Source organism: Nocardiopsis sp. EMB25, assembly GCF_026797795.1.
Lineage (GTDB): Bacteria > Actinomycetota > Actinomycetes > Streptosporangiales > Streptosporangiaceae > Nocardiopsis > Nocardiopsis lucentensis.
Map to the genome: position 1 here is coordinate 5051285 of NZ_JAMTDN010000001.1, position 57671 is coordinate 5108955.

At 70.4% G+C, this 57671-nt stretch carries 54 protein-coding genes and 1 tRNA gene (1 of these 55 cut by a window edge); 25 read left to right on the top strand and 30 right to left on the bottom strand.

Annotated elements, in window-relative coordinates:
• Positions 1-284: 284 nt before the first annotated feature.
• The 5 genes from KIK06_RS22285 to dnaA all read right to left on the bottom strand — a co-directional run bounded on the left by KIK06_RS22285 (position 285) and on the right by dnaA (position 7609).
• Positions 285-797, bottom strand: coding sequence for a DUF721 domain-containing protein (locus KIK06_RS22285; protein ID WP_017600671.1), 513 nt, complete (start codon positions 795-797; stop codon positions 285-287).
• Between the two features lie 70 nt (positions 798-867).
• The gene (gene recF / locus KIK06_RS22290) at positions 868-2001 is read right to left on the bottom strand and encodes a DNA replication/repair protein RecF (protein ID WP_268644956.1); all 1134 of its coding nucleotides are present in this window, start codon (positions 1999-2001) and stop codon (positions 868-870) included.
• 126 nt (positions 2002-2127) lie between these two features.
• A complete protein-coding gene (gene gnd / locus KIK06_RS22295) occupies positions 2128-3033 on the bottom strand; it encodes a phosphogluconate dehydrogenase (NAD(+)-dependent, decarboxylating) (RefSeq protein ID WP_268644957.1) in 906 nt (301 codons plus the stop codon).
• A 105-nt stretch (positions 3034-3138) separates the two neighbouring features.
• On the bottom strand, positions 3139-4278 hold the full coding sequence (gene dnaN / locus KIK06_RS22300; RefSeq protein WP_268644958.1) for a DNA polymerase III subunit beta: 1140 nt from the start codon (positions 4276-4278) through the stop codon (positions 3139-3141).
• Positions 4279-5323: 1045 nt separating this feature from the next.
• A complete protein-coding gene (gene dnaA / locus KIK06_RS22305) occupies positions 5324-7609 on the bottom strand; it encodes a chromosomal replication initiator protein DnaA (protein WP_442789789.1) in 2286 nt (761 codons plus the stop codon).
• 476 nt (positions 7610-8085) lie between these two features.
• Between dnaA and rpmH the strand changes: the two genes are divergently transcribed.
• The 8 genes from rpmH to KIK06_RS22345 all read left to right on the top strand — a co-directional run bounded on the left by rpmH (position 8086) and on the right by KIK06_RS22345 (position 13883).
• Complete coding sequence (gene rpmH, locus KIK06_RS22310) at positions 8086-8229, top strand: 50S ribosomal protein L34 (protein ID WP_013155858.1); 144 nt, start codon at positions 8086-8088, stop codon at positions 8227-8229.
• A gap of 134 nt (positions 8230-8363) precedes the next feature.
• Entirely contained in the window at positions 8364-8837 is a 474-nt protein-coding gene (gene rnpA, locus KIK06_RS22315) for a ribonuclease P protein component (RefSeq protein ID WP_268644960.1), read from the top strand.
• The gene (gene yidD, locus KIK06_RS22320) at positions 8834-9148 is read left to right on the top strand and encodes a membrane protein insertion efficiency factor YidD (RefSeq protein ID WP_017600678.1); all 315 of its coding nucleotides are present in this window, start codon (positions 8834-8836) and stop codon (positions 9146-9148) included. The genes rnpA and yidD overlap by 4 nt, the downstream gene beginning before the upstream one ends.
• A gap of 28 nt (positions 9149-9176) precedes the next feature.
• The gene (yidC, locus tag KIK06_RS22325) at positions 9177-10127 is read left to right on the top strand and encodes a membrane protein insertase YidC (protein WP_017600679.1); all 951 of its coding nucleotides are present in this window, start codon (positions 9177-9179) and stop codon (positions 10125-10127) included.
• Between the two features lie 143 nt (positions 10128-10270).
• Entirely contained in the window at positions 10271-10759 is a 489-nt protein-coding gene (locus KIK06_RS22330; RefSeq protein ID WP_017600680.1) for a Jag family protein, read from the top strand.
• A gap of 351 nt (positions 10760-11110) precedes the next feature.
• Positions 11111-11839, top strand: a complete 729-nt coding sequence (gene rsmG, locus KIK06_RS22335) for a 16S rRNA (guanine(527)-N(7))-methyltransferase RsmG (protein WP_026127975.1) — start codon at positions 11111-11113, stop codon at positions 11837-11839.
• Positions 11840-11847: 8 nt separating this feature from the next.
• A complete protein-coding gene (locus KIK06_RS22340; RefSeq protein WP_169548900.1) occupies positions 11848-12876 on the top strand; it encodes a ParA family protein in 1029 nt (342 codons plus the stop codon).
• A gap of 68 nt (positions 12877-12944) precedes the next feature.
• On the top strand, positions 12945-13883 hold the full coding sequence (locus KIK06_RS22345) for a ParB/RepB/Spo0J family partition protein (RefSeq protein ID WP_268644961.1): 939 nt from the start codon (positions 12945-12947) through the stop codon (positions 13881-13883).
• Positions 13884-14081: 198 nt separating this feature from the next.
• Here KIK06_RS22345 and trxA read toward each other — a convergent pair whose 3' ends face one another.
• The 3 genes from trxA to KIK06_RS22360 form a co-directional block, all read right to left on the bottom strand.
• Entirely contained in the window at positions 14082-14405 is a 324-nt protein-coding gene (trxA, locus tag KIK06_RS22350; RefSeq protein ID WP_017600685.1) for a thioredoxin, read from the bottom strand.
• Between the two features lie 52 nt (positions 14406-14457).
• The gene (gene trxB, locus KIK06_RS22355) at positions 14458-15390 is read right to left on the bottom strand and encodes a thioredoxin-disulfide reductase (RefSeq protein ID WP_017600686.1); all 933 of its coding nucleotides are present in this window, start codon (positions 15388-15390) and stop codon (positions 14458-14460) included.
• Positions 15391-15566: 176 nt separating this feature from the next.
• A complete protein-coding gene (locus tag KIK06_RS22360; RefSeq protein ID WP_268644962.1) occupies positions 15567-16013 on the bottom strand; it encodes a hypothetical protein in 447 nt (148 codons plus the stop codon).
• A 202-nt stretch (positions 16014-16215) separates the two neighbouring features.
• Here KIK06_RS22360 and KIK06_RS22365 point away from each other — a divergent pair, with 202 nt between their 5' ends.
• Both KIK06_RS22365 and KIK06_RS22370 read left to right on the top strand, forming a co-directional pair.
• On the top strand, positions 16216-17286 hold the full coding sequence (locus KIK06_RS22365) for a sensor histidine kinase (RefSeq protein WP_268644963.1): 1071 nt from the start codon (positions 16216-16218) through the stop codon (positions 17284-17286).
• Positions 17283-18008: a response regulator gene (locus tag KIK06_RS22370; RefSeq protein WP_268644964.1), complete on the top strand. Its 726-nt coding sequence runs from the start codon at positions 17283-17285 to the stop codon at positions 18006-18008. Before KIK06_RS22365 ends, KIK06_RS22370 begins: the two co-directional genes overlap by 4 nt.
• 27 nt (positions 18009-18035) lie before the next feature.
• On the opposite strand, the gene KIK06_RS22375 is transcribed toward KIK06_RS22370, so the two are convergent.
• The 6 genes from KIK06_RS22375 to KIK06_RS22400 form a co-directional block, all read right to left on the bottom strand.
• A complete protein-coding gene (locus KIK06_RS22375; protein ID WP_268644965.1) occupies positions 18036-18908 on the bottom strand; it encodes an anti-sigma factor family protein in 873 nt (290 codons plus the stop codon).
• Positions 18905-19531 (bottom strand): RNA polymerase sigma factor SigM, encoded by a 627-nt coding sequence (sigM, locus tag KIK06_RS22380; RefSeq protein WP_268644966.1) that lies wholly within the window; start codon positions 19529-19531, stop codon positions 18905-18907. Before sigM ends, KIK06_RS22375 begins: the two co-directional genes overlap by 4 nt.
• 25 nt (positions 19532-19556) lie before the next feature.
• Positions 19557-21125: a protein kinase family protein gene (locus KIK06_RS22385; RefSeq protein ID WP_268644967.1), complete on the bottom strand. Its 1569-nt coding sequence runs from the start codon at positions 21123-21125 to the stop codon at positions 19557-19559.
• A gap of 282 nt (positions 21126-21407) precedes the next feature.
• Positions 21408-23198 carry a murein biosynthesis integral membrane protein MurJ gene (gene murJ, locus KIK06_RS22390; RefSeq protein ID WP_193789785.1) on the bottom strand — a complete coding sequence of 597 codons (1791 nt, stop codon included), beginning with the start codon at positions 23196-23198 and terminating at the stop codon, positions 21408-21410.
• Positions 23199-23352: 154 nt separating this feature from the next.
• Positions 23353-25227 (bottom strand): murein biosynthesis integral membrane protein MurJ, encoded by a 1875-nt coding sequence (murJ, locus tag KIK06_RS22395; protein WP_268644968.1) that lies wholly within the window; start codon positions 25225-25227, stop codon positions 23353-23355.
• A gap of 154 nt (positions 25228-25381) precedes the next feature.
• The gene (locus tag KIK06_RS22400) at positions 25382-27901 is read right to left on the bottom strand and encodes a DUF6049 family protein (protein WP_442789790.1); all 2520 of its coding nucleotides are present in this window, start codon (positions 27899-27901) and stop codon (positions 25382-25384) included.
• 243 nt (positions 27902-28144) lie between these two features.
• Between KIK06_RS22400 and KIK06_RS22405 the strand changes: the two genes are divergently transcribed.
• Positions 28145-29656: a CCA tRNA nucleotidyltransferase gene (locus tag KIK06_RS22405; protein ID WP_017600696.1), complete on the top strand. Its 1512-nt coding sequence runs from the start codon at positions 28145-28147 to the stop codon at positions 29654-29656.
• Between the two features lie 79 nt (positions 29657-29735).
• Here KIK06_RS22405 and KIK06_RS22410 read toward each other — a convergent pair whose 3' ends face one another.
• Entirely contained in the window at positions 29736-30461 is a 726-nt protein-coding gene (locus KIK06_RS22410) for a class I SAM-dependent methyltransferase (protein ID WP_017600697.1), read from the bottom strand.
• A gap of 98 nt (positions 30462-30559) precedes the next feature.
• Positions 30560-31036, bottom strand: coding sequence for a rhodanese-like domain-containing protein (locus KIK06_RS22415; protein WP_017600698.1), 477 nt, complete (start codon positions 31034-31036; stop codon positions 30560-30562).
• Positions 31037-31130: 94 nt separating this feature from the next.
• On the opposite strand from KIK06_RS22415, the gene KIK06_RS22420 reads away from it, so the two are divergent.
• Entirely contained in the window at positions 31131-31592 is a 462-nt protein-coding gene (locus KIK06_RS22420) for an Lrp/AsnC family transcriptional regulator (protein ID WP_017600699.1), read from the top strand.
• Positions 31593-31601: 9 nt separating this feature from the next.
• On the opposite strand, the gene KIK06_RS22425 is transcribed toward KIK06_RS22420, so the two are convergent.
• Positions 31602-32243 (bottom strand): LysE family translocator, encoded by a 642-nt coding sequence (locus KIK06_RS22425; RefSeq protein WP_268644969.1) that lies wholly within the window; start codon positions 32241-32243, stop codon positions 31602-31604.
• A gap of 167 nt (positions 32244-32410) precedes the next feature.
• On the opposite strand from KIK06_RS22425, the gene KIK06_RS22430 reads away from it, so the two are divergent.
• Positions 32411-32980 carry a dihydrofolate reductase family protein gene (locus tag KIK06_RS22430; protein ID WP_268644970.1) on the top strand — a complete coding sequence of 190 codons (570 nt, stop codon included), beginning with the start codon at positions 32411-32413 and terminating at the stop codon, positions 32978-32980.
• Positions 32981-33115: 135 nt separating this feature from the next.
• Here the strand turns inward: KIK06_RS22430 and KIK06_RS22435 are convergent, their stop codons facing one another.
• Positions 33116-33967: an SDR family NAD(P)-dependent oxidoreductase gene (locus tag KIK06_RS22435; RefSeq protein WP_268644971.1), complete on the bottom strand. Its 852-nt coding sequence runs from the start codon at positions 33965-33967 to the stop codon at positions 33116-33118.
• A 98-nt stretch (positions 33968-34065) separates the two neighbouring features.
• On the opposite strand from KIK06_RS22435, the gene KIK06_RS22440 reads away from it, so the two are divergent.
• A complete protein-coding gene (locus tag KIK06_RS22440; protein ID WP_268644972.1) occupies positions 34066-34650 on the top strand; it encodes a CGNR zinc finger domain-containing protein in 585 nt (194 codons plus the stop codon).
• Between the two features lie 52 nt (positions 34651-34702).
• Here the strand turns inward: KIK06_RS22440 and KIK06_RS22445 are convergent, their stop codons facing one another.
• Both KIK06_RS22445 and KIK06_RS22450 read right to left on the bottom strand, forming a co-directional pair.
• A complete protein-coding gene (locus KIK06_RS22445) occupies positions 34703-36007 on the bottom strand; it encodes an MFS transporter (protein ID WP_268644973.1) in 1305 nt (434 codons plus the stop codon).
• A gap of 141 nt (positions 36008-36148) precedes the next feature.
• Entirely contained in the window at positions 36149-37228 is a 1080-nt protein-coding gene (locus tag KIK06_RS22450) for an inositol-3-phosphate synthase (protein WP_017600705.1), read from the bottom strand.
• Positions 37229-38021: 793 nt separating this feature from the next.
• Between KIK06_RS22450 and KIK06_RS22455 the strand changes: the two genes are divergently transcribed.
• The 6 genes from KIK06_RS22455 to KIK06_RS22480 all read left to right on the top strand — a co-directional run bounded on the left by KIK06_RS22455 (position 38022) and on the right by KIK06_RS22480 (position 44043).
• Complete coding sequence (locus KIK06_RS22455) at positions 38022-40925, top strand: transglycosylase domain-containing protein (RefSeq protein ID WP_268644974.1); 2904 nt, start codon at positions 38022-38024, stop codon at positions 40923-40925.
• 276 nt (positions 40926-41201) lie between these two features.
• Complete coding sequence (rpsF, locus tag KIK06_RS22460) at positions 41202-41492, top strand: 30S ribosomal protein S6 (protein WP_017600707.1); 291 nt, start codon at positions 41202-41204, stop codon at positions 41490-41492.
• Positions 41493-41613: 121 nt separating this feature from the next.
• A complete protein-coding gene (locus tag KIK06_RS22465) occupies positions 41614-42186 on the top strand; it encodes a single-stranded DNA-binding protein (protein WP_268644975.1) in 573 nt (190 codons plus the stop codon).
• 111 nt (positions 42187-42297) lie between these two features.
• Positions 42298-42534: a 30S ribosomal protein S18 gene (gene rpsR, locus KIK06_RS22470; RefSeq protein WP_013155832.1), complete on the top strand. Its 237-nt coding sequence runs from the start codon at positions 42298-42300 to the stop codon at positions 42532-42534.
• Between the two features lie 28 nt (positions 42535-42562).
• Positions 42563-43009 (top strand): 50S ribosomal protein L9, encoded by a 447-nt coding sequence (gene rplI, locus KIK06_RS22475; RefSeq protein ID WP_017600709.1) that lies wholly within the window; start codon positions 42563-42565, stop codon positions 43007-43009.
• 200 nt (positions 43010-43209) lie between these two features.
• The gene (locus KIK06_RS22480) at positions 43210-44043 is read left to right on the top strand and encodes a peptidoglycan recognition protein family protein (RefSeq protein ID WP_026127978.1); all 834 of its coding nucleotides are present in this window, start codon (positions 43210-43212) and stop codon (positions 44041-44043) included.
• Between the two features lie 126 nt (positions 44044-44169).
• On the opposite strand, the gene KIK06_RS22485 is transcribed toward KIK06_RS22480, so the two are convergent.
• Both KIK06_RS22485 and KIK06_RS22490 read right to left on the bottom strand, forming a co-directional pair.
• Positions 44170-44691 carry a MepB family protein gene (locus KIK06_RS22485; protein WP_268644976.1) on the bottom strand — a complete coding sequence of 174 codons (522 nt, stop codon included), beginning with the start codon at positions 44689-44691 and terminating at the stop codon, positions 44170-44172.
• A 117-nt stretch (positions 44692-44808) separates the two neighbouring features.
• A complete protein-coding gene (locus KIK06_RS22490) occupies positions 44809-46158 on the bottom strand; it encodes an MATE family efflux transporter (RefSeq protein ID WP_268644977.1) in 1350 nt (449 codons plus the stop codon).
• A 349-nt stretch (positions 46159-46507) separates the two neighbouring features.
• Between KIK06_RS22490 and dnaB the strand changes: the two genes are divergently transcribed.
• Positions 46508-49108, top strand: a complete 2601-nt coding sequence (gene dnaB, locus KIK06_RS22495; RefSeq protein ID WP_268644978.1) for a replicative DNA helicase — start codon at positions 46508-46510, stop codon at positions 49106-49108.
• Positions 49109-49271: 163 nt separating this feature from the next.
• Here the strand turns inward: dnaB and KIK06_RS22500 are convergent, their stop codons facing one another.
• The 6 genes from KIK06_RS22500 to upp all read right to left on the bottom strand — a co-directional run bounded on the left by KIK06_RS22500 (position 49272) and on the right by upp (position 54315).
• On the bottom strand, positions 49272-50936 hold the full coding sequence (locus KIK06_RS22500) for a TlrC/CarA/OleB/SrmB family ABC-F type ribosomal protection protein (protein ID WP_442789791.1): 1665 nt from the start codon (positions 50934-50936) through the stop codon (positions 49272-49274).
• Positions 50937-51489: 553 nt separating this feature from the next.
• Positions 51490-51714 (bottom strand): hypothetical protein, encoded by a 225-nt coding sequence (locus tag KIK06_RS22505; protein WP_268644979.1) that lies wholly within the window; start codon positions 51712-51714, stop codon positions 51490-51492.
• Positions 51715-52086: 372 nt separating this feature from the next.
• Entirely contained in the window at positions 52087-52596 is a 510-nt protein-coding gene (locus KIK06_RS22510; protein ID WP_026127980.1) for a PH domain-containing protein, read from the bottom strand.
• A 22-nt stretch (positions 52597-52618) separates the two neighbouring features.
• Positions 52619-52783, bottom strand: coding sequence for a hypothetical protein (locus KIK06_RS22515; protein ID WP_017600717.1), 165 nt, complete (start codon positions 52781-52783; stop codon positions 52619-52621).
• Between the two features lie 217 nt (positions 52784-53000).
• A complete protein-coding gene (locus KIK06_RS22520; protein ID WP_268644980.1) occupies positions 53001-53243 on the bottom strand; it encodes a hypothetical protein in 243 nt (80 codons plus the stop codon).
• Between the two features lie 418 nt (positions 53244-53661).
• A complete protein-coding gene (gene upp / locus KIK06_RS22525; protein ID WP_268644981.1) occupies positions 53662-54315 on the bottom strand; it encodes a uracil phosphoribosyltransferase in 654 nt (217 codons plus the stop codon).
• 314 nt (positions 54316-54629) lie between these two features.
• Here upp and KIK06_RS22530 point away from each other — a divergent pair, with 314 nt between their 5' ends.
• The 4 genes from KIK06_RS22530 (at position 54630) to KIK06_RS22545 (ending at position 56240) form a co-directional block, all read left to right on the top strand.
• The gene (locus KIK06_RS22530) at positions 54630-55130 is read left to right on the top strand and encodes a tRNA adenosine deaminase-associated protein (protein WP_040690681.1); all 501 of its coding nucleotides are present in this window, start codon (positions 54630-54632) and stop codon (positions 55128-55130) included.
• A 42-nt stretch (positions 55131-55172) separates the two neighbouring features.
• A complete protein-coding gene (locus KIK06_RS22535; protein ID WP_017600721.1) occupies positions 55173-55658 on the top strand; it encodes a tRNA adenosine deaminase-associated protein in 486 nt (161 codons plus the stop codon).
• A 4-nt stretch (positions 55659-55662) separates the two neighbouring features.
• The gene (locus KIK06_RS22540; protein WP_017600722.1) at positions 55663-56145 is read left to right on the top strand and encodes a nucleoside deaminase; all 483 of its coding nucleotides are present in this window, start codon (positions 55663-55665) and stop codon (positions 56143-56145) included.
• 10 nt (positions 56146-56155) lie between these two features.
• Positions 56156-56240, top strand: a tRNA-Ser gene (locus KIK06_RS22545).
• Positions 56241-56392: 152 nt separating this feature from the next.
• Here the strand turns inward: KIK06_RS22545 and KIK06_RS22550 are convergent.
• Together KIK06_RS22550 and KIK06_RS22555 are read right to left on the bottom strand one after the other, a co-directional pair.
• The gene (locus KIK06_RS22550) at positions 56393-57598 is read right to left on the bottom strand and encodes a tyrosine-type recombinase/integrase (RefSeq protein WP_268644982.1); all 1206 of its coding nucleotides are present in this window, start codon (positions 57596-57598) and stop codon (positions 56393-56395) included.
• A 29-nt stretch (positions 57599-57627) separates the two neighbouring features.
• Positions 57628-57671, bottom strand: partial view of a helix-turn-helix transcriptional regulator gene (locus KIK06_RS22555; RefSeq protein ID WP_268644983.1) — the 3' end only. 160 nt of this gene lie beyond the right edge of the window; the window shows 44 of its 204 coding nt (coding positions 161-204); its start codon lies off the right edge, out of view — the gene reads right to left on this strand; it ends in the stop codon at positions 57628-57630.

Consider the following 57671-nt stretch of genomic DNA (forward strand, 5'->3'; position numbering starts at 1 on the left):
CCATACGACAAAGGAGCATTCACGGCGCTGTGCCGCTCGCCAACGAACGTTCAGGGAGGGAGCCGACTCCCTACACGCGGGTGGCCCCTCGCGCAAGTCCCGGAGCGGTTCAGTGGCCGTTGGGCGACTGGCCCCGGCCTCCGGTCCGGTGGCCGCGGCCCGGCCCGCCGGAATTCCCAACCGCCGGAGATCCTCCTCCGGGAACCACTCTGACCTGCGAAAACATTCCTCAGGGCCACGCCCGGGACGGAAACATCCGACGGGTGCGCCCCCGAGCGGAGTCCTCAACGACGGCGGGACCCGGGCCCCCGCACCTTGATGGAGACGACCGTCCCCTCGCCGAGCTCCTCGTTCAAACGGCGCATGAGATCACGCACCATCGATCGCGCTTGGGCCGCCATCGTCGGTGAATCGGCCACCACGACGAGTTCACCGTCCGAATAACTCTCCGGGCGGAGCCGCTGGGCGTTGAACTCGCCAACGATGTCCGACCATCGGCCGAACACCCCGCCGATCGCCACCTGTTCCTGCCACCCGTGCTCGATCAGCCACGTCCGCACGGCGTCGCCAAACAGCTGGGGCTCGTTGCGTGACCGGATCCGGCCACGCTTGCGAGCGCGCGGCGCTCCGCGGGGCGTCGCTCCGCGATCCCGGGCCTCGGCCCGGGCACGGGCGAGCGCCTGCCGGGCGAGGTCGGCTCCGGAGACGGCGGGGGCCGCCGGAGTGGCCGGGGCCGCCGGAGTCCGTTCGGGCGCGTGCGCGACGGGGCCCGTCGCACCCCCCGGGCCGCCGTCCACAGGTTGTGGACGCACGCTCCCGAGTCCGCCGCCGAGGGACGCTCGGGGATCAACGGGCCGCGGACGGCTGTCACTCACGTCCGACCACCCCCGCGCCCACCGCGAACCGGACGCCGTCCAGCTCCTTGGGGATGTCATCGGGCACCGCCGCGGTCACCAGGACCTGTTCGGCGCCGCGCACCCGCTCGGCCAGTCGCCGGCGGCGCTCGCTGTCGAGTTCGGAGAACACGTCGTCGAGGATGAGGACGGGGTCGTCCCCGTCCGCCCTGAGCAGGTCGAACGCGGCGAGTTTGAGCGACAGGGCGTAGGACCAGGACTCCCCCTGGCTCGCGTAACCCTTCGCGGGCAGGCCGCCGAGCTGGAGGTGGAGTTCGTCGCGGTGCGGACCGACGAGGCTGACGCCCCGTTGGAGTTCGCGCTCCCGCGCCCGGCCGAGGGCGGACCGGAGGATGTCCACAAGCTGTGGACGGTCGGCGGGCGGTTCACCCCCGTCGGGATCCGCCGAGCAGCGGTAGGAGGGAACGGCCGGGCCGCCGGAGTCGGTCAGCCCCGCGTAGGCCTGCGCGATCAGCGGCCGCAGCTCCGCCACGAGCGCCAACCGCGCCGCCAGCAGTTCGGCGCCGACCTCCGCCAGGTGGGTGTCCCAGACCTCCAGGGTGGTCAGGTCCGGCGCCGAGCGCTGCCGGAACATCCGCCCGGACGCCGACTTCAGCAGGGCGTTGCGCTGCTTGAGCACCCGGTCGTAGTCGGAGCGCACACCCGCCATCCGCGGCGCGCGCGCCACGAGCAGGTCGTCGAGGAAGCGCCGCCGCTCGCCCGGGTCGCCCTTGACCAGGGCCAGGTCCTCGGGGGCGAACAGCACGGTGCGGAGGATCCCCAGGACGTCGCGGGGCCGACCTGCGGCGGCCTGGTTGATCCGGGCCCGGTTGGCGCGGCCCGGGTTGAGTTCCAGGTCCACGACCATGGAGCGCTCGTCGCGCACGACCTTGGCCCGGATGATCGCGCGGGGAGCGTCCCGCCGGATGAGCGGGGTGTCCGAGGAGACCCGGTGGCTGCTGAGCGTGGCCACGTAGCCGACCGCCTCGACGAGGTTGGTCTTGCCCTGGCCGTTGGCCCCGACGAACACGCTCACGCCGGGGTCCAGTTCCAGTAGGGCGTCCTCGTAGGACCGGAAGTCGACCAGTTGCAGATGGGAAACGTACATCCGGCCCTCCTCCGGGGACGGTGGCGCGGGATCACGGGCGCGGGGGTCCCAGGTGCGCTCATGGGAAGGCCGCGAGCCGTCGGTCGGGACGGGTGGCGGGCGGGCGCGCTCCCGGGGCTGTGCCGGTCAGTCCCTGGAGGGGGTGCGGGGGTCCGGGCCGGACTTGGTCACGGCGTGACCGCCGAACTGGTTGCGCAGCGCGGCCACGACCTTCATCGCCGGGCTGTCGTCCTGGCGTGAGGAGAAGCGGGCGTAGAGCGCGGCGGTGATCGCGGGAGCGGGGACGGCGTGGTCGACGGCGGCCTGGACCGTCCAGCGGCCCTCACCGGAGTCCTGGGCGTAACCGCGCAGCTCGGCCAGGTCCGGGTCCTCCTCCAGGGCGCGGCTGAGCAGGTCGAGCAGCCAGGAGCGGACGACCGTGCCCTCGCGCCAGCTCTCGAAGGTGCCGGGGACGTCGTCGACGATCCCGGAGGCGGTCATGAGCTCGTAGCCCTCGGCGAAGGACTGCATCATGCCGTACTCGATGCCGTTGTGGACCATCTTGACGAAGTGTCCGGCGCCGACGGCGCCGGCGTGCACGAAGCCGCCGCCCGCGTCGGGGGTGAGCGACTCGAAGACCGGTCGGGCGCGCTCGACGTCCGCGGCCGGGCCGCCGACCATGATGCCGTAGCCGCTCTGGCGGCCCCAGACACCGCCGCTGACGCCGACGTCGAGGTAGCCGACGCCCTTGGCGCCGAGCTGCTCGGCGCGGGCCCGGTCGTCGACGTAGTGGGAGTTGCCGCCCTCGATGACCAGGTCGCCCTCCTGGAGGAGGCCGCCGAGCTCGTTGATGGTCGCGGCGGTCGGGTCACCGGAGGGGACCATCACCCACACGACGCGCGGCGTGTCGAGCCGGTCGACCAGCTCCGCCAGGCTCGCCACGTCCCGCTCCTCGGAGGTCACGTCGTAGCCGACGACCTCGTGGCCCTTCTCCCGGAGCCGGGCGGCCATGTTGCCGCCCATCTTGCCGAGACCGATCATTCCGAGCTGCATGGCAGTGCTCCCCTTCGCCGCCTGTGGACACGTTGGCGCCGTCCGGTCCGGGCGGTGGCCGCGGACGCGGTACGGCAGACGCAAGTCAATCGAACCGGTTCCGGATCAGCCGGACAGGCGCACCGGCATGATCAGGTAGCGGTACTCGGGGTCCGCACCCTCCTCCGCGGGCTTGCCGGTGAGGATCGCCGGTTTGGTCGAGGTCGTGAAGTTCAGGCGCGCGGTGTCGGTGCCGATGGCGCCGAGCCCGTCGAGCAGGAAGCCCGAGTTGAACGCGATCTGGATGTCCTCGCCCTCCAGGTCGGCCTCCAGCACCTCGACGGCCTGGGCGTCCTCGCCGGTTCCGGCCTCCAGGACCAGGCTGCCGGGGCTGAAGGCCAGCCGGAGCGGGGTGTTGCGCTCGGCGACCAGCGACACGCGCTTGACGGCCTCGACGAACTCGGCGCGGCTGATCTCGGCGACGGTGTTGAAGCTGTCCGGCAGGAGCGCGCGGTACTTGGGGAACTCCCCGTCCAGGAGCCGGGTCGTGGTGCGGCGGCCGCCGCCCTCGAAGCCGATCATGCCGTCGCCGGTCTCGCCGCTGGAGAGCGCGATCGACACCTCGGCGCCCGAGGTGAGCGACTTGGCGGTGTCGTGCAGCGTCCTGGCGGGGACGAGCGCGACGGCGGACAGCTCGGGGTTCTCCGGCTTCCAGGTCAGCTCGCGCACGGCCAGGCGGTAGCGGTCGGTGGAGGCGAGCGTGATGGTCTCGCCCTCGATCTCGACCCGCACACCGGTGAGCATCGGCAGCGTGTCGTCGCGTCCGGCGGCGACGGCGACCTGGCTGACGGCGGCGGCGAAGGCGTCACTGCCGACGGTGCCGCTCACCCCGGGCATCTCGGGAAGGGTCGGGTAGTCCTCGACCGGCATGGTGGTCAGCGTGAACTTGGCGCTGCCGCAGGTCACGACGGCCTTGGCCCCGTCGGTGGAAATCTCCACAGGCTGTGGAGGAAGGTTGCGCGTGATCTCGGCCAGGAGCTTGCCGGGGACCAGGACCGTACCGGGCTCCTCGACCTCGACGTCGATCGCGGCCTGGGTGGAGACCTCGTAGTCGAAGCCGGACAGCCGCACCTGCTGGCGGCCGTCGAACTCACCTGCGTCGAGCAGGACGCCGACGAGCACCGGGACCGAGGGGCGCGTCGGGAGTGTGCGCGCGGTCCAGGCGACTGCGTCGGCCAGTACGTCGCGTTCGACCCGGAACTTCACTTTCCGACTCACTTTCCGCACGACCGGCAGGACCGGTCGAAGCCTCAACGTTGCAGCTCGTGGGTGGGTCGACCGAGGCTCCGGCACGAGTGGGCGACCGTCGCGGCGAGCGCGTGCGCCGGCACCGCCGGGGCGGCCTCGGCTCCCATGGGGCCGCCGCTCGGATCGGGCGGCGGTGGACAGGGGCGAGACCACACGTTACCCGGATTCCACCGCTGTCGCTGACGACTCGGGGAGGGTCCCGCGTCGCTCGCTGATCGGCGAGTTGTCCACAGATTTTCCGCGGAGCTGTTGTGAAGCCACATCTGGGTTAATGAAGGTGCGCAGTAGTAGTAGGGCCTGTGGATAGTGTGGATAACCACTGTTATCCCAGGTCAGACTGGAGTTTTTTATCCACAGGCACTGTGGATGACCCTGTGGGTAACTCGAGTCGTCTGTGGACGAACGACGTCGCCCACAGGTTGTCCACACTCTGTCCACAGCGGCGTCCACAGTTTTCCCCCGGGTTGTCCACAGCAGACGGTGGTTCGATGACCCGATGGTCGGGCAACGCGTCCACAGGAGCACCCCCGGTTACCCACAACTCAGAGCCACTTGTCCACAGGTTATCCACATGGTTGTCCACAGATTTGACCCCCATCCTGTGGATAACTCGGCCAAGAAAGTCGAGAAGTTTTTTTCCGGGCCCCCGCACAGACCTCACGAACCAGGACGAAGGGGTTGTGCACAGGTTTGTCCACAGCCCCCTGCGCGCGCCTGTGCGGATGAGGACGGAACACGCTGGTGGAAGCGCCCGCGCCCGGCGTGTGGGCAGCGCAACAGAAGCGACAAGCCCGACAGGGGCGGGGAAACCGTGCGGGGGTGATCGGTGCGGTGCCTTCGGGCGGATCACGCGCCGAATCCGTCCAGCGTCGGCGGTTGTCCCCAGAACCTGTGGATAACCCCGCGCGGGACGGTGGCGAGAGGGGGAGGGAACGGGGGAGGGGCGTGGAACGCGTCGGGGACGGCCCGCCGTCGCGGCCCGCCCCCGACGCGTCTCCCCGGATCAGGCCAGCGGGGGCTGGTCCTTGATCCGGCTCGTGAGCTCGTGCACCTGGTTGTAGATGGACCGCCGCTCGGCCATCAGCGCGCGGACCTTGCGGTCGGCGTGCATGACCGTCGTGTGGTCCCGGCCGCCGAACTGCTGCCCGATCTTGGGCAGGGACAGGTCGGTGAGCTCCCTGCACAGGTACATGGCGATCTGCCGGGCGGTCACCAGGACACGGGAACGGGAGGTCCCGCAGAGGTCGTCGACGCTCAGCCCGAAGTAGGCGGCGGTCTGGGACATGATCGCCCCGGCGGTGATCTCGGGGACCTCGGTGCTGGGGACGAGGTCGCGCAGGACCTGACCGGTCAGGTCGAGGTCGACCGACTGCCGGTTGAGACTGGCGAAGGCGGTGACGCGGATCAGCGCTCCCTCCAGCTCCCGGATGTTGGTGGAGATCTTGCTGGCGATGAACTCCAGCACCTCCGGCGGGGCGGCCAGCCCCTCCTGGGCCGCCTTCTTCCGCAGGATGGCGATCCGGGTCTCCAGCTCCGGCGGCTGGACGTCGGTGAGCAGGCCCCACTCGAACCGGCTGCGCATCCGGTCCTCCAGCGTGGTCAGCTGCTTGGGCGGCCGGTCGCTGGAGATGACGATCTGCTTGTCGGAGTTGTGCAGCGTGTTGAAGGTGTGGAAGAACTCCTCCTGCGTCTGCTCCTTGTTCTCCAGGAACTGGATGTCGTCCACCAGGAGGACGTCGATATCCCTGTACCGACGGCGGAATCCGTCCGCCTTGCCGTCCCGGATCGAGTTGATGAACTCGTTGGTGAACTCCTCGGAGCTGACGTAGCGCACGCGCGAGCCCTCGTAGAGCCGGTGCGTGTAGTGCCCGATGGCGTGCAGGAGGTGGGTCTTGCCCAGTCCGGAGCCGCCGTGGATGAACAGGGGGTTGTAGGCCTTCGCCGGCGCTTCGGCGGCGGCGACCGACGCCGCGTGGGCGAACCGGTTGCTGGAGCCGATGACGAACGTGTCGAAGGTGTACTTCGGGTTCAGCCGGGCGTGCTCACCCGTCGGCACCTCGGGGGAGCGGCCGGGGGGAGCCCCCGGGGCGTCCTTGTGCGCCTCCTCCGGGCCCTCCCTCCCGGCGGGGGGCTCCGTGGGCGCCTCGGCGTCGGGCGCGGGCCCCTGCTCGGCCGGCACCGGGTGCGCCTGTGGAGCGGCCGGGACCTCGGGGGAGTCCGGTGCGGCGGTGGTCTGCGGGGTCGCCTCCCGCTGGGGGGTCTCCCAGCGGTTCGGCTGGTCCCACGCCGCCTCGTCCCAGGTCGTCTGCTGCCACGAGTTCTGTCGTGCGGGCTGTTCCCACGAGGTGGACGGCCACGCCGGGCGGGGCTCCGGCTCGGGCACGGCGGGCATGGGGGCGCCCCCCGCCGGAGCGGGTCCTCCCGGCGCGGGTGGTCCGGTCACGGGCGGCCCCGGGACGGGCGGCGCGGACTCCGCCGGAGGTGCGGGACCGAGCACGTCACCCCGGTTCAGACCGTCGTCCGCCGCCGGTGCCGCCTCGGGGGCGCGGTGTGGCGGTGTGGCCGGTCCCGGTTCGGGGCGCGGCTGGACCTGGGCCGGTGACGGCGCCGGTCCAGGGCGCGAGTGCCGACCGGTCGGCTCGGCCGGGGGGGCCGCCGGTGAGGGCGGCGGGGTCGGCACGGCCGTGGGATCGACCGTGACCGCGACCCGGATGTCCCTGCCGAGGTGTGCGGAGAGCGCCCGGCTGATCGCCGGGTAGAGCCGCGTCTCCAGCACCTTCTTGGTGAACTCGTTCGGCGCGGCGATGAGCGCGGTGTCCTCGATCAGACCCAGCGGACGGGTCTGGGGCAGCCAGGCGCGCTGGTGCGCGGGCAGGGAGTCGTTGTCGATCCCGTCCAGCACGCTGGACCAGACCACTGCGAGGTTGACCTGTGCGTCAGCCACGGTGACCTGCCATGGTTGCTGTCCCTTCGGTGCGGATCTGTTCGGTGCGGATTGGAGCGGGAGGGGACGGAGAGACCCCGGGCGCCCCTGACCGGGGGTCCCAGGGGCGGGTACGGCGGATGCACACCCCCTGGCGGTGTGTTGTCGGTCATGGTTCCGCGCGGGCCCCTCGCGGGCGCGCGGAACGAACTTCCATTGTCCTCCCCCTCCGGGGGTGCCGGGGCAGGAGGAGCTGTGGACGAACGGTGCGCCGACCGCTCGCCAGCCTGTGGACAACCGCACTCCGACCACGGTGGCCTGAGAGCGTTCGCGTCTGGGTATCCACAGCTCGAGCCTGTTGTCCACAGGTTGTACACAGGTTTATCCACAGGATGGCAGATCTCTGTGCACAGTGCTGAGTTATCCACAAATCCCAGGTCACAAGCTGTGTAAACCGCGGCCTTCGGTTCGCTGAAGCGGCTGGGAGAGGGCGAGGGGCGAGTTATCCACAGGTTGAGGTTATCCACAGGACGAGTGGGATGTGGACGTGCCACGCCCTGTGGACAACCGGTTGTCCACAGGGCGTGGCACGTGTCCTGGGCGCGTCCCGGGCGTGGCCCGCGCCACCGTTGGTTCCGTCTCCCGCGGAAGTCGGGACAGGCTCGCAGAGCCGTCTGATTTGACCCCGACCCGGCCTGGTCGTATGTTCTTTATGCTTATGCCGATGATCTGTCTGCGCCCGTGTCCACACGATGGCGCGGCCTCGGCTCATGCACCGTGAGGCCCCGCATATGCTTGGGGGTCTGTCGTAGTACTTTCCTGACACGCCCCTGGAGCCAGCAGTGAGCAAGCGTACGTACCAGCCGAACAACCGGCGTCGCGCGAAGGTCCACGGCTTCCGGCTGCGCATGCGTACGCGCGCCGGTCGCGCCATCATCGCCTCGCGTCGCCGCAAGGGGCGCGCCGCGCTGACCGTGAGCCACTAGGCCACACTCAGCCCCAAGTTCTTCGGGACCGTCCGGCCTTCTCGCCGGCCGGTCCCTTTGTCGTGGGACGAGGCCCGAGGGCGTGTCAGGACGGATGTCCGCCGTACACGCCCCATGTCCCGGAGGGAGTGCCCATGCTGTCGTCGCGGAACCGGATGCGCCGTAGCTCCGAGTTCGGCTCCGTCATGCGTTCGGGACGCCGCGCCTCGCGTGGGGACGTGGCCGTGGTCTACCTTCCCCCTCCTCCGGACGGCCCGGAACCCGCGGACCCGCCGCGCGTCGGTTTCGTCGTGAGCAAAGCGGTCGGGGGAGCGGTGGTCCGCAAGCGGGTCCAACGCCGCCTCCGTCACGTGATGCGGACCCGGTTGGCCGTTCTGCCAAACGGTAGCCTGCTGGTAGTGCGTGCCAAACCCGCCGCCGCCACGGCGCGGCAGGTGGAGTTGGACGCGCAACTCGACAGTGCGATCGCCGCGGCGATGCGGCCCCGAGGGACGTCCCGCCGCCGGCGGGGCCGAGGCGGATCGCCCGCGTCGGCGGCCGCGCCGACGGGGAACGGGACGGTGCCCGGGCGCCGCCCGGATGGGGGCGGAGAACGGACGGGCCGATGACCGAGCACAGACCGACGGCTTTCGCACGGCTGCTGATCCTCCCGATCCGGGGCTACCAGCGCTTCATCAGCCCGCTCTTCCCCCCGGTCTGCCGTTTCTACCCCTCGTGCAGCGCGTACGCCGTCGAGGCGCTGCGCGTGCACGGGGCCCTGCGGGGGTTGTGGCTGGGAACCCGGCGCATCGCCCGCTGCCACCCCTTCAACCCGGGGGGTCTCGACCCGGTGCCGCCGCCGAAGGGGCGAAGGCACTCCGGGACCGAGGAGTCGGCGGGCGGAGCCGGAGGCACCGGACCCGCTCCCGGGGACCAGTAGCTGAACCGAGGCAAATAGGAGTTGGCCGGTGCTCGACTGGCTTTACAACATCGTCGGCTGGACGTTGGCCAGGATCCATGAGGGTCTGACCTTCGTCGGTCTGAATCCCGACAGCGGGTGGGCGTGGGGTCTGTCCATCCTGCTGCTCACCGTACTCATGCGGCTTCTCATGGTTCCGCTGTTCGTCAAGCAGATGAACACGCAGCGGAAGATGCAGGAGATCCAGCCGAAGATCATGAAGCTCCGGGAGCGCTACAAGCACGACCGGGAGCGCCTGAACCGCGAGTCGATGAAGCTCTACCAGGAGAGCGGCACCAACCCGATCATGGGTTGCCTTCCGCTTCTCCTGCAGATGCCGGTCTTCTTCGCCCTGTTCAGTGTTCTGCGCAGTGTCGCCGAGGGCAACGCCCAGTACGGGTTCTCCGAGGAACTGGCCGACAGCGCCCGTCAGGCGCTGATCTTCGAGGCGCCGATCGCCGCCCAGTTCAACAGTTCCCCCGAGGAGCTGCTCGCCCTCGGCGCCACGAACCCCGTGCTCGCCAAGGTCGTCATCGCGATCGCGTGCGTCATCATGGGCACGACGACCTTCCTCACCATGCGTCAGAGCATCAAGCGCAGCACCACGCAGATGCCGGACAACCCCATGATGCAGACGCAGAAGATCATGATGTACATGGCGCCCCTGTTCGGGCTCTTCGGTCTCATGATGCCGGTGGGTGTGCTGGTCTACTGGGTCACCTCCAACGTCTGGACGATGGTGCAGCAGCACTTCCTCTACAAGAACCAGCCGACCCCCGGCGCCCCCGGCGCCGAGGGCGCCAAGTCCGGCGGCACTCCCTCCAACGGTCCGGCCAAGGGCATGCTCGGCCGGAAGAAGGCCGCCGAATCCACGCCGGAGCCGAAGGAACAGCCTAAGATCGAACGCAAGCAGCCGAAGAAGCAGCCGCGCTCCAAGCGCGGTGGCGGCGGTTCCCAGTAGGGGACGCCGTCACGTCGGCCGCGGAGGATCTTAACGAAGTGCGCAGGCGACACAGCCCCTGAGGCGTACGACGGTCAGGGCGTGAATGATGAGGAGACGGGAACGCTGTGGGACGTAGTGAGGAAGAGAGCGGTGGAGTAGCGGTGGCTGAGGCGCCCGAGCCCGAGATCGACATCGAGGCCCTGGAGAACGAGGGCGACATCGCCGCGGACTACATCGAGGGTCTCCTCGACATCGCGGACTTCGACGGTGACATCGACATGGACGTCGAGGGTGACCGTGCGATGGTCTCGGTCGTGGGCGCGACGCTCGACGAGCTGATCGGCGACCAGGGCGAGGTCCTGGAGGCACTCCAGGAGCTGACCCGACTCGCCGTCCACCGGGTCACGGGGGAGCGGAGCAAGCTGATGCTCGACATCGGCGGTTACCGCGAGGAGCGCCGCAGGGTGCTCACCCGCATCGGTGCCGACGCGGCGGAGAAGGTGAACAAGACCGGCGAGATCCAGCCGCTGGAGCCGATGACGCCGTTCGAGCGCAAGGTGGTGCACGACGCCGTCGCCGCGGCCGGTCTGCGGAGCGAGTCGGAGGGCGAGGAGCCCCACCGCTACGTGGTGGTCCACCCCGCCGACTGACACGTCCTCCCGCTCCGGGCGGGAACGCAGGGGGCGATGTTTCACGTGAAACATCGCCCCCTCGTCGTGTGTGGGGGTGCGTCGACAGGGGGAGAAATCGACGGGTCGACAAAGCGCCTGAGGGCGCGGTCGGCCGCGCCGACCCGTGATCGGGGGGACACCTCGGGGTGGGCGCATGTTTCACGTGAAACCATGGTGTCCCACGACCATAGGATCATGAGGGGCCGTCCCGCCGCGTGTCGACGGCGCGTCGGGCGCCGGAGGCGCCGTCGGTCGACGCGCCGCGGCGGATCCGGAGGACGTGCCCGGTCTTGGAAGTGATGATGGACGAGTTCCGACAGGTGGTGACCGATGACCTCGGGCGCTGAGGAGCCCGGCGCTGTGCCGCCCGCCCCGCCGACCGCGGCGGAGGCGGTCTTCGGTGACACGCTGCCGAAGGCACGGCGCTACGCCGAACTTCTCGCCGACGACGGTGTGCGGCGGGGGCTGATCGGCCCGCGCGAGGTGCCCCGCCTCTGGGAGCGGCACCTCATCAACTGCGCTGTCGTGGAGGAGTTGCTCCCGGAGGGGGCGGAGGTGGTCGACATCGGTTCGGGCGCCGGTCTGCCCGGTCTGGTGTTGGCGCTGCTGCGCCCCGACATCAGGGTGACGCTCCTGGAGCCGCTCCTGCGACGGACGGTCTTCCTGAACGAGGCGGTCGAGACCCTCGGCCTGGCCAACGTCGTGGTGCGGCGCGGGCGTGCCGAAGAGGCGCACGGCGAGTTGTACACCGACTTCGTGACCGCCCGTGCCGTGGCTCCGCTGCCACGACTCGCCGGCTGGGCGCTGCCGCTCCTGCGCAAGGGCGGCAGTCTGTTGGCGCTCAAGGGCGAGCAGGCGGAGGCGGAATTGGTCGCCGCGCGTGACGACGTTGCGAAACTGCGCCCGAGTGAGTGCGATGTGATCAGGGTGGGCCGGGGTAAAGTCGATCCCGCTACCACGGTCGTTCGCGTCACGGTGACATCCGAGGGTGGTCCGCCCCCGTCAGCGGGACCCCGGAAAGGGCGGGGCGGCAAGAAGAAGCGCGGACGGAAGAGGTGAACTCATTCGTGCCCCAGAACCCAGCCGACCACGACGGTGTTTCACGTGAAACCCCCGCGGGTGCCTACGGGGACCTGCTCGATGTTTCACGTGAAACCGCCCCCGACGACCAGAGTCGTGTTTCACGTGAAACATGGACCGGCGACGCCCCCGCCTCCGGCGGTTCCGCGGACGTCCCCGACACACCCCTGGCGCGCGCGGCGCGCGCCGCGATGGCGGTTCGCGGGCACGACGAGGCCTGGCCCCGCCCGAAGTCCTGCCGCGTGATCAGCGTCGCCAACCAGAAGGGCGGCGTCGGCAAGACCACGACGACGGTCAACATCGCGGCCGCCCTGGCGATGCACGGGCAGCGCGTCCTGGTGGTCGACCTCGACCCCCAGGGGAACGCCTCCACCGCGCTCGGCATGGAGCGCGACAACCAGACCCGGTCCATCTACCACTGCCTGGTGGAGGACGAGGAGATCCGCAAGCTGGCCCAGGCGGCGCCGGACATCCCGAACCTGTGGTGCGCCCCGGCCACCATCGACCTCGCGGGGGCGGAGATCGAACTGGTCTCCCTCGTCGCCCGTGAGGCGCGACTCCGGCGCGCGCTCGACGCCTATGACACCTCGGAGCTCGACTACATCCTCATCGACTGCCCGCCGTCGCTCGGACTGCTCACGGTCAACGCGATGGTGGCGTGCGACGAGGTCATGATCCCGATCCAGTGCGAGTACTACGCCCTGGAGGGTGTGGGGCAACTGCTCCGCAACGTCGAACTCGTCCAGTCCCACCTGAACCCGGGGCTGGCGATCAGCACCGTCGTGCTGACGATGTACGACGGCCGGACCCGACTCTCGCAGCAGGTCGCGGACGAGGTGCGCTCGCACTTCGGTGAGCTGGTGCTCTCGACGCTGGTGCCGCGCAGCGTCCGCGTCTCCGAGGCGCCCAGTTACGGCCAGTCCGTGATGACCTACGACCCCGGGTCCACCGGTGCGGTGGCCTACCTGGAGGCCGCCCGGGAGATCGCGCATCGCGCTCCGGGGCTCGGCGGCTGACGGCGGTGCCGCCCCGGTCCGGAGGCCGGGGCACTGATGTGTTCGAGGAGTAGTGGAGGTAGTTGCCGGTGAGTCAGCAGCGGCGCGGACTGGGCAAGGGACTGAACGCGCTCATCACGCAGGGGCCCGTGGTCCCCGCGTCCTCAGGAGGCGCGGGCGCGCCGGAGACGAGAGGGCTCTCCGACGGGACGTACCTGGAGGAGATCGAGCTCGGTGCGATCACCCCCAACCCGCGCCAGCCCCGGGAGCGCTTCGACGACCAGGCGCTGGAGGAGCTGCGCGACTCCATCCAGGAGGTGGGGGTGCTCCAGCCCGTCGTCGTCCGCAGGGTCGAGGGCGAGGCGGGCGTTCCCCGGTACGAGCTGATCATGGGCGAGCGCCGGTGGCGCGCGAGCAAGGAGGCCGGTCTCGACCGGATCCCGGCGATCGTCCGCGCCACCGGTGACGGGGACCTGCTCCGCGACGCCCTCCTGGAGAACCTGCACCGCCAGGAGCTCGACGCCCTGGAGGAGGCGGCCGCGTACCGGCAGCTGCTGGACGACTTCGGTGCCACCCACGAGGAGCTGGCCCAGCGGATCGGACGCTCCCGTTCGCACATCACCAACACGCTGCGCCTGCTGAACCTGCCGCCGAAGGTGCAAAAGCGCGTCGCCGCGAAGGTGCTCTCGGCCGGTCACGCCCGGGCGCTGTGCGGTGTCGACGACCCCGAGCGCCAGGAGCGGCTCGCGGAGCGGGTCAACCTGGAGGGCCTGTCCGTCCGCTCCCTGGAGGAGATCATCGCCCTGCGCGAGGAGGCGGACGAACCGGAGGAGCGGCGGCCCCGGCTCACCCCGGCGCGCAGGTCCACCCCGCCCCAGGTGGAGGAGTGGGCGAGCCGCCTCGCCGACCGCCTGGACACCACGGTGAAGGTCGACCTGGGCAAGAAGAAGGGCAAGATCGTCGTGGAGTTCGCGACGATGGAGGACCTGGAGCGCATCATCGACCAGATGGACTCCCGCGAGCCCTGACCGCTGTTTCACGTGAAACATCGCTCGCCGCCCCGTCCGGACGCTGAGTCCGCGCACGGGGCGGATCGCTGTTCGGAATGCCTCCCGGGGCGCGTGGTGGCCGTGTGGGGCCTGGGAGAGTGCGGCGGGCTCCGTGCCGCCCGTGACGACGGAAGGCCCCCAGAGTGGATCTGGGGGCCTTCCGTCGCGTTCCGCCGGCTACAGGAAGTCGGCGAGCTCCTTCTCCAGCAGACGCATCGGCTTGGCGCCGATGATCTGCTTGACGACCTCGCCGTCCTTGTAGAGGTTCATCGTCGGCAGGGAGAGGACGTTGTACTCGCGAGGAGTGTTGGCGTTCTCCTCGGTGTTGAGCTTGACGACCTCGATCTTGTCGCCGTGCGTCGCCGCCAGCTTCTCCAGGACGGGCTCCATCTGCTTGCAGGGGCCGCACCAGCTCGCCCAGAAGTCAACGAGGACGGGCTTGTCGCTGGACAGGACGTCGTCCTTGAAGGACGCGTCGGTGACGTGCTTGAGAGTGGACATGGTGCTCCTTGGTTCGATGCAACCGGGGGACGGTCTGTACGGGCCGCGCGACCTAGTTCCCCATCTCGGCGAGGTGGCGTTCGGCGTCCAGGGCGGCGGCGCAGCCGGTTCCGGCGGCCGTGATCGCCTGGCGGTACTGGTGGTCGACCACGTCACCGGCGGCGAAGACGCCGTCGAGGTTGGTGCGCGTCGACGGGGAGTCGACCTTGACGTAGCCCTCCTCGTCCAGCTCGATCTGCTTGTTGAACAGCTCCACGCGCGGGTCGTGGCCGATCGCGATGAAGACACCGGTGACGTCGAGCGTGCTGGTCTCGTCGGTCTGGTTGTTGACGACCCTCAGCCCGGTGACGCTCTTCTCCCCGAGCACCTCGACGACCTCGGTGTTCCACGCGAACGAGATCTTCTCGTTGGCCTGGGCGCGCTCGGCCATGATCTTGCTGGCGCGCAGCTCGCCACGGCGGTGGACCACCGTCACCGACTTGGCGAAGCGAGTGAGGAACAGCGCCTCCTCCATGGCGGTGTCGCCGCCGCCGACGACCGCGATGTCCTGGTCGCGGAAGAAGAAGCCGTCGCAGGTGGCGCACCACGAGGTGCCGCGGCCGGACAGCTCCTTCTCACCGGGCACGCCCAGCTCCCGGTACCCGGAGCCGGTGGCCAGGATCACCGTGTGGGCGAGGAAGGTCTCGCCGCCCGCGACGACCTCCTTGACCGGCTTGGTGAGGTCGACGTCGGTGACGTCGTCGGGGACCAGCTCGGCGCCAAAGCGCTCGGCCTGCTTGCGGAGGTTGTCCATCAGGTCGGGTCCCATGATGCCGTCGGGGAACCCGGGGAAGTTCTCGACGTCGGTCGTGTTCATGAGCGCGCCGCCCGCGGTGATGGAGCCCTCGAACACCAGGGGTCGCAGTTCGGCGCGCGCGGCGTAGACGGCCGCGGTGTACCCCGCGGGACCGGAACCGATGATGATGACATTGCGGACGTCACTCACGCTCGTAGGCCCTTCACACAGTCGCTGCCCTGGCCACGGACGTGACCCCAGGGGAAAGTCGGTTAGTCACAACCGATGGTAGGCGCACCGCATTCCCGGTCGGACATCACCGCAGCGTACGGGGGTGGGGTATGCGTGAAGGGTGTCGGTCCGCGTGAGTCGGGCGGTTCGCGCGGTCAGTCCGCGCGGAGGCGCAACAGCCGGTCCAGCCCGAGCGCGACCAGTCCGGCGGACGTCCCCCAGCCCGTGTTGACGGTGAGGGTGCCCAGGAACGCCGCGGTGTGGGCCAGCGGCCCCTGGAGGGAACCGCTCAGAACGGGGGTCGGGACCGCGCCGAGCGCGATCGAGAACACGCCGTGGAGCAGCCCGGCGCAGACGAGGGTGGGGAGGGGGCGGGGAGCCCGGGCCGCCAACACGGAGAGGATCCACACGGCGGTGGTGACCACGGGCAGGAGGAGTTGGGGACGGACTCCCCACGCCCACGCTTCCATCAGGCCGGTGACGACCATGAGTGGTCGCAGCAGGGCGAGCGACGCCAACCCCAGGACCAGTGACCAGGCGATGCCCGGCGGGGGCGGGGAGGACGTCGAGGAGTCGTCCGGCCGCGACGACCGGTCCGTCATGGGATGCCTCACAGGTTCGTGGAGGAGCGGACCGCCCGCTCCGGCGACGGGCCCGACGCTAGGCGGAGGGAACCCCGTCGCACGTCCGCCGCCCGACCCGACCGCCTACGTTGGTACGCGTACACCGGGTGGTGTGGGACGCCCACCCGTCCGGGTCCGCGGGATACGGCCGCGACGGGGCCGCGCTCCGTAGAATCGCCGCATGACACGTCAGTCCGGTCGTCAGGACGTCATCGTCGACGCCCTCCTCGGGTTCGCGGTCTTCGCCGTGGTGGCGATCGCGGCCGGGGCCGACGTCACCGGCACCGGGAACCTCACGCCCCTCGCATACGCGCTGGCGGCGGTCCTCGGCGGCCTCATGCTGGTCCGCAGGAGGTGGCCGGTCCTGGTCGTGCTGGCCACGTCGGCGCTCATCGTCGCCAACTACGTGCTCGACCTGCCGACCATCGGTCTGGCCGTGCCCGCCGCGGCCGCCCTGTACTCCGCGGCCGAGGCGGGGCGGACCACCTGGTCCGTGGGGGCGGCCGCCGGGCTGCTGCTCGTCTCCACCCTGGCCCGACTCGGCCAGGGGACGGATCCCGCCTACCTGCTGGGGTACGAACTGGCCTCCACCGTGGCGATCATGGGCGCCGCCATCGCCCTCGGGCACGTCCAGTGGCAGCGGCTCCGGGCGGAGCGGCAGCGGGCGCGGATCGCGGCCCTGGACGCACAGGCGCGCGCCGCGGAGGCGGCGGAGGTCGTGGCGCTCGAACGCACCCGGATCGCCCGCGACCTGCACGACGCGGTCGGCCACCACCTCTCCGTGGTCTCCCTGCACGCGGCCGTGGCCGCCGAGGCGCTCGATGACGCTCCGGCGGACGTCGACGAGGCCCGCGCCGAACTGGGACACGTCCGCCAGGCGTCCCGCGCCGCCCTCAGTGAGATGCGGGCGACCGTACGCGCGCTGCGGGACAGTGACCCCGACGGTGGGCGCGTGGCCTCCCTCGCCCGCATGGACGAACTCGTGGCGTCGGTCGGGGAGGCGGGGGTCGAGGTACGGGTGGAGGGAGCCCCGGCGGCGGGGGAGGTCCCGGGCATGGTCGACGCGACCGCCTTCCGGGTCGTCCAGGAGGCGTTGACCAACACGCTCCGGCACGCCGGGGCGAGCCGGGTCCGGGTGGCGTTCACACGTGAGGGTGAGGAGTTGGACGTGGTGGTGGCCGACGACGGAGGGGGACGGCCCGACGGCGGGTTCCGGGTGCGTGCCCGGCTGCCGCTCGGGGGCGACCGGTGATCCGTGTCCTGCTCGTCGACGATCAGCCCCTCGTCCGGGCGAGGGTGCGCGCGCTCCTGGAACGGGACGAGGACATCGAGGTGGTGGGGGAGAGCGGGGACGGCCGCGCGGCCCTGGCCGACATCGGCCGACTGCGGCCGGACGTGGTCCTGCTCGACCTCCAGATGCCGTCCGTGGACGGGCTCGCCGTCCTCAGGGAGCTGGAGAGGCGACGTGTCGACACGTCGACGGATCGACGAGCCGACACGGGTGGACACGTCGACGGGTCGGGAGGTCGACACATCGACACCCGGGTGGTCGTGCTCACCACCTTCGGGGAGGACGACAACGTCTTCACCGCACTGCGGCTGGGCGCTTCCGGATTCCTGCTCAAGGACGCCGAACCGCGCGCGCTGCGGGACGCGGTGCGTACCGTCGCCCGGGGCGAGGCGCTGTTGTCGCCGGAGGTCACCCGGCGGGTGATCGAACGGCTCTCCGCCACCATCGTGGCCCCCGAGGCGTCGTCTCGGCTGGACGTGCTCACCGACCGCGAGCGTGAGGTCCTGGCCTTGGTCGGGCGGGGCATGTCCAACCAGGAGATCGGCGCGGAACTGTACCTGAGCCCCGCGACCGCCCGTACCCACGTGGGACGGGTGCTCACCAAGCTCGGGGCCCGTGACCGGGTCGCCCTGGTGGTGATCGCCTACGAGAGCGGGCTGGTCCGCCCCGGGCGCGAAGGCTGAGCTGTCCCGGGGCCGGAACGGAGGGGGTCAGGGGGCGTCGACGGTCGTCCGGTCCAGGATGCCGGGCTCGGCGTCGGCGCTCCGTGCGCAGCGCGGGTCGACCACGAACACGTCGAACTGGTCGCCCCTGGGCGCGTACAGGACCCAGGCGGGCTCGGCGCCGTCGCCGTAGAAGGCGTCATCGACCAGGGTGACCTGGGTGTCGAACTCCTCCTCCACCAGGTCGGAGCACCGCTCGACGGCGTCGGTGACGGACTGCTCCTCCAACAGGGTCTGCCCGCCCGCGGCCCCGGCGTCATCGGCGACGGTGGAGCGTTCGAGGGTCCGGGCCGCCTGCGCGTCGAGCGCGGCGTCGGTGTAGACCGTCTCACTGCGCACCAGCTCCGGTGCGTAGGTCAGGGCCGTGTCCGGTTCGCCGACGCCGTCCTCCGACTCCATGAACGGGGTCGCGCTCTCCACCGAGCCGTTGCCGTTCGAGAGCACCCCGTTGACGACGGCGACGCCTCCGCCGACGACGAAGACCGCGGCGGCTGCCGCCACCAGGAGTCTGGGCATACCGCTGGAGGAACGCCTGCGGCGCGCCGTGGCGAGGGGGACCACGGTGGCGTCGGCGGAGGGGGCCTTCGCCGGTACCGGGTCGGTCGGTTCGGTGACGGGTCCCCGCTCGGCGCGTTCACGCGCGGCGTCCGCGATGCGCTGGTCGAGGAGGTCGGCGACGTCCTGAGGCAGCTCGGGAACCGGGGTGGCGGCGAGGACGCGGGAAACGCCCGTGAGTTCGTCCAGTGTGGCGGCACACGTGGGACAGGTCTCGATGTGAGCGGTGACGGTGCGTTCCTCGGAGGGGTCGAGCAGGTCCTCGGCGAGGAAGGCGAGTGCCTCCGCGTCCGGGTGGGGCGTCACGATGGGTTGGCACCTCCTCTCCCAGATGTGACGTCTGGCGGAGGCTGAGGGTTCCTTAGATGGGCGAGAGAGGGAAGAAGTTTCGCGCGGCCCCGCGCGCACCTGCTCTTCACCGTTCCCGCGGCCACGTCGAGGATCCGGGCGGCCTCCTCCACCCGGTAGCCGAGCATGTCCACGAGGGTGAGCGCCAGACGCTGGTCCAGGGGCAGCCGCTCCAACGCGGCCTGGACGTCGAGCCGCGACTCGGTCTGCGACGCGTGGTCGGGCGGCCCGCCCAGGCGTCCGAGGCGCTCGTTGGACATGACGTCGAGGGTGTCGTCCTCGGTCGGGGTGGCCGGACGGACCTTGCGGCGGCGCAGGCGGTCGTGGCAGGCGTTGACCACGATCCGGTGCAGCCACGTGCTCACCTGGGCCTCGCCCCGGAAGCGGTCGGCGGCGCGGAACGCGGACAGGAAGGCGTCCTGGAGGGCGTCCGAGGCCTCCTCGGGGTCGCCCATCATCCGGACGGACACAGCCCAGAGGCGCTCACGGTGACGGTGCACCAGGACCCCGAAGGCCTGGTCGTCACCCTGAGCGTGCCTCGTCAACAGCTCCTTGTCGGGGAGCTCCCGGACCGCGTCCATCAGTTCAGCTCACGTATCTCCGCACCTAGGCCACGCCTCGGATCTCGACCTCGTTGACTGTTCCACGGTAGTCGTCCCCAGTCTGTGGCAGGGCCGTGAACCAGATGAGGACGAACTGCCCGGACACGGGCTCTTCGAGTTCGACCACCTGGGACTCGCCACTGCCCGTGGCGACGACCTCGTAGTCGTTCTCCGAGTCACCGTCGGCGTCACCGACCCGGATCTCGAACTCGTAGCCGTCACCGCTCATGTCGAGGTCGACCTCGTGGATCTCTCGGGTGCCGCCGAGATCGAGCTGGAGTCCGACGCCTTCCTTGATCATGGAAAGCGGGTCGTGGTAGCCCTGGGTGTTCCAAGCGGTCCCCGTCTCGCCGTCCCAGGCCTTGGGGGTGTTCTCGGTGTGCTCGTCGGTGTTGCCGTGCGGGTTGAGACCGCGCGAACCGGTGATGTCCAGCGCCACCAGCTCGGGGGTGTCCGAGGTGTCCTCGGACGCCTGCGCGTCCGGCGGCGGCTCCTCCCCGCCGGGGCTGAACATCGACCCGACCGTCCACGCGCCCACGACCACGGCCGCGAACACCACCAGCGCGACCACGCCGATGAGGACCTTCCTGAGCGACCCCTGGGCGCGCGCGTCGCGCTCCTCCATCCGGGTGGGTTGGCGGCGCTCCGCGGCCCGGCCCTGGGCGGAGCGCTCCGGGGGGCGCTGTGACGACCCGCTCCGCGCGCTGCGGCGCGGGCCCGTCGGCTCGAACTCGCCCGTCCGGCGGGAGGTGCCCGGCTCGGGCGGCGGAGCGGACTCGGTCGGGGTGACCGGGAGCGGGATGAGCCGCGGCACCTCGGCCAGCTCGGCGCACAGGGCGGCGGGCGAGGTGATCGGCGCGCCGGGCACCATCTGACCGGCCAGGTGCGGCAGCGCGGCCCGGGTGGTGATGGTGGCGAGGGGTTCGGTGATCCCTGTTCGGACCTGTGCCGGGGGATAGGGGCCCGCGGGGCCCTGGGGGGCGGCGGGGAGGCCGTCCTGCGGGCCGCCGGGCCAGTGGCCGGTGAGCGCGGCGTACAGCAGGCTGCCCAGCCCCTGGGCGTCGACGGCCCCCGGGTCGGCGATGTTCGCGCCCATCAGGGCGGCGTCCACCCCGATCCCGACGACCTTCACCGCGCCGCCGCTGCTCCACATGAGCTTGGCCGGGGTGAGGCACAGGTGGTGCAGACCGCCCGCGTGCGCGGCGGCGATCGCCTCGGCCGCCTCGGCGACGAGGCCGGCGGCGCGCTCGGGCTCCATGGGGCCCTGGGCGATGAGGTCGGCGAGGGAGGAGCCGGTGACCCACTCCTCGACGACGTAGGGGATGGGCGCGGTGTCGTCGGCGTCGAAGACCTGCGTGACGCGCGCGTCGGGGATGCGGCTGGTGGCGCGCGCGGCGCGGACCACCTCGGACGTGCGCGGGAAGCCGTCGGCGAAGGTCCACACGCCGACGGGGCGTGCGAGGGTCTCGTCGGTGGCCTTCCAGCGGGTCGCTCCACCGGTCTCGCTCACGACGTGGTCGAGTCGGTACCGGTTGGCCAGCTTCGCCCCGGGCTCGATCAGAAAGGTGCTCATGATGGGAGTGACGGGCGCCAGGGCCGAGTGTTCACGCGTGCCACCGCCGCGCCGCGGGACGCGGTGCGTGTCGGTTCGGGGGTGTGTCGCGTGAGGGGGTGTCGGCCCTGCTTGCTGTCCCCAGCCTCCCTTCGGGCAGCTCGGTCGGAAGTTGCTATGTCGATTGAGCGATGCCAGTCCATGCTAGGACGCTTGAACAGCATCTTTGGAGGACAAGGGGGCACTGTTCACCTTCTCGGGTGATCGGGTGCTCGACTACCCAACGTCATCCATTCCAGGTGATCAGCGACGTCGTAGTCGGGTTTTCAGCAATTCGAGGAAGGATGTGACTTCGGTCACTTTCAGGATTCTCGCAGTGAGGACGAACAGGATGGCACCCCCCGCCCCACCTGCGACCATCGCGGCGAGGGCGGGCCACACGTCACCGGGAAGCCCCCGGAACACGTGGATCATCGCCCAGCCGAGGAGGGCCGCGGGGACGGTCGCGAGGTGCAGCTTGACCAGGACCAGTGCCGTGCGGTGGCCGTCCAGGCCGTTGAGCCGCCGGTGGAGCAGGCCCCACATGATGATCGCCCCGATGACGTAGTAGAGGCCGTAGGGCACCGGGAGCCACAGCACGACGTGCTGCGGCTCCATCCACCACAGCAGGGCGAACGCCGTGGTCGCGTGGGCGATCTCCGCCGGGATCGACACCAGCGCCGGGGTGCGGGTGTCGCCCAGGGCGTAGAACACCCGCATCTGGAGCTGGAAGAGGGTGAACGGGATCAGCATCACGACGAAGACCATCAGGATGCGCCCGATCGCCTCGGCGTCCGCCGCGCTGGTGCTGCCCTGGGCGTAGATCATCACGCAGAACGGGACGGCGAAGACCAGCATCGCCACCGAGATCGGGACGATGAGCACCGACGACAGCCGAAAGCCCCGGGAGAAGTCCGAGCGGACCTGGTCCCGGCGGCCCGCGGCGACGTGTTCGCTCATGCGCGGCAGGAGCGCGGTGATCACTGAGACGGCGATGATCGCGTACGGCAGCTGGAACAGCATGGACGCGAACTTGTAGGCGGCGATGCCCGAGCCCGTCTCGTACCCGAGGTCGGCCGCGGCCGCGCCCGCCCGCGTCGCCACGTTCGTGGAGACCAGCGCTCCGGCCTGGGCCACGACGATGTAGAGCATCATCCACGACGCGGCCCCGGCCGCCTCGCCGAGGCCGGAACCCCGCAGGTCCAGACGCGGACGCCAACGGAACCCCGCCGAGGCCAGCGCCCACACCAGCACGGCCGCCTGGACGACCTGGCCCAGCGCGGTGCCCAGGCCCAGCAGGGCGAGCTGGGACGGGTGGGCGAGCATGTCCTCGGGCGTGCTGCCCGAACCGGCGATGGACAGGAACCAGAGGCAGACACCGATGATGACCAGGTTGTTCACCACCGGGGCCCACATCGGGGCGCCGAACCTGTGCCGGGCGTTGAGCATGGCGCTCGCCAGACCGCTCGCCCCGATGAAGAAGATCTGGAGGACGAGGTACCGGGCGAGGATCACCGAGACGTCGTACTGCGCGCCGGAGAACCCGCCCGCGTAGATCCGGATGAACCACTCCGCGACCACCACCGACACCAGCGTGATCACGAACAGGCCCAGCAGCATGAGCGTGACCAGCCGCTGCTCGGTCCGGTCGCCGCCGTCCGCGTCCAGCTTGCGCCGCTTGACCAGGAACGGCACGAACACGCTCGCCAGCAGCCCGCCGATGAGCAGGTCGTAGACCATGTACGGGACCATGCCCGAGACCTGGTAGGCGTCGCCCAGCAGCTGGGTGCCGATGGCCGCCGCCAACACGATCGTGCGGACGAAGCCCGTCACACGCGAGCAGATCGTGCCGACCGCCATGATCGCGCTCGACCGGGCGACGTTGCCCGGCGCGGTGTGCGCGGTACCGCCGATCTCGTCGCCGTCCTCCAGACCGGCGCGGTCGGCGGTGCCCACGTCACCGATGTCGCTCGGGTCCCGGAGCGTCGCCAGCCCCGTCTCCGGCTCGGTGTCCGGTTCCTCGCGCTCGTAGGTGTCGAGCACGTCCTCCGGCATCACCAGGTGCCGACGGCGGTCCGCGGGCGCGTCCGGGCCGGGCTCCGGGACGCGCGCCTGCTCTCTGGGGTGGTCGCTGGGCACCGTCGGGCTGTCCTTCTCTCGAGGGCGTTGCGGGCCCGGCGGGGTCAGTGCCGGACGGACGTGTACGGGGTCATCGACGCAGGCGGCCCCGGATCAGCTCCACGGCCGAGGAGAGCTCCGGGACCCGCAGCAGCTTGGCCGCCCCCAGGAACAGGACCGCTCCCACGAGGCAGCCCACGGCGGGGGCGCCGAGGTAGCTGACGAGGCCGGGGCCGACGTGGGCGTCGAAGAACCACAGCACGCCGAGTCCGGCGGCGACACTCGGGACGACGGCCACGTGCAGGCGCAACAATGTGCCAACCGCGTGCCTCCCGTCAAGCCCCCCGAGCCGACGGCTCAGGACGTTGCCCGCGATGGTCAGGCCGGACACGAACGAGAACATGAACCCGGCGGCCACACCGACGACCACCCGGTCGGGCGGCAGGAGGAGGTAGGAGGTCAGCGCGAGGGCGCTGTGCACGGCCAGATTGGCGATGGCGATCATCGCCGGGGTGCGGGTGTCGCCCAGGGCGAAGAACACGCGCAGCATGAGCTGGAAGATCGTGAACGGCACCAGGCCCAGCGCCATCACCATGAGGATCTGGCCGATGTTGCCGGCGTCGGCCACCGAGATCGACCCGCGGGCGAAGGCCAGGATGGACAGCGGGACGGCGTACATCGCGATCGCGAAGGCCAGCGGCACCAGGACGAACGACGAGATCCGCAGCGTCCGGGAGAAATCGGAGCGCACCGCCGACCAGTCGCGGTCCTCGGCGTGCGCGCTCATCCGGGGCAGCAGCACCGTGATCAGCGAGACCGCGATGATCGCGTACGGGAGCTGGAAGAGCTGGTAGGCCAGGTTGTAGGCGGTGATACCGGCGCCGACGTCGCGGCCCTGCTCGATCCCGGCCACGTTGGCGGCGTTGGCGATGTTGGTCGTGATCCACAGGCCGGCCTGGGTGAGCAGGGTGTACAGCATCATCCACCCGGCGGTGCGCAGCGCCTCGCCCAGACCGCTGCCACGCAGGTCCAGGCGGGGCCGCCACCGGTACCCGGCGCGGCGCAGCGCGACGAACAGCACCAGCGCCTGGAGGGCCATGCCCGCCGCGGTGCCCGCGCCGAGCAGGGTCAGCTGCGCGTCCGGGACCGGCGGTTCGCTGCCGGGCCCCGCCGCCCACAGGAACATCCCGCCGACGGCCATGATCACCAGGTTGTTGAGCACGGGCGCCCACACGGGCGCGCCGAACCGGTTCCGGGTGTTGAGCATGGCGCTGAGCAGGCCGCTCATGCCCACGAAGAAGATCTGCGTCAGCAGGTACCGCGCCAGGAACACCGAGTCGTCGAACTGCGCCTCGGTGAACCGCGAGCCGTACATCCAGATGAGGAACTCGGCGGCGAGCACCGCGACCGTCGTCAGCAGCAGCAGCGCCAGCAGCGTGGTGGTGAACAGCCGGTCCTCGGTGGCCTTGCCCCCGTCGGCGTCGCGCTTGCGGCGCTTGACCAGGAACGGAACGATGACGCTCGCCATCAGACCGCCGATGAGCAGGTCGTTGAGGATGAACGGGATCGTGTGCGCCGTGTTGTAGGCGTCACCGAGCAGGTGGGTGCCGATCGCCGCGCCCAGCACGATCGTGCGCGCGAACCCGGTGAGCCGGGAGGCCATGGTGCCGACGGCCATGATCGCGCTGGAGCGCATCATTCCGCCGCCGGAGCCCGACCCGGAACCGGAGTCCGACCCCGCGTCCGACCCGGACCCCGGGCCGCCCGCCCCGGAGTCCTCCCGCTCGCGGGGGGCGTCCGCGGAGGGGAGGGGTTCGGGCAGCTCCCCCTCCTCGAAGGTGGGGGAGGGGCCGCCGCTCGGACGGAGCGGGTCCTCACCGGGGAGGGGCCCCCGACGGTGGCGCGGCTGGTACTGGGGGGAACGGTCGGCTTGGTGTCCGCCGCCGTTCGGGGAGTCGGTGACCACCGTGGATCAGGCTTCCTTTCGTAGGACCGGGGAGGGCCCGGCGGCGGCGCCGTGCGGCGCACCGGCCGGGCCGTGCGGGCGGCTCAGCGCCGCGCGTGCCGACAGGGAGACGTGTGGTCGTGTCGACATGACGACCTGTCGGTGAGGGAACATGTCACTTCGTCGCGCCGTTCCCGTCCTCGTCGGTACCAGTGTGACCGGTGGAGCCGGGGGAGGTCTCGTCGGCGGAGGCGCCGCCCTCCTCGGCGTCGTCCTCCCGACCGGTCGGCTCCTCGCCGTCGTCCGGGTTCCCGTCGCCGCCCCGCGCGTCCTTCCCCTGGTCCTTCGCGCCGCGGGCGGCCTGGCGGCGCACCCACTTGCGCACCGCGCGCGGGGCCAGGGCCGCGATGAGGATCAGCAGACCGATACCGCTGATGAGCAGTGCCTGGGTGCCCAGACCCGTGGCGTTGACCGGGATCACGGTCGCCTGGGCGCTGATCGGTTCGCCCGCCCCGTTCTGGAGGCTCGCGTGCAGCTCCGTGCGGCCGTTGATCCTGGCCGACAGCGGGATGTACACCGTCGTCTTCGCGCCGGGGGCGATCTCGAACTCGTCCGAGTACTCGCCGATGCTCAGCCGCTCGGAGTTCTCCGAGTACACGGAGAGGCGGACGTGGATCGCCTCGTCCTCCAGGTCGTTGGCGACGAGGATGCCGGTGATGCCCGTGCTGCTGGCCAGGGTGACCGGTTCGCCGGGGATGATGCGCACGTCGCCGAGGTGGCTTTGGACCGACTCCGAGACCAATGTCCGGGTGGCCCCGGCCATCGTCTCCCGGTCGCGCCAGTGGACCGACTCCATCCGCAGGATCGCCGGGCGGAACGGGTCACCGTCGTCCACCAGGATGCTGTTGAAGAGGCGCACCTCGCGGCTGACGTCCGTGATCTGCCCCAAGTAGGTGGAGCTGAGCTCGTCCGAGTAGGCGTTGTTGGGGTACGTGAGCGGTTGGCGGGTCGTCTCCCGGTCGTCGGGGTCGGCCAGTTCGACGTCCGCCAACCGTTCGGGCGTCAGCCACGGCAGGGAGTCGCTGGCCTCCAGCACCCCGCTGGCCAGCTCGTCGCTCGGGTTCCAGTCGGGGCCGGGGTAGGCCACCACGACCCGTTCGCCTCCGGCGTTCTCCCCGGCGATCATCGCGGTCTCGGCGGCGAACCGCTGGAGCGCGAGTTCGGTCTCGCCCGGGCCTCGCGAGGGCATGGCCAGCACGTCGGCCAGTCCCTGGTCGGCGACCAGCGCGAACGGCTCCTCCTCCGGGCCACCCTCGACCGGGCGCAGCGCGGCCTGGGCCGTCGGGGTGGTGGACAGCCAGGACGCCGGCGGCTTGGCCGCCTCGTCCACCAGGAACCGGTGGGCCCCTTCGGCGGCCAGGAACTCGTACACCGCGTCGTCCATGAGGCCGTTGGGGGGGAGCGCGAACGACTCGTCGGCGGTCAGCCCGAGCGCGCGCAGGACCGCGTCACGACCGATCTCGACCGAGGCGGCGGCGTCGGCGGTCATGCCGTTGCGCAGCAGGGACGCCAGGTCCGAGGAGGCGTAGGGGGTGGCCACGACGGTGTCTTCGGCCAGGACCGCCCTGGCCTCGCGCAGCCACACCTGGGCGGCGAGGTCGGCCTGGTGCTCCTCGCGCGCGGGGTCGGATCCGTCGGAGACCGCGATCGGGTCGCCCAGGACGTCGTGGGAGTCCCGGGCCAGTCGGACGATGTCGTCGAGCGTCCCGGGGTCCACGGCCCACGTGACCGGAACGCCCTCGGCGCCGGCCGGGTCGCCGTCCTCGGCCCCGTCCCCGCTGGAGGTCTCCGCGTCCGCTTCCCCGCCGCCGTCCGCGGTCTCCTCCGAAGCGTCGTCGGAGGGTTCGTCCCCGGTCGGCTCGGCGTCGGAGGGTTCGGCGGTCGCCCCGTCCGTCCGCTCCGGTTCGGGGGTGGGTTCCGTCGGCTCCTCGTCCAGCCCGAGCAGCTCGACCAGGTCCTCGTCGCCCGCCTCGAAGGCCAGGTCGGTCTGCGCGCCCGTCTCCAGGAGCCGGCTCAGGCGGCCGTCCTCGCCGACCGACTCCGAGAGCGCACCGCCGAGGAAGGTGTCGTCGTCGGCGCGCTGGGGTTCGGCCATGAGGGGCCACACCCACGCGATGTCCACGGAGGGGACGTCGTCGTCCTCACCGGTGAAGGGGAGGAAGGTGTACTGGGCGCCCAGACGTTCGCCGTCGCCGTCGAGCGCCTCGATCACCAGCGGGTACACGCCGTAGGAGGACAGTTTCAGGTCCTCGACGGGGACGCTGAGCGAGAACTCCTCGCTGCCGTCCGGTGCCAGGGTGTCGGCCACGTCCTCGTCCGGACCGGGGGCGTTGGGCTGCCAGCCCGCGCCCGAGGCGAACTCGTCCAGTTCGTCGCGGCCGCTGAACGGGTGCCGGGAGTAGCGGATCCGGACGGTGACGTCCTCGACACCGCCCGCGGTGGTGTTGGTCACCACGCCGGAGACCCGGAGGGTGCTGTCGGAGTCGACCGCGTCCGGGGTGACGCGCTCGATGACGAGCGGTTCGACCGACTCGTCGTTCTCGGGCTCCGCCAGCGCGGGTGAGAGCGCGGCCGGTGTCGGAAGCAGACCGGCGGTCATGGCCATGACCGCGGCCGCGGAGGCAAATCGACGCAACGCTTGACCGGTTTCCTGATTCGGGTCCAGGTGGCCGTCCCGCCGGGGACACGGCGTGGGGCGGGATCGGTCTCGGTGCCCGCACGGCGCACGCGGCGGACTCGGGCGGGAGACGTGAGGCCGACGGGTCGTCCCACCACTGCACCCGAAGATACCGTCCGAGGCCGTCCGGCGCTCCCCCGAGGGAGTCGGGCGCCGCGGGAAGGGGAGTGCTCCCACGGAACATGCCCTAATCTGCGTGGTGTGCCGAACACAGAGTTTTCGAGTGAGAACGACACCGCCCGGCGCCCGGAGGCCGCGGCGGAACCCGCCGCGGACGCGCTGACCGGTGAGCAGCGGTCGGCGATCACCGCGCTGGTCGACTCGATCCAGCCCGTCTCCGGTGAACTCGGTGACCGCTTCTCCGCGCACGACCAGCAGCTCGCCGTCGTGGGCGGGCCGGTGCGCGACGCGCTTCTCGGCAGAGTCTCCAGCGACGTCGACCTCACCACCGACGCCGTGCCCCAGCGGATCCTGGAGATCGTCGACGGCTGGGCCGACTCCGTGTGGACGGTGGGCATCGAGTTCGGCACGGTGGGGCTGCGCAAGCGCGGCCTGCAACTGGAGATCACCACCTACCGCAGCGAGTCCTACTCGCCCAAGTCGCGCAAGCCGGACGTGAACTACGGCACCGACATCCACGGCGACCTGCTGCGCAGGGACTTCACCGTCAACGCCATGGCGGTGCGCCTGCCCGGCCAGGAGTTCGTCGACCCCTTCGGCGGGCTCGCCGACCTGCGCGCCGGGGTGCTGCGGACCCCAGGGCGCCCGGAGGACTCCTTCAGCGACGACCCGCTGCGCATCATGCGCGCGGTCCGCTTCGCCGCCCAGCTCGGCTTCACGCTCGCCCCCGAGGTGGCCGAGGCCGCGCGGAACATGGCGGACCGGCTCACCATCGTCTCCGCCGAGCGGGTCAAGGACGAGCTGGTCAAGCTCATGCTCAGCCCGAACCCGCGGCGCGGGATCGAGCTCATGGTCGATCTCGGGATCGCCCGGCACGTGCTGCCCGAGGTGCCCAAGATGCAGCTGGAGATCGACGAGCACCACCGGCACAAGGACGTCTACGAGCACTCGCTCACGGTTCTCGACCAGGCCATCGACCTGGAGAAGCGGCGCGGCCACGCGCCCGACCTCGTCCTGCGCCTGGCAGCCCTGCTGCACGACATCGGCAAGCCCAAGACGCGCGCCTTCGAATCGGGGAACCGGGTCACGTTCCATCACCACGAGGTGGTCGGCGCGTCGATGAGCCGCAAGCGCCTCACCGCGCTGCGCTTCCCCAAGGACGTGGTGTCGGACGTCAGCACCCTGGTCGGGCTGCACCTGCGGTTCCACGGGTACGGCAAGGGCGAGTGGACCGACTCGGCCGTGCGCCGGTACGCGCGCGACGCCGGGGACCAGCTGGAGCGGCTGCACATCCTCACCCGGGCCGACTGCACCACCCGCAACCGCCGCAAGGCCGCCGCGCTCTCGCGCTCCTACGACGACATCGAGCGCCGGATCGACAAGCTCGCCGAGCAGGAGGAGCTCGACAAGATCCGTCCGGACCTCGACGGCAACGAGATCCAGGAGATCCTGGGGGTCAAGCCGGGACCGGTCGTCGGCCGCGCCTACCGGTTCCTGCTGGAGCTGCGCTTGGAGAACGGGCCGATGTCCAAGGAGGACGCGACCTCCGAGCTGCGCGCCTGGGCGGCCGAGCACCTGGACCGGGACAGCTAGGGGCGCCCCGGGCCCAAGCGAGGCGGCGGGCCCGAAACGAACACGGGGCGAAGCGCGGCGGAGGCCCCGATGGACACCGCTAGCGCCCCGGTTTGACCGCGGTCACCGCCATCGCCATGCCGAACACCCGCAGCGGGGTGCCCTCCAGGGCGTCGGACGCCGACTGGAGCGCCCGGGGCCGCCGGTCGAACGGCGGCATGACGTAGCTGATCGCCCGCACCCGCAGGCCCGCGCCGCGCAACAGCCGGCCCATCTCCTGGGTGGTGAACGCGCGCGCGTCGGACATGCGGTCGTGCAGCGGCCGGACCCACGGCAGGAACGGGGCGGTCAGCGCCGACCGCCGCCGACCGCCCCACAGCACCCCGTGGGTCTCGAACGGGAACCAGCGGTTCGGTGTGGTCAGGGAGAACGCTCCGCCGGGCTTGAGCACCCGGTGGATCTCCGACAGACTCCCCTCCAGGTCCTCCATGTGCTCCAGCGCCTCGAACGCGGTGACCCGATCGAAGGTGTTGGCCTCGAAGGCGAGGGCGTCGGCGGACATCTTGTGCACGCCGATCCGGTGTTCGACCTCGCTCCCGGCGATCCGCTCGGTGAAGGCGTTCAGGCACTCCGGCTCCACGTCGACGGCGTCCACCCGCACGTAACCATGGGCGAGCTCGACCGTGTGGGCGCCGTCCCCGCACCCGACGTCCAGCAGTCGGTCCCCGTAGGTCGGCAGGTGCTGGGACACGGCCTCCACGCGCTTGGCCACCCCCCGGGCGCCGAAGACACGCGTCGGTTCCCCGAGTCCGTAACCGCCGGTCATGGCACATCATCCCCTGTCCGTAGGCGAGGTCCTCTCCCGGGGACACTACATGAAGTGACCGAACCATTACCCAGAGATGGTGCGAAGGGGTGGAGGGCTCAGCATGAGCAGGACGGAGCCCCGACGGGGACGACCAGGGGGTCGGCCGGTCGGCGCTCCACACCGCGGGCGGTCTCGACCGGCAGGCCCTCGCGGATCCAGTACTCCATACCGCCGACCATCTCCTTGACGCGGTAGCCGAGCGTGGCCAGTGCGAGCGCGCCCCGGGCGGCTCCGTCGCACGCCGGACCCCAGCAGTAGGTCACGACCGGGAGAGCGGGGTCGATGAGGTTCGCCGCCCCGTCGGCGATCCGGGCGTTGGGCAGATGCACCGCCCCCGGCACGTGTCCTTGCTCCCAGGCGGTCGCGTCCCTGGTGTCGACGAGGACGAACCCGGGGTCGGCCCCCTCCAGAGCCGTGTGGACGTCGGCGACGTCGGTGTACAGGGACAGGCGGGCCGCGAAGTGCGCCGCCGCGATCGCGGGGTCGGTCGGAGCCGTGCGCAGGACGGGGCTGGTGGAGGTGTGTGTCGTCATGCCCACAACGTTATGGAGGGCGTACCGGTCCCGGACAGGGAGAAACCACGGCATCGGGTGGCGTTGGCCGTGGGAACCACGGTATGCATGGACCATGGCCGACGCATCATTGGACGAGACCGATCTCCGCCTTCTGCGGGCCCTCCAGGCGGACGGTCGGGCGACCTACGCCGACCTGGCCCGGGCGGTGTCCATGTCGGCCAGTGCCGTCACCGAACGGGTGCGCCGTCTGGAGGAGAGCGGCGTCATCACCGGTTACACCGCCGCCGTCGACCCGGAACGGCTCGGGTTCTCCGTCTTGGCCTTCGTCCGGCTCCGTTACCCCGTCGGCAACCGCGGGCCCTACCACGACCTCCTCGCCACCACCCCCGAGATCACCGAGGCCCACCACGTCACGGGTGAGGACTGCTACCTGATGAAGGCGGTCGCCCGCTCCATGCGCCACCTGGAGGAGGTGGTCGGCAGGATCGCCGCCCTGGGACCGGTCACCACCAACGTCGTCTACTCCAGCCCCGTCGCGGGCCGCTCGCCGATCGAGGGCGGCGGAGCGGGGTGATCGGGGGCGTCAGGTCCGGCGTCCGGTCAGGGCGAACTGCGCCCCGACACCGATCATCAGCGCCCCCGACACCGTCCCGGTGACCTCCATCCGCCGGGGCCGGGCGGCGAACCACCCGCGCACCGTTCCCGCGAGCAGTCCGTAACAGGTGTCGGAGACCACCGCGGTCAGGAGGAAGAGCGCGCCGAACAGGGCGATCTGCGGCGCGACCGGGCCGAGCGAGGGATCGGCGAACTGGGGGAGGGCGGCGACGAAGAAGACCAGGGTCTTGGGGTTGGTCAGGCCGACCACGAAGCCGTCCCACAACGAGCGCGTACGGGACAGCGGACCCGCGGCCGACCCGTCGAGGGCGTCGGCGGTCGCCCTCCGGTGCCGGATGGTCTGGATGCCGAGGTACACGAGGTAGGCGGCGCCGACCAGCTTCACCGCGGTGAACAGCGGAGCGAACGCCGTCACCAGCGCCCCCACACCGAGGGCGACCGCCAGAACGAGGACCAGGCCCCCGAGCGCGTTCCCCAGTACCGAGAGGACGGCGACGCCGCGCCCGTGGGCGATCGCGCGGCCGACGACGAAGAGCACGCTCGGTCCGGGGACGACGACGAGCAGGACCGAGGCGGCGGTGAAGGCGAGGAGGGTGGGCAGGGTCGGCACGGGGCCTCCGTTTCCGGTCACCTGAGAGCGGTCCCGGAAGCCTAGCCACTGTCCCGGTCGGGAGTCGAAGGGCTTTCCGGGAAAGGTTCGGGAGGCGTGTCGATCCGGGGCGGGCCCGTTCGACGGGAGGATGGAGGCAACAACAGGAGAGACCGAGGAGACAGAAGATGCGCCCCCTGATCGTCACCGCGTTCGTGTCCGTCGACGGCGTCATGGAGGCCCCCGGCGGTGAACCCGGTTACCGCAACACCGGCTGGACCCTCAGCAGCGTCGAGATGGATCCGGCCGCCTACGGGATCAAGGCCCGGGAACAGGAGGAGGCCACCGCGTTGCTCCTCGGCCGCCGCAGCTACGAGGCGTTCGCGCCGGTCTGGCCGACGATGACGGAGGAGTTCGCCGGGTACAACGCCATGCCCCGGTACGTGGTCTCCACGACGCTGACCGAGGAGGACCCGCGCTGGCCCGCCTCGATCCTGCGTTCCGTCGACGACGTCGCCGCGCTCAAGAGGACCGAGGGCGGCCCGATCTCCGTCCACGGCAGCGCCACCCTGGGTCAGGCCCTCGCCGACGCCGGGCTGGTCGACCGCTACCACCTGCTGGTGTTCCCGGTGCTGCTCGGCGCGGGCAAGCGGCTGTTCAGCGAGGCCGACAGGGACGCCCGGAAGCTGACGCTGGTCGAGCACGAGGTGTACTCCAACGGCGTGCAGAAGCAGGTCTTCGACGTCGTGGGCCAGTAGTACGTCGTCGGGTTCCCGCGTTCCATCCGCGAGGACACCCGGAGCGGGTCGCGCACCGGCCCGGTGGGCGTGGCCGACCGGTGGTGCGCGGCCCGCGGGCGAGCCGTGGCCCGGCGGGCGCGCACCGGCGGAGTGCTACCGGGCGTCGACGCTTCGGGTGGCCTCGGCCCACTGGTCCAGGTCCCGCAGTCGGGCCGCCAGCGCGTCGCGCAGGTCGGTTTCCGCCTGCCCGCCCAGAGCGAGCCTGCGCGGGGGGTTCCCGGAGCCGACCGCGTCCAGGACGACCCGTGCGGCCCTGGCCGGGTCGCAGAACGCCTCGGGGGGCAGGTCGCTCAGCGTCTTCCGCACCGCCCGTACGGTCTGGTCGTAGTCCTCGGCGGCCTCGGCGAAATCGAGGTTGGCCAGGAACGGCGTCGCGGTGAGGGCGGGTTCGACGAGGGTGACCGTGATTCCCAGGGGCTCCAGTTCGGCCGCCAGCGCGTCGGACATGCCTTCGACGGCGTGCTTGGTCGCGGCCAGCAGGCCGACACCGGGAAGTGCGAGCTGACCGTAGATGGAGGACCCCTGTAGGACGTGGCCGGACCCTTGCCCGCGCAGTACCGGCAGGGTGGCGCGCAGCACGTTCAGCACGCCGAAGACGTTCGTCTCGAAGATGGCCCGGGCCTGGGCGTCGGTGGCCTCCTCGACCGCGCCGAACAGGCCGTAGCCGGCGTTGTTGGCGACGACGTCGACGCGTCCGAACCGGTCGACGGTCTCGTCCACCGCCGCGCGGACGGAGCCCTGGTCGCGGACGTCGGCGGCCAGGGCGAGCAGTGTCCCGGGAAACCGCTCGCGGAGGTCGGCGAGGGCGTCCACGCGCCGGGCGATGGCCGTGACCCGGTCCCCGCGGGTGAGGGCGGCGAGCACCAGTTCATGACCGATGCCGGAGGAGCCGCCGGTGACGAACCAGCTGCGAGGAGTGCCCGAAGTGGGGGTGTTGTCTGTCATGGTTGCGAGCTTAGATCTTTAGAGCGCAACTTACAAGCTAGATCTTCCGCAATAGTTGCGTGCATAAGGCTTTTTGTTCGTGTCATACCGTGTCTGACATGGGTGTAACCGATGGCAGGAACTCGCGCAGTCCGCTCCAGCCCACGAAGACGGCGGAGCTTCTTCTCGACTTCGTCAACACGCGCCCGGTCGACGGACGCCCGGAGCGGCTCGCCGACGCCGGCACGATGGCCGAGTGGCTGGTCGAGTGCGGCCTGGCTCCCGAGGGCACGCTGACCACGGAGGCGGACGCGGCGAACGCGCGGGAACTCAGGGCCGCCCTGGTGGTCGTGATGCTCGCGCACGCGGGAGGCGCCGACGGTACGGACCCGTCACTGGATGAGGCCGAACGGCTGCTCCGGCGTGCCGGGACGCTCCATCCGCTGGCCCCGGTCGTCACCGCCGCCGGAAGCAGCCTCGTCTCCTCCCAGACCGGGGTCGCGGGTGCGCTGGGCGCCCTCCTCGCCGCGGCGGCCGACCTCGCCCGGCAGGACGGCTGGGCCAGGCTCAAGGCGTGCCGGAACCCCCCCTGCCACCTGGGCTTCTACGACCGCACGAGGAACTCCTCGGCCACCTACTGCGGTCCCGGCTGCGGCTCGCAGGTGTCCATGCGCGCCTACCGCAGCCGCCTCAAGGCGACCTGACCGCCGCGAGTTCGTGCGGGGCGCGGTCGGAAGGGGCGGCGCGGGCCCTCCCTCAGGCGGCCCGCCTCGACGCCTCGTCCTCCTCGGGCGCGGCGGTCCACCGCGCCCGGGCCGCCCAGGCGGCGGCCATCGCCAGATACACGGCGGCGACGCCGGACACCACGGGGACGCTCACCCCCGACGGCGGCACCAGCCCGGCGGTGAGCGCGGCGCCCAGGACGAACGTCGCGTTGAACAGCACGTCGTAGACGGAGAACACCCGGCCCCGGTACGCGTCGTCGACATGTCGCTGAACCAACGTGTCGACCGTGACCTTCACCCCCTGGGAGACCAGCCCCAGGACGAACGCCGCCACGGGGAACAGGGCGGGGGAGAACGGGAGGCCGAAGGCCACCAGGGCCACGGCCGCGACCGCCAGCAGCAGCGCGATCCACGCGCTCGGGCTCATCCGCGCGGTCGCCCACGGGGTGGCCACCGCACCCAGGAAGAACCCCACCGCCGACAGCCCCATCGCCACGGAGAAGCCCGCGAGCCCCGCGACACCGCCCGCGGTGAACGTGTTGTTGTACAGCAGCAGCGTGATCAGCGTGGCGACACCGAACAGGACGCGGTGGCCGCCGATCGTCAACAGGCCGTCCCTGGGCGCGGGGCGGTGCCACACGTGCCGGAGCCCGTCGACCATCCCGCGCACCACGTTGGCGACGGCCGCCCGCACGGCCTCCGGTTCGCGCTCCAGGTGGGGGCCCAGCTCCCGGTACTCGAGGGTGAGCGACACCCCGGCCGCGCCGACGAAGCCCAGCGCGGCGGCGAACAGGATCAGCCCGGTGCCCAACGCCGCCTCACCGCCGACCAGGCCGATCGCGGCGCCCGTCCCCGCGCCCAGGAAGCTCGCGACGGTCCCGCTCGTCGGGGTGACCGCGTTGGCCATCATCAGCTTGTCCCGGGGCACCACGTACGGCAGACCGGCGGAGAGCCCGGACAGGAAGAAGCGGTTGACGCTCAGCACCAGGAGCGCGGCGACGAAGAACGCGGGCCCCTCGCCGTCCGACACCAGCACGGCCGTCAGCGCGGCGAGGGCCGCCTTGGCCAGGGAGGACAGGAGCAGGACCTGACGGCGCGGCCACCGGTCGATGAGGACGCCCGCGAACGGGGCGACCACGGAGAAGGGGAGGAGCAGGACCGCGAAGGCGGCCGCGACGGCGCCCGCGCTCGTGTGCTGCTCGGGGGTGAAGAAGACGAACCCCGCCAGCCCGGCCTGGTAGACCCCGTCGGAGAACTGCGAGACCAGACGGGTGCCGAACAGCCGACGGAACCTCGGTCCCCGCAGGACCACGCGTAGATCGCCGAAGAAGGACACGCGTTCAGAGTAGGTTCTGTGTCCGGGGGCGGTGACCCCAGGGGGTCGCCGTTCGGGCGCCCGGACACGGGCCGGAGCGAGGCGGCGGGCCCACGACGAGCACCGCCGGCCCGGGGCCCTGGGACCCCGGGCACACACGGGTCAGCCCTCGTCGTCACCCGTGATGAAGCGCTCGACCGCGTCGTGCGCCTCGCTGTCGCTGTACTGCACGGGCGGGGACTTCATGAAGTAGGAGGACGGCTCCAGGATGGGGCCGCCGATCCCGCGGTCCTTGGCGATCTTCGCGGCGCGGACCGCGTCGATGATGATGCCCGCGGAGTTCGGGGAGTCCCAGACCTCCAGCTTGTACTCCAGGTTCAGCGGGACGTCGCCGAACGCGCGGCCCTCCAGACGGATGTAGGCCCACTTGCGGTCGTCCAGCCACGGCACGTGGTCCGACGGGCCGATGTGCACGGCGCCGGCGTTGAGCTCGTGCGGGATCTGGGAGGTGACGGACTGGGTCTTGGAGACCTTCTTCGACTCCAGGCGCTCGCGCTCCAACATGTTCTTGAAGTCCATGTTGCCGCCGAAGTTGAGCTGGTAGGTCCGGTCGACGATGACGCCGCGGTCCTCGAACAGCTTGGACAGCACGCGGTGGGTGATGGTCGCGCCGATCTGCGACTTGATGTCGTCGCCGATGATCGGAACGCCCGCCTCGGTGAACTTCTCCGCCCACTCGGGGTCGGAGGCGATGAACACCGGCAGGGCGTTGACGAAGGCCACGCCCGCGTCGATCGCGCACTGGGCGTAGAACTTGTCGGCCTCCTCCGAGCCCACCGGGAGGTAGGACACCAGCACGTCGGCCTTGCTGGCCTTGAGCGCCGCGACCACGTCCACGGCGTCCTCGGGGGACTCCTGGACCATCTCGCGGTAGTACTTGCCGAGCCCGTCGTAGGTCGGGCCGCGCATGACGGTCACGCCGGTCGGCGGGACGTCGCAGATCTTGATCGTGTTGTTCTCGCTGGCCACGATGGCGTCGGCCAGGTCGTGACCGACCTTCTTGGCGTCCACGTCGAAGGCCGCGACGAACTCGATGTCGCGGACGTGGTACGGGCCGAACTGGACGTGCATCAGGCCGGGCACCCGGGACTCCGGGTTGGCGTCCTTGTAGTAGTGCACGCCTTGGACGAGCGACGCCGCACAGTTGCCGACGCCCACGACGGCTACACGTACCGAACCCATTGGTCCTTGCTCCTTCTTCTCCGCGAACATGGATTCCACAGCGCACGACGGCGGAACCGCCCCGACCGTGGCCGGGGACCGTCGTCCCGCGTCCGTTATCCGTATGTGGTCAGCAGCGCACGTGGCGGTTCTGTTCCCGTGCACGGCACGCGGGCCCGGGGAGAACATGCATATCTGGCTGGTTTGTTCAGCAATGACTCTATCCTCGCCCGTCGGCGGAACCGCATGTCATCCAGGTGACACGCGGGGGCGCGTGCCGTCGCCCTCCTGATCACGCCGGTGTCCGGGCGGCGGTCCGCGCGCAATCTCACACGCGGCCGGCGCGTCCGCGCGCCCCCGCTCCCGAACCGGTCGTTCGGTGGAGTCGGCCCCCGGCGTGCCCGTCCGTTCCGTCGAGCGCGTTACCCTCACGCGTGGGTTGTGCTATACTGTTCCATCGCTCTAACGTGACCTGTGATTTGCGTGCGCGGCCAGCAGCACCCCGGACGCCGTCCCCGCCGCGGCGGCGTCCCGCCGGAGTAGGGCACCGGCACGGGGTTCAGCCCACGCAGGCCAACGATCAGGAGGAAGCAGCGGCCAACGTCTTCGCGACCTGTTGAAAACCCGCGTGCGCGTTCAGGCGTCCTTCCGACAAGCCTTCGACGGCGGGCGCATTCGCGGATCCGGCTGACACGAGCCGACCGCGCCGGTCACCGCGGACAGGTCGCGGACCACTGATCCCCCAGGGGGACCGCCCCCCGTTCCACCCAGGAATCGTCAGGCCGACCGGCCGTGAGAGGCAATCGAGGACCACGTGAGTACCGAACGACGACGGAATGCCGATGGCGGCCGTCGCAGGGCCGAGGGCCCGGGCGACGGTCCACGAGGCGGTGGACGGCGCAGGGCGGACGGCCCTCCCCCGGGAGGGCGCGCGGGCGGACGTCGGCGGCCCGACGACGAGGGCGGCTTCTTCGGAGACGCCCCCGCCGAGCGGCCCCGGCGGCCCCGGCCCCAGCCCGACGCGGCGCGCGCGGGGGGCGACCCCCGCAGGCGCCCCGACGCCCAGCGCCGACGCCCGCCGGAGGGCGGCGAGCGGCCCCGGCGCAGGCCCCCGGAGGACGGGGACCGTCCGCGCCGCCGCCCCGAGGGCGAGCGGCCCCGTCGCCGTCCGGAGGGAGCGGCGGCCGCGGGCGCGGCCGGAGGCGCCGCGGGCGGTCGTCGGCGTGCGAACGGTCCGCGTGACCCGCGCGAGCGGGAGCACGGCGCCCGCGCGGAGGGCGGCGGTCGCGGCCCCGGCCGGGGCGGGCGCGGTTCCGGCGGTGGTCGCGGGTCCGGCGGTGGCGGAGGCCGCCGCCGCGGGCGCCAGGAGGAGCCGGACGACCGTCCGTGGATCAAGCGGGCCTGGTCCAAGACCTGGAAGCCGCTGCTGGCCTTCTGCGGGCTCATGATCATCGGCGGCGTGGCCGCCTTCGCGGTCCTGTACGCGATGGCCCCCGACCCGAAGGAACTCCAGAACGCGGCGGAGGAGCCGCCGTCGGCCACCCAGATCTTCTGGGCGCCGGAGGAGGAAGGGGCCGAGCCCGAGGTGGCGGTGACCACCGGTGAGGTCCAGCGGATCGCGGTGGAGAGGGACGAGATCCCCCCGGAGGTCATCGACGGCGTGCTCGCCGCCGAGCAGCGGACCTTCTACGAGGACGGCGGCATCAACTTCATGGGGATCGGCCGCGCGGTCCTGTCCGGGGGTTCCGCGGGCGGCGGCTCCACCATCACCCAGCAGATGGCGCGCAACTACTACACCAGCGAGCTCAGCACCGAGCAGACGGTCAGCCGGAAGATCAAGGAGATCTTCATCTCGATCAAGCTGGACCAGCAGGTTCCCAAGGACGAGATCCTCACGACCTACCTGAACACGATCTACTTCGGCCGCGGCGCCTCGGGGATCGAGATGGCCGCCGAACGCTACTTCGACAAGGACCTCGACGAGCTGACCCCCGCCGAGGGAGCGTTCCTGGGACTCATCATCCAGCAGCCCAGCAGGTTCGAGAACGTCAAGGAGGGCGACGGCTACTGGTACGACTACCTCACCGGGGAACGCTGGGAGTACATGCAGAACCAGCTGGCGCTCATGTACGAGGAGACGGGCGGCGAGCGGGGGCTGTCCCGTGAGGAGGCCATGGCCCTGGAGCTCCCCGACCGGGTTCCCTACGGCGCCGAGGAGACCGGCTCGGACGACCCCAAGTTCGGCTACGTCCGCCAGGAGGTGGTCAACGAGATCCTCGAGCGCTACGACGGTGTCGACTCCCAGGCCCTGGCCACCGGGGGCTACCAGGTGCGGACCTCTCTCGACCCCGATCTCATGGACGCGGCGCGCCTGGCCTTCGACGAGGCGCTCCCGTCGGTGGCCGGGTTCGAGCAGTCGGAGCTCATGGAGGGCCTGACCGCCGTCGACAACGAGACCGGGCGGATCCTCGCCTTCCACGGCGGTGACGACGTGGTGACGGACCCGGAGAACTCGCTCACCCACGTGGCCCAGGCCGGGTCGTCCTACAAGCCCTACGTGCTGGTGACCGCGCTCAAGCAGAACATCAGCATGGAGACCACGTTCAACGGCGACTCGCCGCAGACGTTCGCGGGGGTGGGCGAGGTGAACAACTCCAACCTCCAGAGCCGCGGCGCCGTCAACCTGATCGAGTCCACGGCCGACTCCATCAACACCAGCTACGTGCACGCGGCCGAGGTGGTCGGAGCCCCGGCGGTCGAGGAGACGGCGATCGAGCTGGGCGTGAACCCGATCCACACGGAGACCTCCACCACGTCCCCGCTCATCGCCCTGGGCACCCACCTCGTGAGCACGTACGACCAGGCCAACGCGTACTCGACCATCGCCAACGGGGGCACCAGCATCCCCGCGCACATGGTCGTCGAGCTGTACGACGGCAACGGGAACCTGGTGGATCCCAAGGACAAGGCCGAACTCGACGGCGCGCCGGTGATCGACTCCGACATCGCCGCCGACGCCACCTACGCGATGCGCCAGGTGGTCGAGGCCGGCGGCGGCGGCAACGCCGCCCTCAGCGACGGCCGCCCGGTGGCGGGCAAGACGGGTACCTCGAGCGGCGCGGTGTCGACGTGGTTCGTCGGATACACGCCGCAGGTGACCACGGCGGTCAGCCTGAGCCGACACAGCGGCGGGAAGCTGGCCTTCGAGGGCATCCCCAACAACCGGACCTTCGGTGGCACCACCTCCGCACTGGTGTGGAAGCACTTCATGGACAACGCGATGGAGGGCATGGAGGTGCGGGACTTCCCGGCGCGCGCGAACGTCGGCGAGGTCGAGAACTTCGGTCCCAGCCCGAGCCCGAGCCCGAGCGAGAGCCCCTCGGAGGAGCCCAGCGAGGAGCCGTCGGAGGAGCCCAGCAACGACGACGTCTGCGACCCGGACCAGCCCGGCAACGGGAACGGGAACGGCAACGGGAATCCGGACTGCCCCGACCCCAGCGAACCCGACGTCTGCGACCCGGTGGACGATCCCCTGTGCGAGGAGCCCGATCCCGGTGACGGGGACGACTGCGGTCCCCTCGGCTGGAACTGCCCGGACCCGACCGGCGACCCCACGGACGACCCGACGGACGGCGGTGGCGGCGATGACGGTGACGGTGACGGCACCGGCAGGCCGAACGGCAACAACGCCATGGTTCGACCCTCACGGGAGGACTGACCGGACCTTCCGGCCATGACCGAGGGCCGGTGCGCGGCGACCCCGCGCACCGGCCCTTCGCGTGTTCGCGCCCCGACGGCCGGGTCCCCTTGTCGACTTGTCCACAGGTATCCACGACAGCGCCGATCCGGTGCGCGCCGACTGGTAATCTTGGCTCCCGTATGGATCAGAGTCCGCGCGGTGCCCCGCTCCTGTGAGCGGAATCGGCCCCGGACTCCTGACCTCCTGCCATGGAGATTCCATGGCCGCAACAGTCCAGAGGAGGAACGTACGCCTATGCGTCGTTACGAAATCATGGTCATCCTCGAGCCCGGCCTCGACGAGCGCACCGTCGCCCCGTCGCTGGAGAACTTCCTGGGCGTCGTCCGAGGCGACGGCGGATCGGTCGAGAAGGTCGACATCTGGGGCAAGCGCCGTCTCGCCTACGACATCGACAAGAACGCCGAGGGCATCTACGCCGTCATCGACCTCACCGCCAAGCCGGAGACGGTCAAGGAGCTGGACCGCCAGCTCGGCATCAACGAGTCCGTCCTGCGCACCAAGGTCCTTCGGCCCGAGGTCCACTAACAGGGCGTTCGCGCCCGCACCCCCCGCCGCCCCGAAACGTCCGTAGTGTCACTACCGGCACGGATGATCGGGGGAGCAGGCGACCCCGCCTGATCCGACTATCTCGAACCGGAGCCGATCCATGGCAGGCGAAACCCAGATCACGCTCGTCGGCAACCTCGTCGACGACCCTGAACTGCGCTTCACGCCCAGCGGAGCCGCGGTCGCCAACTTCCGTGTGGCGTCCACGCCGCGCACCTTCGACCGCCAGTCGGGTGAGTGGAAGGACGGCGAGTCCATGTTCCTCACCTGCACCGTCTGGCGGCAGTACGCGGAGAACGTGGCCGAGTCCCTTCAGCGTGGCATGCGCGTCATCGTGCAGGGCAGGCTGAAGCAGCGCTCGTACGAGACCCGTGAGGGCGAGAAGCGGACCGTCTTCGAGATCGACGTCGACGAGGTCGGCCCGGCCCTGCGCAGCGCCACCGCCAAGGTGACCAAGACGCAGCGCCAGGGCGGCGGCTTCGGCGGCGGCGGTGGCGGTTTCGGTGGCGGCCAGCCCCAGGGCGGCGGCTACGGGAACCAGGGCGGCGGCTTCGGCGGCCAGCAGGGCGGCCAGGGCGGCCGTCCCCCGGCCGACGATCCGTGGGCGACCAACGGCGGCGGCGGTTTCGGCGGTGGCGGCGGCGGAGGCTTCTCCGACGAACCGCCGTTCTAACCGGCCGCACCCGCACCCGGCCCGGTGCCCGCCCGAGGGCGCCGAGTCACCATCCACTTGTCACAGACCATCCCCGGGAGGACCCCGGGGCTCTTGCGAAGGAGCACCACGATGGCCAAGCCGGCAGCTCGCAAGCCCAAGAAGAAGGTTTGCCTCTTCTGCCAGGAGAAGCAGTCCTACATCGACTACAAGGACACCACGCTTCTCCGTAAGTTCATCTCCGAGCGCGGGAAGATCCGCGCCCGCCGCGTCACGGGTAACTGCACCCAGCACCAGCGCGACGTCGCGACCGCGATCAAGAACGCGCGCGAGGTGGCCCTGCTGCCCTACACCAGCACCGCTCGCTAGCCGGGATTTTCCGAGGGAGGTTTTTGTCGTGAAGCTGATCCTGACCCACGAGGTCAACGGTCTCGGAGCCCCCGGCGACGTCGTCGAGGTGAAGAACGGCTACGGCCGCAACTACCTGCTGCCCCGCGGGTTCGCCATTCGGTGGACGCGTGGCGGCCAGAAGCAGATCGACCTGATCCAGCGGGCGCGCTCCGCGCGTGACATCCGCAGCCTGGACGAGGCCCGCCAGGTCGCCGGTCAGGTCGGTGCGCTCACCGTGCGTCTCAAGCAGCGCGCCGGTGAGGGCGGTCGTCTGTTCGGTGCGGTCAAGCCCGCGGACATCGTCGAGGCCGTGAAGGCCTCCGGCGGTCCCGAGCTGGACAAGCGCCGGATCGAGATCAAGAACCCGATCAAGTCCGCCGGTGCCCACAAGGTCCAGGTCCGCCTGCACCCCGAGGTCTCCGCGCAGATCAAGCTGGACGTCGTCGGCGTCTGAGCCGATCCGTCCGACTCGTCGGTACCCCGCTTCTCCACGGGAGAGGCGGGGTACCTGCGTTTCAGGGCCGCTTCACGCGCGGGGTGCCCGAGACACGCCAAGGAACCGGAACGCACTCTTTAGTTACTCATTGTAACTTATCGTGTTCTCTGTGTTGGTATCACGCATAGTGACACCCCGCACGGAGAGGACGACGAACCATGTCCGTTCACAGACGACCCACTCCTGACCATCCACCACTCGTGGATCGCAGAACCATGCTCCGAGGGTCCGCCCTGGCGGCCGGGGGAGTGCTGCTCGGTGGAACGATGGCCGTGTCCGCGACGGACACGGCCATCGCCGCGGTGCGGCCCAAGGTGTACAAGCGGTCCGACTGGGGGGCTCGGCGGCCCAAGACACCGGTCGACATCCTCGGCCACCCGCCGACCCACATCGTCGTGCACCACACGGCCACGTCCAACACGTCCGACATGTCGAAGTCGCACGCCGCCGCGCTGTCCCGGGCGATCCAGCGGCACCACATGGACAACAACGGGTGGAACGACACCGGCCAGCAGCTGACGATCAGCCGGGGCGGCTACATCATGGAGGGGCGGGACAGGTCGCTGCCGTCGATCTGGAACGGCGGACACGTGATCGGGGCGCACACCGCCAACCACAACTCGCACACGATCGGGATCGAGAACGAGGGCCTCTACAGCTCGGCCAAGCCGCCGGGGGAGCTGATGGAGGCGCTGGTGGAGACGTGTACCTGGCTGTGCCTCGTCTACCAGCTCAACCCGGCCGACGCGATCGTCGGCCACAGGGACTTCAACGCGACCGCGTGCCCCGGCGACCGGCTGTACGCGATGCTGCCCGAGCTGCGCAGGGACGTGGCGTCCAGCCTGCGGGAGAAGCTGCGGCACCTGAGCCGGGTCGCCGGCACCGAGCTGACGCTGGAGGAGTTGCCCACCTATCCGCCCACCCCGAACGGGGAGCGGAGTATGCCCTTCTACCACGGTCCGGCCCTGGGAGAGCTCGACACGTCCGCCTGACCGCCCCGTGACCCGGGCGGACATCCGGGGGCCGGGGACACCCCTCACCCCAGGCTCCCGACGGCGGTCGACATGTGGTGATCGCGCTTTGTCGTCTTGTCGAGGTGTGGGCACGGCGTGCCCCGTCTACGGGTGGTAGAGGGCGCGGGCGCGCGTCAGGTCGGCATGCCCGGTCCGGCCGAGGCTGAGGAAGTAGTTCACCTGCCATGCCTGGACGCCCCGGGCCCGCCGGTTGGTCGTGGTCACCCACGGCGGATAGACGCGGAATCCGCGCTTTCCTCCGGAGCCGTCACGGGAGACGATGCCGCGTTCGCACAGCACCTCGCGCGGGAACACGAACTGCCCGAAGCCGTCGCCACGGCTGCTGACGACGAAGAGGTCCACCCCGTCGTCGGTGTCGAAGGGGCGGATCGGCCCCTCCTGAGACCGCTGCCACACGGTGACGAACTGGCCCGCCTTCGTCGGGGTGGTCTTGGCCACGCGGAACCGAACCGAGCGCCCGTCGAGCGTGAACGCGCAGGCCGCGTACTCGGCGCTCTCCGGTTCGGGGGTCGGTGGCGAGCAGGTGAAACCGCTGGGGTCGTACACCGACGCCTTCGCCGCCAGCAGGTCACCGTGAGATCCCGCCCACGGCTCATTCGTCACCATGCCGCCAGTCTGCCATCACGCCCGGGGCCATCACCCCGGGCGGTCCAAGGAAGACGGGTACCCGTGCACCCGGACCTCGACCCTCGCACCGGGTGCACGAGGGGCCCACGACGGGGTTCAGGAGCGGGTCGCTCCGGTGACCAACCAGGCCGTGCCGCGCGCTCGGACCCCGAGGGTGACCGCGCGGGCGAGGATCCATACCGCGAACGCCGTCCACAGGCCGATCAGCCCCCACAGCTCATCGGCCGCCAGTCGGGGCAGCAGCAGGGCGAACGGCAGGAAGACCAGCATCGTCCACAGCGACGCCCACGCCAGATAGCGCTGGTCCCCGGCGCCCATCAGCACACCGTCGAGGACCATGGTCACCCCGCTCAGGGGTTGCAGGAGGGCGGCGACCACGAGCGTGGCCATGATGAGGACGCGCACCTCGGGGTCGGCGGTGAACGGTATCGGGGCCCAGGGCAGCACGGCGAACACCAGCACCATGAACACCAGGCCGAGCAGGACACCCCACTCGACCATGCGCCGGGTCGCGTCGCGGGTGCCGGGCACGTCCCCGGCGCCCAGGTACCGGCCGACGATCGACTGACCGGCGATGGCGATCGCGTCCATCGCGAACACGAGCAGCGCCCACACGTTGAAACTGACCTGGTGGGCGGCGATCGACTCGTCGCCGAGCCGCGCGGCCACGGCCGTCGTCACCAGGAGCACCACCCGCATCGACACGCTGCGCAGGAACAGCGCGAACCCCGCCGAGGCGGAGGCCCGCAGTCCGCCCAGGCTGGGCGCCAGGGACACCCGCTCGCGGCGCGCGGCCCGGGCGATCATCGCGACGTACCAGAACGCCCCGCCCCCCTGAGCGATCACCGTCGACCAGGCCGAACCCGCGATCCCCCAGTCGAGGACCAGCACGAACACCGCGCACAGCGCCGCGTTGCCCACGTACGACGCGACCGCGACCACCAGTGGGGTACGAGCGTCCTGGAGTCCCCGCAAAACACCGGTTCCCGCCATGACGATCAGCAGGAACGGTGTACTCAGCAGACTGATCCGCAGGTAGGTGAGCGCGTATGGGCGTATGTCCGCCGAAGCGCCCAGCAGGTCGACGAGCGCGGGCCCCAGCGGCCAGCCGACCGCGATGGCCGCCACACCCAGCAGGACGGCCAGCCAGAGGCCGTCGACCCCGTCCCGGATACCTCCGCGCACGTCCCCGGCGCCGAACTTGCGGGCGACCGCCGCCGTGGTCCCGTAGGCGAGGAAGATGCACACGGACGCCAGGGTCAGCAGTACCTGCCCCGCCACCCCCAGCGCGCCCAGGGCCTGGGTGCCCAGGGTGCCGACGATCGCCGTGTCGGTGAGCAGGAACAGCGGTTCGGCGACGAGGGCGAAGAAGGAGGGGACCGCCAGGGCGAGGATCTCGCGGTCATGGCGGTGGCGGAACGGGGCCGCCGAGAGGAGTTTCGGCATGACCCCGCCACAGTACCGGACAGGCGTTCGATGGTGATTGAGAGGTTGTCCACAACCCCGCCGAAGCCTGTGGATAACTTGTGGAAACGGGGGGCGTGAGACATCTTTCACGTCTCCGTCCACACTGTGTTTTCGCAGGTGGAAGTCGGTATGTGTGGATGTGGGGAAAGTTATCCACAGGTGATGTGCACAACCTCTGTCCCGGATGCCCCGCAGGGCACCGGAGATGGTGATAAAGGACGGGTACACAACCCGCTCCGCGGCGTCCCCGCTCTCGGCCATGCGGCATGCTGGAGAGGTCGGGCCGCGTCCGGACCCGACGCGAGGCACGTCCCCTGGGAGAGAGTTCGTGAGTGTTGCCGAGCCACCGCCCGAGACAGGCGGATACGAGCGCACACCCCCGCACGACATCCAGGCGGAGCAGAGTGTGCTCGGTGGCATGCTGCTCTCCAAGGACGCCATCACACAGGTCGTGGAGATCATCCGGTCCGCGGACTTCTACCGACCGGCGCACCAGATCATCTACGACTGCGTCGTCGACCTCTTCTCCCGTGGTGAGCCGGTCGACGCCATCTCCGTCAACGCCGAACTGACCAAGCGCGGCGAGGCCACCCGTGTCGGCGGCGCCACCTACCTGCACACGCTGACCGAGGCCATCCCGACCGCCGCCAACGCGGGCTACTACGCCAAGATCGTCTCCGACCGCGCCGTCCTGCGCCGCCTGGTCGAGGTCGGCACCCGGATCGCCCAGATCGGGTACGCGGGGGACGGCGAGGTGGACGACCTCGTCGACCACGCCCAGGCCGAGGTGTACAAGGTCGCGGAGAAGCGCACGGGCGAGGACTACGTCATCCTCGGCGACGTCATGCCCGGAGCCCTGGACGAGATCGAGGCGATCGGCGCCCAGGACGGCACGCTCACCGGTGTACCGACGGGCTTCGCCGACTTCGACGCCCTGACCAACGGTCTCCACCCCGGCCAGATGATCATCATCGCCGCCCGGCCGGCCATGGGTAAGGCCTTGGCGCTGGACACCCCGGTCCCCACTCCCGACGGCTGGACCACGATGGGTGACGTGGAGGTGGGCGACGAGGTGCTCGCCGCCGACGGCACGCCCACGCGGGTGGTCGCCGCCACCGAGGTGATGGTCGATCGTCCGTGCTACGAGGTCACGTTCGACGACGGAACCAAGGTCGTCGCCGACGCCGAGCACCAGTGGTTGACGGACACGCGAGCCTCGCGACGTGCGGCGCGGGAGGCGAGGAGCCGAGGAGACGCGACTCCCCGAGTACTTCCCGCCGTGCGCACGACCCGGGAGATCGAGCGGACGCTACGCCTGGAGACGGCCGACCGTCGACTGAACCACTCGGTGGCCAACGCCGAACCCCTGGACCTTCCGGAGAGGGAGCTGCCGCTTCCGCCGTACTTCCTGGGAGTGTGGCTGGGCGACGGTGCCTCGGCCGCGGCTCGCGTCACCACCACCGACCCCGAGGTCCTCACCAACATCGAGGCCGAGGGCCTGGTGACCAAGCCGGTGGGGTCCACCGGAATGGCCTACGGAGTGTTCCTGCCGGAGGAGGACACCGCACCCGTCGAACGGGCGTGCGTGGTGTGCGGGACCCTGTTCACCCCCCAACTTCCGCACGTCCGAAGCTGTGGACAGTCCTGCGGTGGCAAGGCACGGTTCGTCTCCGATCCGGTTCCGCACACCAGTTGCGCGAACTGCGGCCGTCCGTGCTTCGGCCAGTCCCGGTGCCGTGACTGCATCCGCGACCACGGCAGCGTCCAGGCCCTGCTGCGCTCGACCGGCGTCCTCGGTGACAAGCACATCCCCGATCTCTACCTGCGTGCCTCACCGCGACAGCGCAGAGCCCTCCTGGCGGGACTTCTGGACAGCGACGGCAGTGTGAATACCGATGGGTCGATCCAGTTCGCCGTCACCAATGAGCGTCTGGCGAAGGATTTCCGAGAGCTCGCGCACAGCCTCGGGTACCGCACGGGGATGTCCGCCAAGCGGGTCGGCGGACGCTGTGAGGGCTCGTCCACCTGCTACACGATCACCTTCGGTTCACGATGCGAGGTCTTCGGGATCGAACGCAAGCGGGCGGCGCACCGCGAGCGCGGCGAGGGCCGAAAGTACCGCCGGATCGACTCCAGGTTCATCACCGACGTGCGCCGTGTGGACAGCGTTCCGGTCCGCTGTATCCAGGTAGAGCACCCGGACCACCTGTTCCTGGCGACCAGGTCCATGATCCCCACCCACAACTCCACGTTGGCTCTGGACTTCGCCCGGGCGGCGTCGATCAAGCACGACATGACCTCGGTCTTCTTCAGCCTGGAGATGGGGCGCAACGAGATCGTCATGCGCCTGCTCTCGGCCGAGGCGCGTGTGGCCCTGCACACCATGCGCTCCGGGCAGATGACCGACGACGACTGGACCCGGCTGGCCCGCCGGATGGGCGAGGTGGCCAGTGCCCCCCTGTTCATCGACGACTCCCCGAACATGTCGATGATGGAGATCCGGGCCAAGTGCCGACGGCTCAAACAGCAGCACGACCTCAAGCTCGTCGTGGTCGACTACCTCCAGCTGATGTCCACGCCCGGCCGGGTGGAGAGCCGTCAGCAGGAGGTCTCCGAGATGTCCCGGTCCCTCAAACTCCTGGCCAAGGAGCTCGAGGTCCCGGTCATCGCGCTCTCGCAGCTCAACCGCGGTCCCGAACAGCGAACGGACAAACGCCCACAGGTGTCAGATCTGCGCGAATCGGGATCAATCGAGCAGGATGCGGACATGGTGATCCTGCTCTACCGCGAGGACGCCTATGACCAGGAGTCCCCGCGGGCGGGCGAGGCGGACATCATCGTGGCCAAGCACCGCAACGGTCCCACCGCCGACGTGACCGTGGCCTTCCAGGGCCACTACAGTCGCTTCGTCGACATGGCGCCCGGGTAGGACCCGCGGTCGGCGCCGATGTTGGTCCGGTCCGTCCCGAAGGTCTCGACCAGGGCTCCGTGGTCGTCCGGGGCGTGCCGGCGTGCGCCACGCCCCGGATATCGGTTGATCCCTGTCTCTATTTATGGCCAAGCCGATTTGTCGACAAAGAGTTACGTAGACATTACTGGGAGTGATGGTCATCGATGATGATCCCCTCCCGGAGTTCCAGATGCCGCCCGGTGAAGCGGGAGCGCGCCCAGCGGTCGTGCGTGACGACCACCAGCGCACCCGTGTAGCGGGTCAGCGCCTCGTCCAGGTCCTCCACCAGGCCGGGGGAGAGGTGGTTGGTCGGCTCGTCCAGGAGCAGCAGGTCATGGAAACCCGATGTCAGCCGCGCAACCTCGATCCTGCGCCGCTGCCCGACGGAGAGCTCGGCCACCGGCCGGTCCAGGTCCTCGGGGCGGAAGAGCCCGAGAGAGGCGAGTTCGTCCCGGTACTCGTCCGGGTGGCCGGGACGCCCCGAGGCGTAGGCGCCCAGGACCGTGGCGGCGGCGGGCGGCGGCGCCTCCTCCTGTCGCAGATGACCGACGCGTCCGGGCACGGTCACCGTCCCGGAGTCGGGGGCCAGCTCCCCCGCCAGCAGCCGCAGGAGCGTGCTCTTGCCCGCTCCGTTCGGGCCGGTGACCAGGACACGTTCGCCCTGGGCCAGCTCCAGGCGCGGCACGTGGATCCGGTGGCCGACCGACACGTCCTCCAGCACGGCGGCGGGCGTGCCGTCCGCCGCCGCGGCGGTGAAGTCCGCGGTCATCTGGAGCGGTACCGGAGGCGGCGCCACCGGGTTCTCCGCCAGCCGGTGCAGCCGCTCCTTCGCGATGCGGATCCGGCTCCGGGCTCCGTGGTCGCGGCCCCGGAGTTTGAACGCGCCGTGCCCGAAGGCGGCCTTGGCCATCTTGCGCGGGATGCCGTCGAGGCGCTGGGCGTTGGCGTCCGCGAGCCGACGCTGGCGTGCGACGTCCATCGTCCACTCCTCGTACTCGCGGATCCAGCGGGCTCGGGCGGCGGCCTTCGCCGCGAGGAACCCGTCGTAACCGTTGCCGTATCGGTTGATGCGGCGGGTGTCGTGGTCGACCTCCAGGACCGTGGTGGTCACCCCGGCGAGGAAGGCACGGTCGTGTGTGACGGCGACGACCGTGCCCCGGTGCCGTCGGAGCCGCTCCTCCAGCCAGGCGACCGCGTGGTCGTCGAGGTCGTTGGTGGGCTCGTCGAGCAGCAGGAGTTCGGGCGAGGCCGCCAGCATCGCGGCCAGGGCCAGCCGCGAGCGCTCCCCGCCGGAGAGTGTGCGCAGTGGACGGTCGCGTTCCAGGCCGGGCAGGCCCAGTCCGTGGAGGCCCGCCTCGACGCGGGCGTCGGCGTCGTAGCCTCCGCGCGCCTCGAACTCGGCGATGAGGTCACCGTAGGCCGCCAGTTCGTCGGGGGTGGCGGAGCCGAGGGTGGCCTCGGCCCTGTGGATGCGCGCCTCCAGATCGCGCAGAACGGACAGCGCGGCGTCGATGGCGTCCGAGACGGTGCCGGTCAGGACCCCGCCGGAGACCTCGTCCAGGGTCTGCGGCAGGTAGCCGACACCGCCCGGAGCGCTGACGATGAGCTCTCCATTGGACGGTTCCTCCACGCCGGCGAGCAGGCGGAGGAGCGTGCTCTTGCCCGATCCGTTGTCGCCGATGATGCCGGCGCGCTCACCGGGGCTGATGGTGAGGTTCGCGCGATCGAGGACCATGTGGTCTCCGTAGCGCTTGGTGATCTCGGTGAGGTGGAGCTGGGACGTTGACGGGTGCGGTGCGGTGAACAAGGCGGGCCTCCTGCTGGTCCGTGGTGTGGGCCGGGTACTGACAGGGCCGCGGATCGGTGAGGTGCCCGTGTGACGAGGTTTCGGACAGGAACACACGACCGCTGGAGGTGTGTGGTGCCCGAGAAGACGAGATCGTCGAGGCTTCCCTGATCGACCGCGGTTCGACGACGCCAACGGAGCCGCACCGCTGGGTAGCGGGCGTGTGTGCTCGGAACGCGGACGTCTGACGCGGGATGGCGGGAACTAGATCAGCCTCATGGGGAAAGACGATACGTCTCGTCTCGTCACCTCGTCAATCCGAGACGAGTGAGACCGGCATCACTCTCCGGGAGGCCGCTAGGGCCTAATTGAGGTCATCCCAATCTCTATTAACGGCTAAGCCGATTTGTCGACAAAGGGGTTGGGGGGTCCGCGGAGGGGGCTGTTCCGGTGGGGCGGGAGGGGCGGATCGGGCCCCGAACGCGGCGAAGGGCCGCCCATGGGCGGCCCTTCGCGTGCCTGTCGTGGTCCGGTCGGCGGTCGTGTCCGCCGTGGTGCCCGGGGGCGGCTCTCCTCAGAGCCAGCGCGCCTCGGGGCGGGTCCGGCCGTTCTCGTCGGTGACCAGCACCCAGTGCATGATCGGGTGTCGTGACGTCGTGGTGTCGGCGTCCTCGCGCGGCTGGGGGATGCAGGCGGTCCTGTTCGTCAGGCGCTGGCGGGTCCCGGGCGCAGTGCGCGTGCGCCGGCGGCTGGTCGTGGAGCGAGCGGGGTGCGGCGCACGTTCTGTCCTGCGTGCCATGAGACCCTCCTCGTTTCCGTATCAGATGGTACGAGTTAACCCTATGTTCACTTAAGAGTCAATTCGTATCCCTCGCGGAGGCTCCTGGGGGAGGGTGTGGCTGATGCGGGCCGGATGGTCGCCCCGAGTCGACGGCGGAGTATCACCGCAGTTCAGGAGCGGTTTCTGTGGGCGCGTTCCGGCGTCGCGGAATCGTGAGTGTGAGATAGGGGACTGTGGCGCCGAGGCAAGGTGAACGGAAGGTTAACAAAAGCCGAACCGGTGGCTGCGCAGAGGCCAGGCGCGGCGTGGGGGAGGGCACGGTGCCCGGGAAACACGAAGGGCACCCACCGCGTCGGTGGGTGCCACACGTCTTCCGCTGGTGTGCCCGGGCTACTCCTTGAAGATCAGCCCCACGACCTCCAGGTAGAGCTGCTCCGGGTAGGGAATGAAGTTGATCTTGCTCAACGCCTGGTCCTGACCCGCGGACTCCATCACGAAGGTGCCATAGCCGAGGAAGCGTCCCAGCAGGGTCCGCTCGAACCTCATGTCGGTGACCTTGCCCAGCGGCATCATGTTGACCTGCCGCGTGATCAGCCCCGTCGTCAGCAGCAGACGGGCCGACGTGATGACGAAGTAGTCGACCGACCACTCGGCGACGCGCCAGACGAACCACACCAGGACCAGCAGCCACAGCCACCAGATGATCGCCAGCGCCGCGCTGTTGGCGGCGACCGATGTGTTGCTGAGGATCCCCGCGGCGATCAGCGCGCCGAGGACGGCTCCGACCGGGCCGATGAGGACCGCGGGATGGCGCCTGATGGTCACCACGTCCTGCTCATGGGGCAGGAGGTAGCGGTTGACCGACGCAGGAGCGCTGTTGCTCGACGCTACGAGCCGCATGGAACCCGACCCAACTCTCCCACTACGGCAGCAGTGCGTTGACGAAGCGGGACATGGACTCCGCGCCGCCCATCAGGCCGCCCAAGGCGCTCTGGATCACTCCAGCGGCGCTTTCCGGTTGCGTGAGCAGATAAAACGCCACGAAACCGATGAGCGCGTAACCGCCCCATTTCTTCAACCTCGCCACGACTGACTCCCTTTGGAATCTACCTGACCCACCGACCCAGCAGTGATTGTTCCATCGACAATCATGCCCGTAAAGCCTGAAGCGCACCCTCGGCGTGGCGGTATGTCGGCCGTTCGACAACTTGCGGGCTCTGTCCGGTTTCGGTGGTGTTGGTAACCCCGAGGTTGACGGTCCGGAAAGCAGGCGCCGCCGTGGAACGGGCCGAGGCGTCGACCCGCTAGCGCTGTTCGGCGAAGGCCAGGGCCAGGACCTGGAGGTGCTGCCGGGCGATCCGTTCCACGAGGTCGGGTGTGGCCGAGCCGGTCACGTCCTGGGCACCGTGTCTGGCGGCGTCCACACACCGGGTGACGGTCGCGGTGTGGTGCACCCCCGAGAACTCCGACACCAGCCGGTTGACGACGGGGCCGTAGTGCGGGTCCGGGGTGAGCTGGGTGGTCGTGGAGGCGGAGGTCTCGGTCATCTCACTCCTTGAGGGCCGTGGGGGGTGGATGGCAAAGCGTGGTCGGTCCGGGGCTTTGGGTAGCCGCCGTGGGGATGCGTGAACCGTCCGTCGGAAACGGGCGGCACGGGCTGTGGGACGGACCGTGCCCTGTCGGCGGTTTCGGGCAGCAGGTTGTGCAGGTTACGGGTAGCCAGGAACCATGATCACTCTCGTCTGTTACGTTCCCATCTCAAAACGAATTCGGCTAATGCAAAGCCGTGTCGTCGGTGTGCGGGGCGCCTGGTCGCGATCAGGGGCGACATGGCGCCATAGGGGTCTCTGCCCGATTTTCGGCTGTTCATTCACTCCGTACCGAAAAGAACCAAAAAGCACCCAACCGATGGTCCGGCTGGGTGCTGACGCCTCGTGAGGCGGCTGTGGTTCGTGGGCTCCAGGGTCAGGCGCAGCCGTACAGTCGGTCCCCGGCATCGCCCAGGCCAGGGAGGATGAACCCGTTCTCGTCGAGGCGCTCGTCCACCGCCGCCGTCACCACGCGTAGGGTCGCGCCGTGGCCGGGGTCGAGGGTTTCGGACAGCTTGCGCTCCACGGCCCTGAGGCCCTCAGGCGCGGAGAGCAAGCAGATCGCGGTGATGTGGTCGGCGCCGCGCTCCACCAGCAGCTTGAGCGCCGCCGCCAGCGTGCCTCCCGTGGCCAGCATCGGGTCGAGCACGTAGCACTGGCGTCCGGACAGGTCCTGCGGCAGCCGGTCGGCGTACGTGGCGGGCTGCAGGGTCTCCTCGTCGCGGGCCATGCCCAGGAAGCCCACCTCGGCCGTCGGCAGCAGGCGGGTCATGCCGTCGAGCATGCCCAGGCCGGCCCGGAGGATGGGCACCACGAGCGGAGTGGGGCGCGACAGCTGCGTCCCGGTGGTCTCCACGAGCGGGGTCTTGATGGTGACGTCGGTCACCCGCACGTCCCGCGTCGCCTCGTAGGCGAGCAGGGTCACCAACTCGTCGGTCAGGCGTCGGAAGGTCGGGGAGTCGGTCCGCACGTCGCGCAGGGTGGTCAGTTTGTGCGCGACCAGGGGGTGGTCGACGACCAGGGTTTCCAAAGCGTTCTCCGGTTGAGCTGGGATAACGGGACGGTGGCTGGGGAGGTTTCGGCCAGCCCGAGTCTAACCGCGTGTACCACCCCGGGCGGGGCCCGATCGCCGCCCCCGCCGCCACCGGACGTCCCAGGAAGGCGGTCCGGGGCGCACGAAGGGCGCCGGCGGGTGACCGGGAAGCCGGTTCTCATGAGAACGTGGGGCGCATTGACGGGTGACAAGGGCGACCCTGGAACCGGAGTGATCGTTACCATGGCACTCGCATGGGCGATCAGGCGTTCCTTCGCCCGCACCGATACACCGGCCGGGTTGGGGTGACGATGACAGTGCTCGATCATGGCGACGACGACTCGGGTGACTTCGCGGCCGTCGCGTACAGAGAAGAGGACTGCTGGGACGTCGACCTGCTCCCGGTAGCCCTCACACACGACCTCAAGGGTCTCATCCACGCGCTCCGTCAGCAGCCGAGCATCAGCGGCTCCCTCGGGCTCGTGGCGGTCGGGGACGACTTCTTCATCATCGTCCGGGTCTACGGCGAGGAGGTCTCACTGTTCCTCTCGGACGTGACCGCCTCGGTCGACTGGCAGGTGGCGCGCGACGTGCTCGACTACCTGGACATCGACCTGCCCGACGACGACGATCTCGACCAGGTGCTGCCAGCCGGCGACCTGTCGATCGTCTCCGATCTGGGCCTGGACGAGATGGAACTGGGCGCCCTCGCCGGAGATCTCGACCTCTATCCGGACGAGGTGCTCGCCAGCGTGTCCGAACGCCTGGGATTCGCGCAGTCCTTCCAGCGTGTCCTGGACGGTATGGGGTAGGGCAGACCTGGAGAACCACCACGGAGAACAGGAGAGCACGAGGTGTCGACCTTCGCAGCTGTCTTCGCTCCCAACGGGAAGGCGTGGCGGGGAACCGAGGTGGACCTCGGGGACGTGGACGTGATCGATGACGTCACCGACCTGATGATCGACTTCGCCGTTGAGCGGGGGAGCGATCTCTCCCTCCTGCTCTTGGAGGCCGACGACGAGTGGTTCGCCATCGTGCGGGCCGAAGAGAGCGGCGACCCCCGCGTCTACCTGTCCGACGCCCGGGTGGTGCACGACCACCCGCTGGCGATGGTGCTGGCCGAGGCGGGCGGTCTCGTCGGGCCCCAGCCCCCGGAGAGCGCGGGGGCGCGGCCCAACCCGGTGCCGACCGGGGACGGTGACCTGCTCACCGATCTCGGGCTGACCGAGGACGAACTCCGCTCACTGTCGACCGGAGGGGGAGTCCTGCCGAGCGACGTGCTGGCGGTCGTCGCCGAGCGCGCCGGGTTCGGCGACCTCCTCGACGGTATGCGGTTGTGACCGGGTGATCGGTCGGGACGCCGCGGACACCGCGCTGCGGCTGGCGATCGCGGAGGGCGAACGGGCCCTGGAGACAGGCGACGTTCCCGTGGGCGCCGTGGTGCTGGACGCCGACGGTTCCGTCCTGAGCGTGGGTCGCAACGAGCGTGAGGCGACCGGGGACCCCACAGCGCACGCCGAGGTGCTGGCGCTCCGGGCTGCCGCGCGTGCGCGCGGTGAGTGGCGGCTGAGCGGATGCACACTGGTCGTCACGCTGGAACCGTGCACGATGTGCGCGGGGGCGCTGGTGCTGTCACGTGTGGACGGGCTGGTCTACGGGGCGCGGGACGCGAAGGCGGGGGCGGTCGGGTCGATGTGGGACGTGGTTCGCGACCCCCGGCTCAACCACCGTCCGGAAGTCCTTCCACCGGACCTGGTCAGCGAGGACGTCGCCGAGCGGTGCTCCGATCTGCTCTCCCTGTTTTTCGCACGCCGCCGTATCCGGTAGAGTTCCTCTCGGTGGAGTCGCCTAGTGGCCGATGGCGCCCGCCTCGAAAGCGGGTAAGGGGCAACCCTTCGAGGGTTCAAATCCCTCCTCCACCGCACGAGGCCGACGTTCACGCAGGTGAGCGTAGGGTCGGTAGAGGTAGCGAAGGCCGGTTGGTCCGGGCCGGTGCACATTCAGTGCACATGGTTCGGAGCGACCGGCCTTTCGCGTGTCCGGGGTCGGTCCCCGGGGTTGGGGTCATGCGGGGTCACGCGGCGGGGGCGAGCGCCAGGACCCGGGCGGCGTCCATGGCTTCGGCGACCTCGTCCAGGCGGTCAGGGAAGAGGTGCCCGTACCGGTCGAGGGTCATCGTCGCGGTGGCGTGGCCCAGCATGGCTTGCACGACTTTGACGTCGGCCCCGGCCGCGATGGCGAGCGACGCGGCGGTGTGGCGCAGCTTGTGCGGAGTCAGGCCCAGACCGTTGAGCTCAGCGCCCCTCACGGCCTTGTCGAACTCCCGCCGTCGCCAGTTGCGCAGACGGAGGGGCGCGCCCCGCTTGGTGGCGAAGACCAGGGCGTCATCCGGCCGCCCGTCGACCAGGGGCGCCAGCTCGGGGACGAGGGACGGCGGAATGGGGACGGTACGGCTCTTGCCCGTCTTGGGGGACTGCTCGACCAACTTGCCTTCCACTTCGGCGAAGGCGGTCGTGATCCGGATCCGGCGTCCTTTCAGATCCACCCTGCCGACCCGCAGGGCGGCGGCCTCGTTGAAGCGCAGACCGGTGTAGGCGAGCAAGAGGATGAGCGGTCGGTTGATCCGAGCGCCCGCCGCCACCTGGTCGTAGGCGGTGCGCAGGGACGCAGCGGCGTTCGCGAGTCGTTCGACTTGGACATGGTCGAGGTAGACGTGTTCGGCCTCGGAGGGCTTGGGCAGCGGAACGCCCTTGGCCGGGTTGAAGGGGATCCGGCGGGGGACGCACCAGCCCAGGACCATGGACAGGACGCTGTGTACGTGCCGGGTCTGGGAGGCCCCGAGGTTCGAGCCGCCTTCCTCCCGCGGCTTCTGCATCTCCGCGATCCACACGGCGATGTCCTCGGTGTGGATTGCCGAAAGGGGGAGTTCGCCCCAGCGCGGGAGGAGGTACAGGTCCAGCAGGCCCCGGTACTTCCACCAGGTGGAGCGCTTGATGTCGGTGCGGGTGATGAGCCACTTCTCGGCCTGTTCCCCGAAGGTGGCCTTGCCGTCGTTGGGGTTGCGGTAGGAGCCCTCGTGGAGGCTGTTCTCGATCTCGGTCTGTTTCTTCTCCGCGTCCGGCTTCTTCTTGAAGGTTCCGCCGCTCTTGATCCGGCCGGAGGGGCCGTAGTAGCGGACCATCCACCGGGCAGGTGGGGTGCGTTTGGCGTCCTTGGCCTTCTTCACGGCCTCGTTGTAGGCCTTGTCGTTGGTGCGGTCGTAGACCCACGCGCGAGCCATCAGAGGTGTTCCTTCCAAGGGGTAGGGGGTTAGCGGGATCGGACCCAGGCGTGGACCTCGTCCGGGAGGTAGC

Excerpts from the sequence above, each read along its gene's own strand:
- recF (WP_268644956.1), bottom strand. The coding sequence starts at position 2,001 with ATGTACGTTTCCCATCTGCAACTGGTCGACTTCCGGTCCTACGAGGAC.
- gnd (WP_268644957.1), bottom strand. The coding sequence starts at position 3,033 with ATGCAGCTCGGAATGATCGGTCTCGGCAAGATGGGCGGCAACATGGCC.
- rnpA (WP_268644960.1), top strand. The coding sequence starts at position 8,364 with ATGCTGTCGTCGCGGAACCGGATGCGCCGTAGCTCCGAGTTCGGCTCC.
- yidD (WP_017600678.1), top strand. The coding sequence starts at position 8,834 with ATGACCGAGCACAGACCGACGGCTTTCGCACGGCTGCTGATCCTCCCG.
- rsmG (WP_026127975.1), top strand. The coding sequence starts at position 11,111 with ATGACCTCGGGCGCTGAGGAGCCCGGCGCTGTGCCGCCCGCCCCGCCG.
- trxA (WP_017600685.1), bottom strand. The coding sequence starts at position 14,405 with ATGTCCACTCTCAAGCACGTCACCGACGCGTCCTTCAAGGACGACGTC.
- KIK06_RS22360 (WP_268644962.1), bottom strand. The coding sequence starts at position 16,013 with ATGACGGACCGGTCGTCGCGGCCGGACGACTCCTCGACGTCCTCCCCG.
- KIK06_RS22365 (WP_268644963.1), top strand. The coding sequence starts at position 16,216 with ATGACACGTCAGTCCGGTCGTCAGGACGTCATCGTCGACGCCCTCCTC.
- sigM (WP_268644966.1), bottom strand. The coding sequence starts at position 19,531 with ATGGACGCGGTCCGGGAGCTCCCCGACAAGGAGCTGTTGACGAGGCAC.
- KIK06_RS22385 (WP_268644967.1), bottom strand. The coding sequence starts at position 21,125 with ATGAGCACCTTTCTGATCGAGCCCGGGGCGAAGCTGGCCAACCGGTAC.
- murJ (WP_193789785.1), bottom strand. The coding sequence starts at position 23,198 with ATGCCGGAGGACGTGCTCGACACCTACGAGCGCGAGGAACCGGACACC.
- KIK06_RS22410 (WP_017600697.1), bottom strand. The coding sequence starts at position 30,461 with ATGACCGGCGGTTACGGACTCGGGGAACCGACGCGTGTCTTCGGCGCC.
- KIK06_RS22415 (WP_017600698.1), bottom strand. The coding sequence starts at position 31,036 with ATGACGACACACACCTCCACCAGCCCCGTCCTGCGCACGGCTCCGACC.
- KIK06_RS22420 (WP_017600699.1), top strand. The coding sequence starts at position 31,131 with ATGGCCGACGCATCATTGGACGAGACCGATCTCCGCCTTCTGCGGGCC.
- KIK06_RS22430 (WP_268644970.1), top strand. The coding sequence starts at position 32,411 with ATGCGCCCCCTGATCGTCACCGCGTTCGTGTCCGTCGACGGCGTCATG.
- KIK06_RS22435 (WP_268644971.1), bottom strand. The coding sequence starts at position 33,967 with ATGACAGACAACACCCCCACTTCGGGCACTCCTCGCAGCTGGTTCGTC.
- KIK06_RS22440 (WP_268644972.1), top strand. The coding sequence starts at position 34,066 with ATGGGTGTAACCGATGGCAGGAACTCGCGCAGTCCGCTCCAGCCCACG.
- KIK06_RS22450 (WP_017600705.1), bottom strand. The coding sequence starts at position 37,228 with ATGGGTTCGGTACGTGTAGCCGTCGTGGGCGTCGGCAACTGTGCGGCG.
- rpsF (WP_017600707.1), top strand. The coding sequence starts at position 41,202 with ATGCGTCGTTACGAAATCATGGTCATCCTCGAGCCCGGCCTCGACGAG.
- KIK06_RS22465 (WP_268644975.1), top strand. The coding sequence starts at position 41,614 with ATGGCAGGCGAAACCCAGATCACGCTCGTCGGCAACCTCGTCGACGAC.
- rpsR (WP_013155832.1), top strand. The coding sequence starts at position 42,298 with ATGGCCAAGCCGGCAGCTCGCAAGCCCAAGAAGAAGGTTTGCCTCTTC.
- KIK06_RS22480 (WP_026127978.1), top strand. The coding sequence starts at position 43,210 with ATGTCCGTTCACAGACGACCCACTCCTGACCATCCACCACTCGTGGAT.
- KIK06_RS22485 (WP_268644976.1), bottom strand. The coding sequence starts at position 44,691 with ATGGTGACGAATGAGCCGTGGGCGGGATCTCACGGTGACCTGCTGGCG.
- KIK06_RS22490 (WP_268644977.1), bottom strand. The coding sequence starts at position 46,158 with ATGCCGAAACTCCTCTCGGCGGCCCCGTTCCGCCACCGCCATGACCGC.
- KIK06_RS22505 (WP_268644979.1), bottom strand. The coding sequence starts at position 51,714 with ATGGCACGCAGGACAGAACGTGCGCCGCACCCCGCTCGCTCCACGACC.
- KIK06_RS22510 (WP_026127980.1), bottom strand. The coding sequence starts at position 52,596 with ATGCGGCTCGTAGCGTCGAGCAACAGCGCTCCTGCGTCGGTCAACCGC.
- KIK06_RS22520 (WP_268644980.1), bottom strand. The coding sequence starts at position 53,243 with ATGACCGAGACCTCCGCCTCCACGACCACCCAGCTCACCCCGGACCCG.
- KIK06_RS22530 (WP_040690681.1), top strand. The coding sequence starts at position 54,630 with ATGACAGTGCTCGATCATGGCGACGACGACTCGGGTGACTTCGCGGCC.
- KIK06_RS22550 (WP_268644982.1), bottom strand. The coding sequence starts at position 57,598 with ATGGCTCGCGCGTGGGTCTACGACCGCACCAACGACAAGGCCTACAAC.